55 protein-coding genes, 1 tRNA gene and 2 pseudogenes (2 of these 58 cut by a window edge) are annotated in these 56834 nt (G+C 53.0%); 41 read left to right on the forward strand and 17 right to left on the reverse strand.

All coding sequences use genetic code 11. From position 1 onward, the window contains the following. The 4 genes in view from ACFO5Q_RS02410 to ACFO5Q_RS02425 are tightly spaced (at most 4 nt apart) and all read left to right on the forward strand, a layout consistent with a single transcriptional unit that may run on beyond the window. On the forward strand, nt 1-370 hold the 3' portion of the coding sequence (locus ACFO5Q_RS02410; protein WP_068148303.1) for a Tim44/TimA family putative adaptor protein. It extends 296 nt beyond the left edge of the window; 370 of the gene's 666 nt are visible here — the last part of the coding sequence; its start codon lies beyond the left edge, outside the window; the stop codon is at nt 368-370. 3 nt (nt 371-373) lie between these two features. After that, entirely contained in the window at nt 374-1576 is a 1203-nt protein-coding gene (mltA, locus tag ACFO5Q_RS02415) for a murein transglycosylase A (RefSeq protein ID WP_068148307.1), read from the forward strand. Nucleotides 1577-1580: 4 nt separating this feature from the next. Then, on the forward strand, nt 1581-2174 hold the full coding sequence (locus ACFO5Q_RS02420; RefSeq protein ID WP_068148310.1) for a Smr/MutS family protein: 594 nt from the start codon (nt 1581-1583) through the stop codon (nt 2172-2174). Then, complete coding sequence (locus ACFO5Q_RS02425) at nt 2171-2536, forward strand: helix-turn-helix domain-containing protein (protein ID WP_068148313.1); 366 nt, start codon at nt 2171-2173, stop codon at nt 2534-2536. The genes ACFO5Q_RS02420 and ACFO5Q_RS02425 overlap by 4 nt, the downstream gene beginning before the upstream one ends. Before the next feature lie 200 nt (nt 2537-2736). Here ACFO5Q_RS02425 and ACFO5Q_RS02430 read toward each other — a convergent pair whose 3' ends face one another. From ACFO5Q_RS02430 to ACFO5Q_RS02440, 3 genes are all read right to left on the reverse strand, one after another. Then, nucleotides 2737-3126, reverse strand: coding sequence for a hypothetical protein (locus ACFO5Q_RS02430; protein WP_068148316.1), 390 nt, complete (start codon nt 3124-3126; stop codon nt 2737-2739). Nucleotides 3127-3185: 59 nt separating this feature from the next. Continuing rightward, nucleotides 3186-3536 (reverse strand): hypothetical protein, encoded by a 351-nt coding sequence (locus ACFO5Q_RS02435; RefSeq protein ID WP_068148319.1) that lies wholly within the window; start codon nt 3534-3536, stop codon nt 3186-3188. Nucleotides 3537-3609: 73 nt separating this feature from the next. Then, nucleotides 3610-3960, reverse strand: coding sequence for a hypothetical protein (locus ACFO5Q_RS02440; RefSeq protein WP_068148321.1), 351 nt, complete (start codon nt 3958-3960; stop codon nt 3610-3612). Between the two features lie 158 nt (nt 3961-4118). Between ACFO5Q_RS02440 and ACFO5Q_RS02445 the strand changes: the two genes are divergently transcribed. The 4 genes from ACFO5Q_RS02445 to ACFO5Q_RS02460 all read left to right on the forward strand — a co-directional run bounded on the left by ACFO5Q_RS02445 (nt 4119) and on the right by ACFO5Q_RS02460 (nt 5971). Beyond that, nucleotides 4119-4331, forward strand: coding sequence for a hypothetical protein (locus tag ACFO5Q_RS02445; protein ID WP_068148324.1), 213 nt, complete (start codon nt 4119-4121; stop codon nt 4329-4331). Between the two features lie 65 nt (nt 4332-4396). Then, on the forward strand, nt 4397-4897 hold the full coding sequence (locus ACFO5Q_RS02450) for a hypothetical protein (protein WP_068148329.1): 501 nt from the start codon (nt 4397-4399) through the stop codon (nt 4895-4897). Between the two features lie 385 nt (nt 4898-5282). After that, entirely contained in the window at nt 5283-5612 is a 330-nt protein-coding gene (locus tag ACFO5Q_RS02455; RefSeq protein ID WP_068148332.1) for a VOC family protein, read from the forward strand. After that, nucleotides 5612-5971, forward strand: coding sequence for a hypothetical protein (locus ACFO5Q_RS02460; RefSeq protein ID WP_068148334.1), 360 nt, complete (start codon nt 5612-5614; stop codon nt 5969-5971). The genes ACFO5Q_RS02455 and ACFO5Q_RS02460 overlap by 1 nt, the downstream gene beginning before the upstream one ends. On the opposite strand, the gene ACFO5Q_RS02465 is transcribed toward ACFO5Q_RS02460, so the two are convergent. Next, entirely contained in the window at nt 5968-7071 is a 1104-nt protein-coding gene (locus ACFO5Q_RS02465; RefSeq protein WP_068148338.1) for a M23 family metallopeptidase, read from the reverse strand. The two genes, ACFO5Q_RS02460 and ACFO5Q_RS02465, sit on opposite strands and share 4 nt — an antisense overlap. Before the next feature lie 136 nt (nt 7072-7207). Here ACFO5Q_RS02465 and ACFO5Q_RS02470 point away from each other — a divergent pair, with 136 nt between their 5' ends. Then, nucleotides 7208-7969 carry a sulfite exporter TauE/SafE family protein gene (locus tag ACFO5Q_RS02470; protein ID WP_068148341.1) on the forward strand — a complete coding sequence of 254 codons (762 nt, stop codon included), beginning with the start codon at nt 7208-7210 and terminating at the stop codon, nt 7967-7969. A gap of 145 nt (nt 7970-8114) precedes the next feature. On the opposite strand, the gene ACFO5Q_RS02475 is transcribed toward ACFO5Q_RS02470, so the two are convergent. Next, nucleotides 8115-8351 (reverse strand): helix-turn-helix domain-containing protein, encoded by a 237-nt coding sequence (locus tag ACFO5Q_RS02475; RefSeq protein WP_068148346.1) that lies wholly within the window; start codon nt 8349-8351, stop codon nt 8115-8117. A 107-nt stretch (nt 8352-8458) separates the two neighbouring features. On the opposite strand from ACFO5Q_RS02475, the gene ACFO5Q_RS02480 reads away from it, so the two are divergent. From ACFO5Q_RS02480 to ACFO5Q_RS02495, 4 genes and pseudogenes are all read left to right on the forward strand, one after another. Then, the gene (locus ACFO5Q_RS02480) at nt 8459-9511 is read left to right on the forward strand and encodes a hypothetical protein (RefSeq protein WP_068148348.1); all 1053 of its coding nucleotides are present in this window, start codon (nt 8459-8461) and stop codon (nt 9509-9511) included. A gap of 427 nt (nt 9512-9938) precedes the next feature. Then, entirely contained in the window at nt 9939-11288 is a 1350-nt protein-coding gene (locus ACFO5Q_RS02485; protein WP_068148353.1) for an AAA family ATPase, read from the forward strand. Nucleotides 11289-11678: 390 nt separating this feature from the next. Then, nucleotides 11679-11960 carry a helix-turn-helix transcriptional regulator gene (locus ACFO5Q_RS02490; RefSeq protein WP_068148356.1) on the forward strand — a complete coding sequence of 94 codons (282 nt, stop codon included), beginning with the start codon at nt 11679-11681 and terminating at the stop codon, nt 11958-11960. Next, nucleotides 11947-13092: pseudogene (locus ACFO5Q_RS02495) on the forward strand (type II toxin-antitoxin system HipA family toxin). The gene ACFO5Q_RS02490 and the pseudogene ACFO5Q_RS02495 overlap by 14 nt, the downstream one beginning before the upstream one ends. A 189-nt stretch (nt 13093-13281) precedes the next feature. Here the strand turns inward: ACFO5Q_RS02495 and ACFO5Q_RS02500 are convergent. The 6 genes from ACFO5Q_RS02500 to hisB all read right to left on the reverse strand — a co-directional run bounded on the left by ACFO5Q_RS02500 (nt 13282) and on the right by hisB (nt 18370). Further along, nucleotides 13282-14688: a site-specific integrase gene (locus tag ACFO5Q_RS02500; RefSeq protein ID WP_068148359.1), complete on the reverse strand. Its 1407-nt coding sequence runs from the start codon at nt 14686-14688 to the stop codon at nt 13282-13284. A gap of 591 nt (nt 14689-15279) precedes the next feature. Further along, on the reverse strand, nt 15280-15606 hold the full coding sequence (locus tag ACFO5Q_RS02505; protein ID WP_068148362.1) for a phosphoribosyl-ATP diphosphatase: 327 nt from the start codon (nt 15604-15606) through the stop codon (nt 15280-15282). Further along, nucleotides 15603-16370, reverse strand: coding sequence for an imidazole glycerol phosphate synthase subunit HisF (gene hisF, locus ACFO5Q_RS02510; RefSeq protein ID WP_068148365.1), 768 nt, complete (start codon nt 16368-16370; stop codon nt 15603-15605). Before hisF ends, ACFO5Q_RS02505 begins: the two co-directional genes overlap by 4 nt. Beyond that, nucleotides 16370-17095: a 1-(5-phosphoribosyl)-5-[(5-phosphoribosylamino)methylideneamino]imidazole-4-carboxamide isomerase gene (gene hisA / locus ACFO5Q_RS02515; RefSeq protein ID WP_068148631.1), complete on the reverse strand. Its 726-nt coding sequence runs from the start codon at nt 17093-17095 to the stop codon at nt 16370-16372. Before hisA ends, hisF begins: the two co-directional genes overlap by 1 nt. Beyond that, entirely contained in the window at nt 17095-17751 is a 657-nt protein-coding gene (gene hisH / locus ACFO5Q_RS02520; protein WP_068148368.1) for an imidazole glycerol phosphate synthase subunit HisH, read from the reverse strand. Before hisH (ACFO5Q_RS02520) ends, hisA begins: the two co-directional genes overlap by 1 nt. A gap of 19 nt (nt 17752-17770) precedes the next feature. Beyond that, nucleotides 17771-18370 carry an imidazoleglycerol-phosphate dehydratase HisB gene (gene hisB / locus ACFO5Q_RS02525; protein ID WP_068148371.1) on the reverse strand — a complete coding sequence of 200 codons (600 nt, stop codon included), beginning with the start codon at nt 18368-18370 and terminating at the stop codon, nt 17771-17773. A gap of 238 nt (nt 18371-18608) precedes the next feature. Between hisB and hslV the strand changes: the two genes are divergently transcribed. The 6 genes from hslV to ACFO5Q_RS02555 all read left to right on the forward strand — a co-directional run bounded on the left by hslV (nt 18609) and on the right by ACFO5Q_RS02555 (nt 24744). After that, nucleotides 18609-19187, forward strand: a complete 579-nt coding sequence (gene hslV, locus ACFO5Q_RS02530; RefSeq protein WP_068148634.1) for an ATP-dependent protease subunit HslV — start codon at nt 18609-18611, stop codon at nt 19185-19187. 15 nt (nt 19188-19202) lie between these two features. Next, entirely contained in the window at nt 19203-20513 is a 1311-nt protein-coding gene (gene hslU, locus ACFO5Q_RS02535) for an ATP-dependent protease ATPase subunit HslU (RefSeq protein ID WP_068148373.1), read from the forward strand. Between the two features lie 125 nt (nt 20514-20638). Next, nucleotides 20639-21010 (forward strand): histidine triad nucleotide-binding protein, encoded by a 372-nt coding sequence (locus ACFO5Q_RS02540; RefSeq protein WP_068148376.1) that lies wholly within the window; start codon nt 20639-20641, stop codon nt 21008-21010. 3 nt (nt 21011-21013) lie between these two features. Then, on the forward strand, nt 21014-22501 hold the full coding sequence (locus ACFO5Q_RS02545; RefSeq protein WP_068148378.1) for an acyl-CoA synthetase: 1488 nt from the start codon (nt 21014-21016) through the stop codon (nt 22499-22501). 85 nt (nt 22502-22586) lie between these two features. Next, nucleotides 22587-23981, forward strand: a complete 1395-nt coding sequence (locus ACFO5Q_RS02550) for an NfeD family protein (RefSeq protein WP_068148379.1) — start codon at nt 22587-22589, stop codon at nt 23979-23981. Further along, nucleotides 23974-24744 (forward strand): slipin family protein, encoded by a 771-nt coding sequence (locus ACFO5Q_RS02555; RefSeq protein ID WP_068148381.1) that lies wholly within the window; start codon nt 23974-23976, stop codon nt 24742-24744. The genes ACFO5Q_RS02550 and ACFO5Q_RS02555 overlap by 8 nt, the downstream gene beginning before the upstream one ends. An 18-nt stretch (nt 24745-24762) precedes the next feature. Here ACFO5Q_RS02555 and ACFO5Q_RS02560 read toward each other — a convergent pair whose 3' ends face one another. The 4 genes from ACFO5Q_RS02560 to ACFO5Q_RS02575 form a co-directional block, all read right to left on the reverse strand. Further along, nucleotides 24763-24954, reverse strand: a complete 192-nt coding sequence (locus ACFO5Q_RS02560; protein ID WP_068148383.1) for a Trm112 family protein — start codon at nt 24952-24954, stop codon at nt 24763-24765. Between the two features lie 20 nt (nt 24955-24974). Then, nucleotides 24975-25649: an LON peptidase substrate-binding domain-containing protein gene (locus ACFO5Q_RS02565; RefSeq protein ID WP_068148385.1), complete on the reverse strand. Its 675-nt coding sequence runs from the start codon at nt 25647-25649 to the stop codon at nt 24975-24977. A gap of 9 nt (nt 25650-25658) precedes the next feature. Then, a complete protein-coding gene (locus tag ACFO5Q_RS02570) occupies nt 25659-26597 on the reverse strand; it encodes a tetratricopeptide repeat protein (RefSeq protein WP_082719914.1) in 939 nt (312 codons plus the stop codon). 100 nt (nt 26598-26697) lie between these two features. Continuing rightward, nucleotides 26698-27258, reverse strand: a complete 561-nt coding sequence (locus ACFO5Q_RS02575) for a prolyl-tRNA synthetase associated domain-containing protein (RefSeq protein ID WP_068148387.1) — start codon at nt 27256-27258, stop codon at nt 26698-26700. Between the two features lie 195 nt (nt 27259-27453). On the opposite strand from ACFO5Q_RS02575, the gene ACFO5Q_RS02580 reads away from it, so the two are divergent. The 22 genes and pseudogenes from ACFO5Q_RS02580 to ACFO5Q_RS02685 all read left to right on the forward strand — a co-directional run bounded on the left by ACFO5Q_RS02580 (nt 27454) and on the right by ACFO5Q_RS02685 (nt 54042). Beyond that, nucleotides 27454-27528: transfer RNA gene (locus ACFO5Q_RS02580), tRNA-Gly, on the forward strand. A 102-nt stretch (nt 27529-27630) separates the two neighbouring features. Beyond that, complete coding sequence (locus ACFO5Q_RS02585) at nt 27631-27921, forward strand: DUF2188 domain-containing protein (RefSeq protein ID WP_068148390.1); 291 nt, start codon at nt 27631-27633, stop codon at nt 27919-27921. A gap of 375 nt (nt 27922-28296) precedes the next feature. Beyond that, entirely contained in the window at nt 28297-29325 is a 1029-nt protein-coding gene (locus ACFO5Q_RS02590; protein WP_068148392.1) for a glycosyltransferase family 4 protein, read from the forward strand. 946 nt (nt 29326-30271) lie between these two features. Beyond that, complete coding sequence (locus ACFO5Q_RS02595; RefSeq protein WP_068148395.1) at nt 30272-30631, forward strand: MarR family EPS-associated transcriptional regulator; 360 nt, start codon at nt 30272-30274, stop codon at nt 30629-30631. A 134-nt stretch (nt 30632-30765) separates the two neighbouring features. Continuing rightward, on the forward strand, nt 30766-31905 hold the full coding sequence (wecB, locus tag ACFO5Q_RS02600) for a non-hydrolyzing UDP-N-acetylglucosamine 2-epimerase (protein WP_068148398.1): 1140 nt from the start codon (nt 30766-30768) through the stop codon (nt 31903-31905). Continuing rightward, nucleotides 31905-33179, forward strand: a complete 1275-nt coding sequence (wecC, locus tag ACFO5Q_RS02605; RefSeq protein ID WP_068148401.1) for a UDP-N-acetyl-D-mannosamine dehydrogenase — start codon at nt 31905-31907, stop codon at nt 33177-33179. Before wecB ends, wecC begins: the two co-directional genes overlap by 1 nt. 17 nt (nt 33180-33196) lie before the next feature. Next, complete coding sequence (locus ACFO5Q_RS02610) at nt 33197-34510, forward strand: nucleotide sugar dehydrogenase (RefSeq protein ID WP_068148404.1); 1314 nt, start codon at nt 33197-33199, stop codon at nt 34508-34510. 104 nt (nt 34511-34614) lie between these two features. Further along, nucleotides 34615-36318: a carbamoyltransferase C-terminal domain-containing protein gene (locus ACFO5Q_RS02615; protein WP_068148409.1), complete on the forward strand. Its 1704-nt coding sequence runs from the start codon at nt 34615-34617 to the stop codon at nt 36316-36318. 432 nt (nt 36319-36750) lie between these two features. Next, nucleotides 36751-38067, forward strand: coding sequence for a hypothetical protein (locus tag ACFO5Q_RS02620; RefSeq protein WP_197421104.1), 1317 nt, complete (start codon nt 36751-36753; stop codon nt 38065-38067). Further along, a complete protein-coding gene (locus ACFO5Q_RS02625) occupies nt 38060-39322 on the forward strand; it encodes an oligosaccharide flippase family protein (RefSeq protein WP_068148413.1) in 1263 nt (420 codons plus the stop codon). The genes ACFO5Q_RS02620 and ACFO5Q_RS02625 overlap by 8 nt, the downstream gene beginning before the upstream one ends. A 59-nt stretch (nt 39323-39381) precedes the next feature. Beyond that, nucleotides 39382-40035, forward strand: coding sequence for a CatB-related O-acetyltransferase (locus ACFO5Q_RS02630; protein ID WP_082719915.1), 654 nt, complete (start codon nt 39382-39384; stop codon nt 40033-40035). After that, on the forward strand, nt 40020-41174 hold the full coding sequence (locus ACFO5Q_RS02635) for a glycosyltransferase family 4 protein (protein ID WP_156431971.1): 1155 nt from the start codon (nt 40020-40022) through the stop codon (nt 41172-41174). Before ACFO5Q_RS02630 ends, ACFO5Q_RS02635 begins: the two co-directional genes overlap by 16 nt. Nucleotides 41175-41207: 33 nt before the next feature. After that, nucleotides 41208-42353 carry an N-acetyl sugar amidotransferase gene (locus ACFO5Q_RS02640; RefSeq protein WP_269448978.1) on the forward strand — a complete coding sequence of 382 codons (1146 nt, stop codon included), beginning with the start codon at nt 41208-41210 and terminating at the stop codon, nt 42351-42353. Continuing rightward, on the forward strand, nt 42353-42976 hold the full coding sequence (gene hisH / locus ACFO5Q_RS02645) for an imidazole glycerol phosphate synthase subunit HisH (RefSeq protein ID WP_068148424.1): 624 nt from the start codon (nt 42353-42355) through the stop codon (nt 42974-42976). The genes ACFO5Q_RS02640 and hisH (ACFO5Q_RS02645) overlap by 1 nt, the downstream gene beginning before the upstream one ends. Then, on the forward strand, nt 42976-43719 hold the full coding sequence (locus ACFO5Q_RS02650; RefSeq protein ID WP_068148642.1) for an AglZ/HisF2 family acetamidino modification protein: 744 nt from the start codon (nt 42976-42978) through the stop codon (nt 43717-43719). Before hisH (ACFO5Q_RS02645) ends, ACFO5Q_RS02650 begins: the two co-directional genes overlap by 1 nt. Before the next feature lie 239 nt (nt 43720-43958). Next, a complete protein-coding gene (locus tag ACFO5Q_RS02655; RefSeq protein WP_068148427.1) occupies nt 43959-46088 on the forward strand; it encodes a bi-domain-containing oxidoreductase in 2130 nt (709 codons plus the stop codon). Nucleotides 46089-46090: 2 nt separating this feature from the next. Beyond that, nucleotides 46091-46798 carry a class I SAM-dependent methyltransferase gene (locus ACFO5Q_RS02660; protein ID WP_197421108.1) on the forward strand — a complete coding sequence of 236 codons (708 nt, stop codon included), beginning with the start codon at nt 46091-46093 and terminating at the stop codon, nt 46796-46798. A gap of 173 nt (nt 46799-46971) precedes the next feature. Continuing rightward, a complete protein-coding gene (locus ACFO5Q_RS02665; protein ID WP_197421109.1) occupies nt 46972-48447 on the forward strand; it encodes a heparinase II/III family protein in 1476 nt (491 codons plus the stop codon). Then, entirely contained in the window at nt 48447-49673 is a 1227-nt protein-coding gene (locus tag ACFO5Q_RS02670; RefSeq protein ID WP_068148430.1) for a glycosyltransferase family 4 protein, read from the forward strand. Before ACFO5Q_RS02665 ends, ACFO5Q_RS02670 begins: the two co-directional genes overlap by 1 nt. Nucleotides 49674-50648: 975 nt before the next feature. Continuing rightward, nucleotides 50649-51191 (forward strand): transcription termination/antitermination protein NusG, encoded by a 543-nt coding sequence (gene nusG, locus ACFO5Q_RS02675; RefSeq protein ID WP_197421111.1) that lies wholly within the window; start codon nt 50649-50651, stop codon nt 51189-51191. A 411-nt stretch (nt 51192-51602) separates the two neighbouring features. Then, nucleotides 51603-52736, forward strand: coding sequence for an O-antigen ligase family protein (locus ACFO5Q_RS02680; RefSeq protein WP_197421113.1), 1134 nt, complete (start codon nt 51603-51605; stop codon nt 52734-52736). A gap of 169 nt (nt 52737-52905) precedes the next feature. Beyond that, a pseudogene (locus ACFO5Q_RS02685) lies at nt 52906-54042 on the forward strand (IS3 family transposase). A gap of 360 nt (nt 54043-54402) precedes the next feature. Here ACFO5Q_RS02685 and ACFO5Q_RS02690 read toward each other — a convergent pair. Both ACFO5Q_RS02690 and ACFO5Q_RS02695 read right to left on the reverse strand, forming a co-directional pair. Then, nucleotides 54403-55077, reverse strand: a complete 675-nt coding sequence (locus tag ACFO5Q_RS02690) for a tetratricopeptide repeat protein (RefSeq protein WP_068148438.1) — start codon at nt 55075-55077, stop codon at nt 54403-54405. An 18-nt stretch (nt 55078-55095) separates the two neighbouring features. Next, on the reverse strand, nt 55096-56834 hold the 3' portion of the coding sequence (locus ACFO5Q_RS02695) for an AMP-dependent synthetase/ligase (protein ID WP_068148442.1). It continues 64 nt past the right edge of the window; 1739 of the gene's 1803 nt are visible here — the last part of the coding sequence; the start codon falls outside the window, past its right edge — the gene reads right to left on this strand; the stop codon is at nt 55096-55098.

Below are 56834 nucleotides of genomic sequence, written 5' to 3' on the forward strand. Positions count from 1 at the left end.
GGCCTATGAAATGATCTTGGAGGCCTTCTGGAAAGGCGACAAGGAGACGCTCAGGGAGTTTCTTGACGATTCCGTTTACGAGCAGTTCGCTGGCGCCGTTGACAAGCGCGAGGCAGACGGCCTGGTGGTTCATAACAAGATCCTTGATGTGACCGAGATGGATATCATCGGCGCGCAGCTGATTGACCGCACAGCGGAACTGACGGTCCATTTCCGCGCCGAGCTGATCGCTGTCACCAAAGACAAAGACGGCAATGTGGTTGAAGGCAATGTATCCGACGCTGTTGAGGTGAACGACAAATGGACCTTCGCGCGCGATACCAAGTCGCGTACGCCGATGTGGACCCTCGTGGCAACGCGGGCGGGCTAAGCCGTGGGCCGCGCGCTCAGCTATACAGTCGGGCTTTTGCTCCTGATCGCGCTGCCGCTTGCGGCAGCGTTTTTCCTTCTCTCCCATAAACCGAAGGGCCTTTTGTTCAGGCCAGTGCCATTTTCTGAACTGCCAGGCTGGGTTGCTGACGACCTCTCGCGTACGCTGCCGGCGCTATACAAAAGCTGTGACCGTATTCTTGGCTTTCCGGAAAACCGCCGCATTCCCGGTGCCCGCATTGGTGGCCACGCCCGCGACTGGGAGGCCGCGTGCCAGGATGTGTTGCTGGCAACCGATGATGCGTCGCTTAGGCATGTGCTTGAGGCGCATTTCCAGCCGCTTGAGGTGTCTGTGGGTGGCAACCCGGTTGGAGTATTCACCGGATATTATGAAACGCTGCTGCACGGAAGCGAGGTCAAGACCGCGCGCTATAGCGTGCCGCTTCACACCCGCCCGCCAGAGCTCGTGAGCGTTGACCTGGGCACCTTCCGTGCTGATCTGAAGGGGCGCCGCATTGCGGGCGAGGTGAAGGGCAACAAGCTTGTGCCTTATGCCGACCGGGCGGCGATTGCTGATGGCGCGCTTGATGGCCGCGACCTTGAACTTCTGTGGGTCGATGACCCGGTAGATGCCTTCTTCCTGCATATCCAGGGCTCTGGCCGGGTGCAGATGCCGGACGGCAGTTTACGCATGATCGGATACGCCGACCAGAACGGGCATCCTTACTATGCCATCGGTCGGACACTGATCGAAGACGGCGAAGTGGCGCGTGAAAATATGTCCATGCAGGCGATCCGCGCCTGGCTGGCGGACAACCCGGACCGCATGGACGCCCTGATGAACAAGAATGCCTCATATATTTTCTTCCGCGACTTGGGTGAAAGTGATGGGCCTTTCGGGTCTGCCGGTGTGCCGCTGACGGCGCGGCGCTCGCTGGCTGTTGACCGGCGGCACCTGCCGCTTCATGCGCCTGTTTGGCTTTCCACATCGCACCCCAACCCCCGCGGGCCTATGGCAGAGCCTGTTGCTTTCAATCATCTGATGGTGGCCCAGGATACGGGCGGCGCCATCAATGGCGAAATCCGGGGGGACGTTTTCTGGGGCTTTGGCGAAGAGGCCGAGCTGATCGCAGGGCCAATGAACAATGCGGGCCGCTATTGGCTGTTGCTGCCGAAGGCGCTCGCGGATCAGGCTGTCGGGGAATGATGCCGTGGCCAAAAAACCAAAGCTGAGCGAGCGAGACGAGGCCATCTGGCAGAAGGTGGCGGAAAGCGTGACGCCTCTGGGCGATCGGCCCGATGCCCCTCCCATTCCTCCGCGGCGCATGGTGCGCGACCTTCGGGAAGGCCAAGGCCTGCCAAGCGAGTGGCATTCCCGCCCCAGCCCCACACCCGACGCCCGGATTGATAGGAAGACGCGCCGGCAAATCACCACAGGGCGGCAGGAGGTGGACCGCTCGATCGACCTGCACGGCATGACACAGGAACAGGCCTTTCGGGTGCTGAAGTCCACCGTTGAAGGCGCGGTCAGGCGCGGTGACAAGACGCTTCTGGTGGTCACTGGCAAGGGCGGCAAGCGCTTTTCCCAGCTGGACGCAACACCCGCGGCTTATAGGACCCGCGATGAGTTCGAACAGTTTGGCGGTGTGCTTCGGCGCATGGTGCCCCTGTGGCTTAATGGGCCTGAACTGAAGCCCTTCATCCAGTCCTACGGCCCGGCGGCACAGGAGCATGGCGGCGAAGGAGCCATGTATGTGATCCTGAGGCGCCGCTTGCCAGGCAGCCGAAAGGGAGGGGTATCATGACCCCTTTTGGCGAACGCCTGCGCGAGCTTCGGAAGAGACAAGGCATCAACCAGGCCGAACTGGCGGCGGCGCTTGATGTCTCGCCTGCCTATCTGTCGGCGCTTGAGCACGGCAAGCGTGGTGCCCCCAGCTGGGCCTTCATCCAGAAGGTGATCCAGTATTTCGGCCTGATCTGGGATGAGGCAGAGCAGTTGCAGGAGCTGGCGCAGCTGTCGAAACCCAAGGTCACCATTGATACGGCAGGCATGGATGAACGCGCGACGCTTGCGGCCAACCTGCTCGCACGCCGCATCGGCCGCCTTAATGACCGCGAGCTTGACCAGTTGCTGGCTTTCCTGAGCGATCAGCCCAGGGGCGGTTAGTTAGACTCATATTTCGCAATGGATCTTTTGGCACCATATAGCCAGCGAGGTGATCGGGCTCAAATTCAGTTCTGGTGACGCTTGGCTGTTCGCGTTCATTGTAATTCGGGTTATCAAGAGTTTGGAATCCAATGGAGAAGCGCTTTATTCTAATGTACCAGTTCGACAAGTGCTTTCTACGATAAAGGCTAAAAGAAAACCTAGCGACTTTTAGTCGTGCATTCTGACGATAATTTCTCCAGTACGTTCGAGATATTCACGATATCCGGGTGGCTTTCCTTCAGGCCCATGGACATCAGCATGTCTTTCTTCTGGGTCAGGTCCGCGATGCGTGTGGTGCATTCGTCCGGCTCCTCTTTCACCTCAACAACCTGCGGTTTCTGCAGGTCATGCAGAATGATATTCACCTGATTGAGGCGGGTCTGCATCTCGCTTGTCATCAGGCGCAGGCGGCGAACCTCTTCCTTCAGCACAACAACCTGATCTTCCAGAAGCTGGATGCGGGCCCTGTCTGCTTCATCGGTGGCGGCCAGGGCCGGCTGGGTTAAGAAAACAGCGCCGAGCGAAAGCGCAAAAACAAAACGCAACATGAACTATTCCTTCGGTCAGGACCCCTTGGGCGGGACCATATCAACATGGGCCAATTGGCTCAAGCTTCACATTTTCCGCTTAGGGAAGTTTGCTGCTGTCTGGTTTCAATAAGCTGGTTCATCAGCTGGACATAAAGCCGGTTTGGCTTTTCCGAAATCACAGTGCCACTGGCGTCCTTTTCCTGGACCATGGCTGGGATGTTCCTGATTTGCGCTTCAAGTGCCGCATAGGTTTCTCTTAGTACTGCGAGCTGTGCAATGCATCCCGACGGGCTCATCGCAGCATGCTTTTCCGGGCTTGTTCGACTTTGGCTTGATGTCGCCAGATGGTTGGAGAGCTGCACATAGGCCAGTACCGCAAGCGAAAGCGTGATAACCCCCAGGCAGGCTTTTGAAAATGTGTCGGTCATAATGTCCCCTATCCCTTGATAGGAGGCAGATTATAGCGGCGTGCTGCGGCTGGCAATGATTGATTGTGTATTATCAACCCAAAAGGGCGCTTGTGCAGGCGCGTTCGCGGGCCTGCATACCTTCTTCAAGAACCCGCTTTTCAAACCGCATCAATGTATGGGTTCGGTTCAGAAGCGTGATGCTTTCACCATCTGAAAGCTCATAGGTTACCTGTGCTGGGCTGCGCTGAAGGCGTTTGTCAATAAAGGCGATGGCCTGCCTGTAGGCTTTCATGGTGCTGATGCAGCGGGACGCCACGCCGATCATGGACTGGGTCTGTCCGTCACTTGCTTGCGTGGAAGCGGCTGCAGGCAAGGGCGCAGCAACTGCGATTGCCACCAATGTTACGTAACAAAGAGATAACCAGCGGGCTTTCCCGGTCATTGGCATTCTCCTGAGTTCAGACCAACAACTATAGCACAAAAATCGCTTCCCGGCGGAGCACTTTTGCTTGGCCTCGGCCGCGCCAATGGCACAGGTCCGGGCGAAGCATTCACCCAGTATCCCAGAAAACCTTTAACAACTTGAAAAGGAGAGCGTGCATGGCCGCGCAAACGGACCTGCCGTTCGACCAGTTCCGCCTGGTTCACAGGCAGGGGGCGGGCGGCGTCCTTCAAAGCCACATCCATGTGTCGCACCGGCGGCTGGGTGGTAACCGCGGCTTGGTGGAAACCCTGTTCCGGGACGCGGAGGGTGTACGTGCCGTGCCGGGCATTGTGGGCGCGGGTGCAACCACGCTGGCGGCCGCTGAATAAGGCGGAGTGGCGCTTCTGCAATCTTTGGTATAATTTACACCCTCATGCACCAAGGGAGAGCAGCCATGGCAGACCCAGAAACCAACGCAGATGATTTCCTGAAGGACGTGATTGAGCCAGTCCTGAAGGACATGGCGATGGACGGTGCGGCTGCGGAAAAGCTTCTGATGATGACGGCGTGCCACGAAAGCATGGGCTTTCGCTACCGGGTGCAGCAGGGCGGCCCGGCGCTTTCCTACTTCCAGGTTGAGCCCAATACGCTGAACGACCTGTATGAAAACTATCTGGCTTTTCGGCCCGACATGCAGGCGCTGGTGGATGCGTATCTGCCAGAGGAGCTGGACCGGCTGGAAGCGCTGGAGACAGACGACAAATATGCCTGCGCCGTGGCGCGGATGATTTATTGGCGGGTGCCGGAAGCCCTGCCGCATGTGACAGACGACGAAGGCCTGGCGGCCTACGCCAAGAAATACTGGAACACCGAACAGGGCGCGGCGACAGCGCAGAAATATCTGGACGACTATCGCCGCTATGGCCCGAACCCGGAGCCGGTTGGTTGGGCCTAAGGAAATATATCAGCGCTTCTGCTGACAGCCTGCGACTTGAACTTTCATCTTCTCGTTGGCCGGCAGAGGTCTGTTTTACCGTTTTCAAGGACATTTGAGGTATGTCGGATCCACTGATCAGAAGGGTTGGTTCTGGATCATATCACGATGATCAGGCGGGTGCGTGTCTGCTAGGCAGATATACCGCTTACACATATACATACGCCCGATATCGCATGATAAATCACTGCAGCTCAGGAGGACCTACGCCGCGCGTGAGATCAAGTATTTAGATACCAGCAATAAATATGGATTTTCTCATTTTTGGATGGCCATAACAGGCGCCAATTTCATATGGAACTAACCGCCATGCATATGGGGGGCCATGAAAGGTGGAGGGGACGACATGGATCTGGGACTTTGCTCAACAAGCCTTGCGGTCAAGGACCTGAAGGCATCGCGTGCCTTTTATGAAGCCCTTGGCTTTGTGGTCGAATGCGGCGCGGAAGAGGACAAGTGGCTGTTCATGGCAAATGGCAATAGCCGTATTGGCCTGTTTGAGGGCATGTTCGATACCAATATCCTGACCTTCAACCCGGCTGACGCGCGAGCCGTACAGGCGACGCTTCAGGCGGCAGGTATCGCGCTTGATATGGAGGCAAAGGAAGGCGAAGGGCCCTGCACCCTAATGCTCACAGACCCGGACGGCAACAAGATCATGCTGGACCAGCTCTGATGCCGCGTAAGGTTGAGTATGGCCTGGGCGCAGTGCTTATGCTGGTGCTTCTTGGCATCGCCATTTTAGGCCCGAAAGGGTTTTTCCCGGATGCCTATGGCGCCCGTGGTTGCCTGCTTGGCGTGTTCCTGATGATGCACTGGCGGCGTAGTCACTTTGGTGTACTCCTGACAAAGCAGGTTCTGCTATCCGGACTGGCCGGCGCGTTTATTGGGAGTGTCGTGGGCCGTTTTCTAATGCCGACGCCCCCCGGCTGGTCTTTTGAGACGGCTATGGTCATGCCGTCCGCCCTGTTTCATGCAGCGCTTATGGTGGCCAGTTTCCATTACCTTACGCTTGGGCGTGGGCGCATGCCTTAGGGAGTGACCTCGATTTCGATCATCTGGTCATAGTCATCCCAAGGGCCGTGATCCACATGGATGCTGCCCTTCCAGATGCCGGGCTTGAACCCGCCTTCGGGTTTCTCGAGCCCCATGAAACCTACATAGGCTTGGTGGCTCTTTTCCATGTTGATTTTATTGTCCAGCACGACTTTACCGTCCGGATCTGTGATGGTGAAATGCCAGATATCGCTGCGTTGGGGGTGGAAGCCGCGCCCAACCAGTAGCATGGCTTCGCTATCCGACGGTATGGTCTTGGGGCCTGGCTGCCACATGTTTTCGAGATCCCTGGGTTCAGTGCTGAATTGAGCAGGCAGCGGCACGAACGACTGGTACGGCACTTTGTCGGCCCAAAGGCTTTGCCCGTCGGCCTCGCAGCTGGTTTCAAACTTGCCGCCGTCGAATGGGTCTACCAGGCTGCCGCTAAGGCGCGTCGTGAAATGCAGGTGCGGGTATTCGGTCAGGCCGGACATACCGACCTGGCCAAGCACATCACCAGCAGCTACTGTGTCGCCGGGCGTTACGCGCAGGCTGCCCTGCTTCATATGGCAATATTGGGTCTGCCAGCCCTGACCGTGGTCGATCACGATACCGTTGCCGCATTCCTGGCCTTTGGTGTCGTCTGTTCCTGCCTTGCGAACAGAGGCATCCTCAACACCATCCCTTAGGCGAAGGATGGTTCCCGGCGCTGCTGCGAGAACGGAGACGCCCGCTTTCATGCGCGCCAGGTCGCTGATGGCAATATCCGTACCTTTGTGGCCGTTCTGGGTGCTGGAGCCGCAAGTGTGATCCGCTGCCACGTCGCCAGCCTCTCGGTCCACATAGCGGGCAATCCAACAATCTTTCCCAAGTTTGCATGCCATCGGGAATGAAAGAGAAAAGCCGCTTTCGGCGTCCTTCATAGCCTGTGCTTCCGAAAGCGTCTGGCTTTCTTTCTGGTTTCCGGTCTGTGCTTTACCGTCTTCAACGGGCACGATCAGCGTTTCTTCGCGCGTCACTTTCTTGAACACCAGCGTGGCGATGATCAGGGCGAAAATGACAGCGGCGACCAGGCCCGGTTTGTTATACAAATCCCGCATGATGCGCGACGCTCCTTCAGCAGCAATTGAGTTCGGCCATACAAAACATCACTGCGACTGCAATCACAAGGGGAAATCCTGTCCGAACTTTCATTTTCGCTTTCCGAGCGCTCTTTTATTCGGCAGAGTGCGCGCCATGACGATCATGCCAGACACCCTCAGTTTTCTAGACGCTGCGCTCCTTGTGGGCGTGAGCTTCTTTACCTCCTTCCTGTCGGCCTCGATGGGCATTGGCGGCGGTGTAGCGCTTCTGGCGGTGATGGCGCAGGTGATGCCGGCGCTTGCCATCGTGCCTGTGCACGGCGTGGTTCAGCTTGGCTCAAACGCAGGGCGCGCCTATTTGATGCGCGAGGCTATCGTCTGGCGGATTGTGCTGTATTTCCTGATGGGCAGTCTGATTGGGGGTCTTATCGGCGGTCAGATTGTTGTGGCCCTGCCCGCAGCAACGCTTCAGCTGGTGCTCGGGCTTTTCGTTCTCTATTCCTTGTGGGGGCCGATGCCCAAGCCGTCCGCCGACCATAAAAGTATGGCTTTTGTCGGATCTAGCGGCGCGCTTTCAACGCTTTTGACCATGTTTGTTGGGGCTACCGGGCCGTTTGTGGCGGTGGTGGTGAAGATGTTTTCGCTGTCGCGTCTGGCCCATGTAGGTACTTTTTCCGCCTGTATGGTGGGCCAGCATACGGTCAAGATCGTGGTGTTTGGTGTGCTTGGCTTTGCCTTTGGCGCCTATCTGCCGCTGATGGTTGCCATGGTGGCAACCGGCTTTCTGGGCACCTGGGTGGGGCGTCATTTTTTGGTGAAATCAACGGATGAGCGCTTTGGCCGTTGGCTCAATATTATCCTGACGCTTCTGGCGGCCCGCCTTTTGTGGCAGGGCGCTCAGGGCTTCTTTGCCTAATCTTCCGGGTTAGTCTTTTCAGCAAGGTTGCTAAGCCCTTGCGCGTGCAGTTCGGGCTCATTTTGTTAAGTATTATTTTTCGGCCCTTGATGAAGCCACAAATTGGAGAGTCGAAGCTGTGTAAGAAGCTAGCGGATATCCCGTTTTAGCTTTTTTCAAAGATACGCATGGCGTCTTGTGTGCCGATTCCAATCGCCTCCGCAAGGCATATGAACTCAACCACATCGATGCGCCGTTCACCACTCTCGATCTTGCTGATCATCTGCTGATGAACCCCGAGTTTTTCTGCCAGATCACTTTGCAGCAAGCCGTGCTTGATGCGCTCTTCCTTCAGGTAATCTCGTAGCTTCTTATACCTCGGGTCGTTCTTGTCTGCGATCATTGTTGGGGTCCAATTGGTTGGTGACCCTCAAGCTGCTATACCCTAAAACCTTGTACCCCAAATTCATGTACCCTATATTAGGGTTTTAATTCATTGGGGAGAATTCCATGAAATTCCATCTACTACTTGTATTCGGGCTTTCGCTAATGCTGACAGCCTGCGGTTCTGATACACCGACCGTCAGTGACGGTGCAGACTTTGAAACCAGCCTTGCAGCCGTTGTGGCTTCAGAGCTGGATGGCAAGAGACTACCCATTGCCCTGAAGGTAATTGAGCGCCGGGCTGGCACTGATGCGATTGCAGCGTCCGATAACGTCATTGACGCTTTTGATGCCGCTTTGTTTCCTGCAGGGAACGAACGACTGGACGGGTATGCCAAGCAAGTGTTGGGCCCGGACTATATGCTTGAGCTTCACGAGTACAGGCTCCAACAACAGATGCGGGGAAATTTTCTATCCAAGGGGGAAGAGCTTAATTACAGGACAGAACGCCGCAAGAGATACGAAGAGGCGAAGAAGCGCGCTCTTTATGCGGACACGCTTTACAGGAAGTGGCTGAGTGGACTGACGGCAGAAGATATCTTGCCTCTTGGTGCCAGGATGCTTCGAGAGGAGCACGTAGCGGAGCTGGCAGCCTTTGATGAGCGGGTTCAGAAGCTCGACGGTAAGATCAAAGCCCTAAAAGACGAGGCCAAATCCAGCGAGGATTTTCTCAAACAGATTGAGGTTGGCTTCCCTCCAGAGGGTGTCAGCCGCCGCAATGACCCTGTTCCGGTGCGAGTTGTCAATCGCTCCCAGAAGAACCTGGCGACTATTACGCTGCAGGTGATTGCTGTGGGCGCCAATACCAGGACGCCAATGCAGCAACTGCATACCTATCGCATTGATGTGCCGGCTGGTGCCATGAAAGTCTTCCGGACCCATGACTTCATGAAGTGGGCTTTGGATATTCAGGCAGCGGGGAACCTGCCTGGTGCGCCGTTTGACAGCTATGACTTGGCGATTGTTGCGGCGACAACGGATCAAGGTGAAGTGTTTAACATTGATGTGGAGCCAGGCCTTGAGAAGTTGGACTTTGAAATGAGAACCCTTGTTGAGGACAGGCATGCGCTTATGGAGAAGCATCGTCAGGAGCTTGCGAGGCTAGAGGTGGCGTCTTAGCTTCGTAAGGGACATGTATTGAGTTTGTACCCCATTTGTTCTCGATAATGCTTGCAATAAACCCCGAAATAGGGTATGGTGTAACTCCTACATTGGGAAACACACAAGGGAGTTACACCCATGCTCTATAGACCCAAAAGGGGCCAGAAGGGATTGCTGATGGCCCGCCAGCTTAAGAAGCTATCGGTTAAGGCTGGTCTTCACCGCAGCAATCGTGTCCGGCCTGAGGCCTCAAGCCTCCAAATGGCTCGGTCTGTTATTACCTGGCTGATTTCTGGCTCCACCTTTCTCTTTTCCACTTTCCAACCAACTGACCTGAGCTTCTAGGAAACCTCGATGACCTTGTCCTTTGCACATTCGAGCCAGCGAATAGGCATAGCTGCTTTCTCAGCTTCACCACTGACGATCAGCTTCAAGGGCATTTTCCATGGCATACGTACTGGACTGGCGGGTTCTAGAACCTGCGGATTATATCGAATCCAAAGATAAGATCATTCAGCATCTCACTACTGCTTCACAGCATTCTTCCAAGATCAAGCTCACTACCGACAGCAGCTTCTCCGACATTGAGCAGGAGGCGCGGCGTCTTGCGCTCACAGGCCAAATCGACGAGCGGGACGATGATTTCATCCTGATGATGATGCTTGCGGCCGCGGGTGGTGTTGAGGCTGTCGCATACTTTCCGATCCAGGTGCTTGATGAACTTCGTGGGAAATCCTTTTGGCCCGAAAGCTGCGACATCGAGGATTTGATGGGCAGCTGGGACTGTCACTTACGTGGCCGGGCTATGGGAAGCTCTTGTGATCAGGCGCGGCAGCAAAAAACGCTGGGCTCGGGCAATGAAGCAGCACCATTGACAGAGTTGGAGAATGGCGCACCTATCTCTGCCTCGTCAGTTAGCGGCATGGCTCAAATTCTGGTAACACAAGCCAGCGACGTTAAGGTAAAGTTGTCACCAACCTATCAGGCGCTGAAGCACCCGCTTCCATTCGGTGGCGCAAAAAGGCCTTTGGACGTCGGGGAACAATTGCTGGCGGAATTTCCTCAAATGGCTGGCCAGCTTCAACATTTGATTTCTAGCCTGGGTTTGATGGCTGTTTCAGGACAGTCATGCCTGACAATGGATCCAATTCTGGTGACAGGTCGCGCGGGAGTGGGCAAGACATATTTTGCAAAAAGGCTGGCGACGCTTTTGCAGTTGCCGCTCCACCTGCATTCCGTTGGAGGCAATTCAGACAATAGAAGTTTAAAAGGAACCTCAATGGGTTGGTCGACAGCTGAGCCGTGTCTGCCGGTGCGTGTTATTGCACAACAGAAGTGTCCGAACCCTGTCATCATTATCGATGAAGTAGAGAAAGCTAGTCGCGGCAGCATGAATGGGGACGTTCAGGATACCCTTCTTGGGTTTCTGGATACAGAAACCTCCAGAGCCTACTTCGATGAGGCGTTGGGATGTACGGTCAACTTGTCATTTGTGAACTGGATTTTGACATCTAACTCTTCTGATAAGCTGACGCCTCAACTTCGGTCCCGTTGTCAGATCTTAAATTGGCTACCGCCAGGGCCGGAACATGTTGAGAATCTTGTATGGGCTCTTCAGCGAACAATTGCAGCAGACGCAGGTCTACCTTTGGCTCTTATTGAGCAGTTTCCGGCGGATACGCTTTCCATGCTGAGGGTGTTTTATAAGAAAAGCAGCAATATCAGGAGCTTGAGGCATGTGGTAGGAAAGTTGACGCTGAGGGATCTAACTCGTCCGGGGCGGCAGCTGCATTGATTAAGTCTGGGTTGGGGGGTGGCTAAGGTGCGGGGAGCACGAATTCGTAGAATCGGCGCCCGCACTTAGCCTGTACCATTAAGTTGGAATCAAACCCTCTTGGCTTAGCCGGAGGTCTGTTAGGTGCGAAGCATAAGTGTGGATTGGTTCCTTGGATCCAGTGAGGTAAATGAAATTGCTCATTTTTTGAGCTTCTATATGGAATAGCTGGGGCATGTTACGCTTACAAGGAGTAAAGCCGGATGTAAGTACGGCATTTTCAAAGATGGCTTATAAATTGAACATAAAGCTGTTTTATGGTTACTTTATTGACCATATCAGCAAGATTAACAAGAGGTGTGTGAGTGGCGAAGGTTAGCAAGCGGCCCTATAGTAGGTCTGCAAAGGTTAGTGCTGCAAGCGATTAAAGCTGCGCGGCTCAAGCTGAAGATGCCAGCACAGGAATTGGCCGAAAGGCTGGGAGTTGCCAGGGGTACACTGCGCAACATTGAAAATGGGCTGCTCAATGTTGAAATAGTGCATTATCTCGAAGCTGCGGCCCTATTGGGCTTGAATATTTTTTTTCCAACCGGAAAATCTTCTGAAGATTTGCATGGGGACCTAGAAGAAATTCTTGAATTACTCCCGGAGCGCGCACGTAGGCAGAAGATAAAGATCGATGACAATTTCTGATACCTATGAAAAGGCATATGTCTGGATCTGGCTGGACGGAGCCTCTGAGCCTGTCGTTGCAGGGCAAGTTACCCGTGCGGGACGTCAATTGGTCTTCACATATGGTCGTTCCTACCTATCCAACCCTGACGCAATCTCAATTTATGAACCAGAGTTGCCTTTAAAACAGGGTGCAAGGTACCCACAGCCGGGCCTCGAGGTGGCAAATTGTCTCAGGGACGCTGCCCCTGATGCTTGGGGGCGTAGAATTATCATAAACCAGCGCACGGGACTGACGGGTCGCGAGGTTGATACGGGACTATAATTAGATCAGGTGCTAAATCATGGCACTTCCATAGGTGGCGCTCGCCCAAAAGCGTTGATCACTGATGGAACCAAGAAATATGTGGCAAAATTCTCTTCGAGTAATGATCTCTATAGTGTTGTAGGTGCAGAGTTTGTTGCCATGCGCCTGGCGGAACTCGTAGGCATTTCTGTGGCGCCTGTCCAATTGATCGAAGCCGCAGGCCGGCAGGTACTTCTTGTCGAGCGTTTTGATCGTATCGCCCAAAGTGGAGGCTGGACCCGTAAGGGAATGGTGTCAGGCCTCACGATTTTGGGCCTGTCAGAACTGAATGCGAGGTACGCTTCATATGAGGACCTTGCCACAGAGGTTCGGTGGAATTTCACCGCCAGCACAGCAACGTTGGCGGAATTGTTTAAACGACTAGTGTTCAATATCCTAGTTGGAAACACGGATGATCATGCTCGAAATCATGCGGCTTTCTGGGATGGCCAGCGGCTAAGTCTCACTCCTGCATATGATATTTGTCCTCAGGCAAGGACAGGCCGTGAGGCAACACAGGCTATGTTGATACGAGGTAGCGACCGTTCCAGCAGGATTTCCAGTTGTCTTCAAGCCGCCCACCAGTTTCTTTTATCAGAAGAACAAGCGATAAGTATCATCGAGAGCCTTCTGGATGTAATTGGTGAGCACTTCATTGCTGTGGCTGCTGAGGCATGCGTTTCGCCGAAGGACAGAGCAATCTTAGCTGGAAACCAGTTCCTAAATCCTTTATCGACAGAGTGTTTGACTGGTGATGCGGGAAGGCTAAGGCTGAGAGCTGAAGAGGTTAGGCGGGAGATAATGTAGAGGTTGTTGCCCGGCCCCAACCATAGTTTCGGGAAGGGCATTGCTTCGGTATTTGGGTCGGTGGCGCTTTAAGCCTTATCTTTGGTTGCTCCTCCAGAATCCGTAAGGGTTTCTGGAGGAGATATAGGACCAGAGTCCATTCTTTTTGCCGATTTTCTTGGAAGCGGTGTGGGTGCATTTCCGCTCAAGTTACTTCGACATCGAGTTGGAAGCGCATGTGGTACACTCAGAAGTCGGGCTGTCGGCAGATTGACTGCATTGGTTGTTTGCTCCTAACTCCATAGCCCTCAGATGGCAGTTAGTGATGCGAACTTGTGCAATATTCGACTGATCCGGCAAGGGGACATTTGTGCCATCTGCTGTAGGTCCAAAGCTCCCTCCTTTCATTGCCTGGTTTGTGTGTGCATAATGGCAGCCTGCAGTATTGTCGTTGCTGTGGCCCATTAGTGCTCCGAGTGCGTCTCTCCCATCAAGGCCCCAATAGCGTTTCATATTAGCGGCAAACTGATGGCGCGCTGTGTAGAGGGTGATGCGTCTCTTTTTTGCTTTCGGAGACATTTTTTGATGAGCCTGTCGGAAGGCACGCCGAATTCGCTCCATGAAGACGACGAACGTAGTGTCCTCCAGCTCCATCCTGATAACATCGATGGTGGCTCTAATCAGTTGGTATGCCGCGTCGTCAAAATTGAGCAGGTGCAGATAGCGATACTCTCCGCATGCTCTGCCGTTACTATATTTCGCATTCTTCACAATGAGAACACGAGGCTCGTCTTCATCGAGACATGCGGATTGCCATTCGATGGGCCGAAGGCCCAGGAAAATAGTCGATTTGAAAATCATAGCGGCTGTGAGACCGTCACTCCCCAAGGACATCAGCGTGTCTTCAAATAGTGGATATGTTTTTTCTGGCACAGATTTGCGCCTTATGTAGGTTTGCTTTTGGTGTTTTTTGGGGAGTTTTCCAGCGTTGACGCTATTGAGCATGTTGTGAAGATCATAGATCTCCTCGCATGCCCTATCGCATACCATCAACATCTCAAGGAAGAAATTTATAGCTGCCCGAGTCCAGCGAAACGTCGCACGGGTTTGATCGGTCCTCGTGATAACCTGATTTATAAAATCTCTCAGGTTGCTTTTTCTTGCACCCTTTACGACACAGCGGATATATCGCCAGATTGTCTCATTGCTGCACTGTGTAATCTGCACATCCGCGCCTCTCGCACGGGCCCATGCCAAGTTCTCGAAGTTGGCTACCGCCTCCTCGATTTCTTCTTCAGTGGCTCCTTCTCGAACAACTGTGTACGGAAAATGCCCCAACTGGAACCCAGCTTCGCGGACGATGTCGTCAAATTCCGCCTTAAATGGTGAATAGTAGCGAACATAGTTTTGAACTTGGATGTAGGAGGTTCTAAGTGCATTGAGGTCGGCTTTGAGGGTGCTTTCCAAGCCCATCAGCTTCGCCAAATTTTCTTGGGCGGCAGGGCATTTAAATATCTCTATCTGGTTCATGCATATAGTTTGCGCATGACGATTTTTCTTGAGTTGATCTTTAGTAGTTTCAAAACGCTCGGCGATTCGTTGGGTGACGGTTAGCATGTTTCTGACTCCTTGGTCTGTTGGACTGTTGAGCTTCGTGCTCGCTAACGCCAATTCTAGCTTCTGGAAATGTAAGAACCGGTTGGAAAGTGATAGAATCAGCCCTTGGTTAGTCGGACTGGATAAAAAATCCCGCTATCTTATTGATTGTATTAATAAATTTTTTTGAAAAAAATGCGTGTCAAGGTCTCGCGACCAGTTAGTTCGTTATGAAATTGAAAAGTGGCAAATTGAGAACGCATTTGATGACGCGTAAAATGAAGCCTCGCAGCAGCTCCAGCGAGTGTGTTCCGACGCTTGGCTTTCATTGAAAGGCTGGAATGTTCCCTGGCGGCCTAAAAGCCCAAACCCCACCTTGAGAATATTGTCCGCTAAGAGGCACCGGCGATCCGCTATTGATCGTTGCCAACAGGTAATCCGTTCGTAATTTTCCGAAGGCTTGTCAGAGTTGCTGGCAACCGCCTAAAGGCCACTGCCATAGAGGTTGTCTCTTGGAGGGAGCGAACACCAGCTACTTTGGAGCACGTTTTATATAACGTTAGCGCTTCTGGCTGACTGATGTCTTTGGCATGGGCCAGAGGGCTACCTAGTTCAACCTTCCCGGCTTGCTTTTTCCTCAAGCCCCGACAGGCCTTCGCGGCGCGCGAGTTCAAGCGCCACATCCTGAAGTTTGTAGCCGCGGGATTTCAAGAGCACCATCAGGTGGAACATCAGGTCGGCGCTTTCGTTGATGATGCCGATATCATCGTCCATCGCCACAGCCATAGCGGTCTCAACCGCTTCTTCGCCCACCTTCTGTGCGATCTTGCAGGGGCCTTTTTTATAGAGCTTGGCCACATAGCTTGTATCCGGGTCAGCCGATTTGCGCTCTTCAAGCGTTTCTTCAAGCCGAAGCAGCATATCAAGTGCACTGGTCATAAGACTGTCTCCCTTACCGGAATGCCTGCCGCCGCCATATGGGCCTTGGCCTCGGCAATCGTATAGTGGCCAAAGTGGAAAATCGAGGCCGCAAGCACGGCAGAGGCGTGCCCGTCGCGGATGCCTTCCACCATATGATCGAGGTTCCCGACGCCGCCCGAGGCGATCACCGGAATATTCACGGCGTCAGAGATCGCGCGCGTCAGCTCGATGTTGAAGCCCTCGCGCGTGCCGTCCCGGTCCATGCTGGTTAAGAGGATCTCACCCGCCCCGAGCGATGCCACCTGTTTGGCATATTCAACCGCGTCAATGCCGGTTGGCGTGCGGCCGCCGTGGGTGAACACTTCCCAGTTGCCGGGTGCGACTTCCTTGGCGTCCACGGCCACGACAATGCACTGGGAACCGAATTTTTCGGCGAGTTCCTTGACGATCCCGGGGTTGTTCACCGCGGCCGTCATCAGCGACACCTTGTCCGCACCTGCGAGCAACAGTTGCCGGACATCGTCTTCCGTGCGCACGCCGCCGCCGACTGTCAGCGGCATGAAGCAGGCTTCCGCCGTGCGCTTTACGACATCCAGCAGGATGCCGCGGTCCTCGTGGCTGGCGGTGATATCGAGGAACGTGAGCTCGTCGGCGCCCGCGGCGTCATAGACCCGCGCCTGCTCCACCGGGTCGCCGGCGTCAACAAGATCGACGAAATTGACACCCTTGACCACGCGCCCGTCTTTCACGTCCAGGCAGGGAATGATCCGTGCTTTCAGCATCAAGCACCGCCTTTCGCGACTTTGAGCGCTTCCTTAAGGTCCAGTCGGCCGTCATAAATGGCACGGCCGGTCACAACCCCTTCAAGATTGCCCACCTCTGCCACGCGGTGGATGTCGTCAATGTCCTTGACGCCGCCTGAGGCGATCACCGGGATCGAAACGGCCTTCGCGAGGTCTGATGACGCTTCGGCGTTTACGCCGGTCAGCGTGCCGTCGCGGTCGATATCGGTGTGGATGATGGCGGCCACGCCCGCGTCCTCGAACTTAAGCGCGAGTTCCGTGACTTCAAGTTCCGATGCTTCGGCCCAGCCTTCAACGGCAACCATGCCGCCCTTGGCGTCGATGCCCACGGCGATCTTGCTGGGGAACAGCTTGCAAGCTTCCTTGACGAGCGAGGGGTTCTTGACCGCAAGCGTCCCCAGGATCAGGCGCGAGATACCGGCTTCCAGCCAGCGCTCCATGGTTGCGATATCGCGAATGCCGCCGCCCAGTTGCACGGGCACGTCAACAGCCGCCAGAATGGCGTCTACGGCAGCGGCATTCACGGGCTCTCCCGCAAAAGCGCCATTGAGATCCACCAGATGCAGCCAGGGACAGCCCGTGTCTACAAATTCGCGCGCTTGCGCCGCCGGATTGTCTGAAAAGACAGTCGCGGCCTCCATGTCGCCCTTATAAAGGCGCACGCAGTTGCCGTCCTTAAGGTCAATCGCTGGATAAACGGTAATCATGGTCGCCACTCCAAAAAGCTGCTGATCAGTTTCAGCCCCACACGCTGGCTTTTTTCAGGGTGAAACTGGGTGCCGATGATATTGTCGTGCCCCACTATGGCGGTCACGCGGCCACCATGACGCGTGAACCCGAGGAGCGAGTCGTCGCTCTCGAGCACCATATGATAGCTGTGGACGAAATAGGCGTGGTCGCCCGCCTCCAGCGCACCCGCTACCGGGTGCTTTAGGCCAGCGTCTGTCAGTTCCACCACATTCCAGCCCATGTGCGGGATCTTGAGGCTTGGGTCATCCGGCGTCATTTTCTCGACATTGCCGTCGATCCATCCCATGCCCTTGTGGGTGCCGTGCTCGTGGCCTTCTTTCGCAAGCAGGTGCATGCCCACGCAGATACCCATGAAGGGGCGACCCTCATGGTGAACGCGGGTGTTGATTGCCTCGCGCATGCCGTCTATGGCCAGCAGTCCCTTGCGGCAATCGCCGAATGCGCCCACGCCGGGCAGGACGATGTGGTCGGCTTTTGCCACCACATCCGGGTCGCTGGTGACGGTGATGGTGCGCTCAAGGCCGCTATCCTTGGCTGCGCGCGCAAAGGCTTTCTCCGCGGAACGGAGATTGCCCGAGCCATAATCGATGATGGCAACGGTGTCTGGCATCAGATCTGCTCCGGCTGGTTTAAAGGCTGCCGCCCAGCGTACCTTTGGTGGAAGGCACAGCGTCGGCTTTGCGCGGGTCGGTCTCTGTCGCGGCCCTGAGGGCACGGGCAACGGCTTTGAAACAGCTCTCAATAATATGGTGGCTGTTGGTGCCGTAGAGATTTTCCACATGCAGCGTCATGCCTGCCGCGAACGCAAAAGCGCGGAAGAATTCCTCAAAGAGTTCCGTGTCCATCTCGCCGATCTTGTGGCGGGGAAAATCCACCTTCCACACCAGGAACGGGCGGCCGGAAATATCGATCGCGGCGCGCGACAGCGTCTCATCCATTGGGATATAGGCGTTGGCGTAACGGGTGATGCCGGTCATATCGCCAAGCGCCCGCTTGATCGCGGTGCCGATGACGATGCCGCAGTCTTCCGTGGTGTGGTGACCGTCGATATGCAGGTCGCCCTTGGCCCTGAGCGTCAGGTCCATCAGGGAATGTCGGCTCAGCTGCTCCAGCATATGATCGAGGAAACCAATGCCGGTATGGACGTCGTACACACCTGTGCCGTCCAAGTTCAGCTCGACGGAGATTTCCGTCTCTTTGGTTTTCCGTTCATATGTTGCGGTGCGCATGCGTCACTCCTGATTAAGCGCTGTAGGGCGTCAAAAAAGACCCCAAAATCATTGATAGCCCTGCTATTAAGCATATTCTGGCATTATGACGAACAATTTCTTTTGAAACAAAAGACAATATTCCGTCACCTTTAACTATAGCGCGATTGTTTGTGATTTCCCTTACGGGGCTTGAGGCGTGCTGGATTGCTTCCTATATGAGGCTGAACCACAAAAAGAAAAAAGGACACTGTCCCATATGACACAGTTCAATAGTGAACTCCCCACATGGCATGCCACGACCATCTGCTCAGTCCGCAAGGACGGCAAGGTGGTAATCGCGGGCGACGGCCAGGTATCGGTTGGCGACACGGTGATGAAAGCCAATGCGCGCAAGGTGCGGCATCTGGCGGGCGGCAAGGTGATTGCCGGGTTCGCGGGCGCGACCGCAGACGCCTTCACCCTTTTTGAGCGCTTAGAGGCCAAGCTTGAGCGCCACCCCGGTCAACTGGCCCGCGCGTGCGTCGAGCTCGCCAAGGACTGGCGTACGGATAAATACCTCAGGCAGCTGCAGGCCATGATGATTGTGGTGGATGAGGCAACATCGCTGGTAGTGACAGGTAACGGTGACGTACTTGAACCCGAGCACGGCGTGGTCGCCATTGGCTCAGGCGGCAACTATGCTTTAGCTGCTGCCCGCGCGCTTTATGACCAGCCGCTTTCGGCCGAAGAGGTTGCGCGCAAGGCTATGAAGATCGCCGCCGATATCTGCGTCTACACCAACGAAAATGTCGTGGTCGAGACGATGGACGCCGCGCCAAGTGCCGATAAAGAATAGTCAGGAGTACCCCTTATGACCAGTTTTTCCCCGCGCGAGATCGTGTCCGAGCTCGACCGCTTCATCATCGGCCAGAAGGACGCGAAGCGCGCTGTTGCTGTGGCGCTTCGGAACCGCTGGCGCCGCCAGCAGCTTGAAGGCCAGATGCGTGACGAGGTTCTGCCCAAGAACATCCTGATGGTTGGTCCAACCGGTGTAGGCAAGACCGAAATCTCCCGCCGTCTGGCAAAGCTTGCGGAAGCGCCTTTCATCAAGGTCGAGGCCACCAAGTTTACCGAAGTTGGCTATGTGGGCCGCGACGTAGAGCAGATCATCCGCGACCTGATCGAGAATGCGATCCTGATGATGCGCGAGAAAAAGCGCAAGGAAGTGACTGCCAAGGCTGAAGTGCAGGCGGAAGAGCGCGTGCTGGACGGCCTTGTGGGCCCAGGCGCGTCAGAGGCCACGCGTCAGAAGTTCAGGAAGATGCTGCGCGAGGGTGAGCTGGCGGACAAGGAAGTCGAGCTTGAGGTTGAGGACACCTCGAACCCCTTCCCGCAGATGGATATTCCCGGCATGCCCGGCGCTAGCGTTGGCATGCTGAACCTTGGCGACATGTTTGGCAAGGCCATGGGTGGCCGCAAGGTGAAGAAGCGCCTAAAGGTTTCTGAAGCTTATGAAGTGCTGATGACCGAAGAGGCCGACAAGCTGGTGGACGACGAAAGCATCACCCGCGAGGCGATCCATTTGGTGGAGAACCACGGCATTGTCTTCCTGGATGAGGTGGACAAGATCTGTGCCCGCCAGGATGCGCGCGGCGGCGATGTCAGCCGCGAAGGCGTGCAGCGGGACCTGCTGCCGCTGATTGAAGGCACGACTGTGTCCACCAAACATGGCGCGATCAAGACGGATCATATCCTCTTTATCGCATCTGGCGCCTTCCATCTGGCAAAGCCAAGTGACCTGCTGCCTGAGCTGCAGGGCCGCCTGCCGATCAGGGTGGAGCTGAGCGCTCTCACGGAAGAGGACTTCAAACGCATTCTCACCGAGCCTGACTATAGCCTGATCCGCCAATATACCGCGCTGATGGGCACCGAGGAGGTGACGCTGACCTTCATGGAAGACGGCATCAACGAGATCGCGCGTATCTCCGCGCACTTTAACGAGACGGTTGAAAACATTGGCGCCCGCCGCCTGCATACCGTGCTTGAAAAAGTGCTGGAGGAGATCAGCTTCGATGCATCGGACAAGTCCGGCACCAGTATTACGGTGGATGCAGCCTTTGTGCGCGAGCATATGGGCGAACTGCTTGAGACAGACAACGACCTGTCGAAATTCATCCTGTAGCGCTTGCTGGAACAAAGAATGTCAGACCCGGTCGCAGGCAACTGTTGGCCGGGTTTTTCTTTGGCCTTGAAGGGCCTGACGGGCGGGCTATAGTGACGGCGAAGACATGATCGAAGGAGCGTCCCATGGCCTATGACACCAATAATATCTTCGCGAAAATCCTGCGCGGCGAAATCCCCTGCAACAAGGTCTATGAAGACGAATTCGCCCTGGCGTTCCATGACATCAACCCGCAGGCGCCCATCCACGTGCTGGTGATCCCGAAGGGCGAGTATGTCTCCATGGCGGACTTCTCGGCCTCGGCCCCCGCTGATCTGATGGTCGGCTTTTTCCGCGCGGTTGGCAAAGTGGCCGACGAGCTTGGCCTTGTTGAGCCCGGCTACCGTATGCTGGCGAACGCCGGTACCAATGCGCACCAGGAGGTGCCACACCTGCATATCCATCTGTTTGGCGGCAAGTCGCTTGGCCCGATGCTGGACACCAGCTTCGGCGTCTGAGAGATGACAGACCTGCCAATCATCCAACGCGCGAAGGGGTTTGCTGATCGCACCGCCTTTTTCGGGCGTGGTGGCGAAGTGACCTATCAGAACCTTTTGCACCGGTCCGCTGCTGTGGCTTCAGGCCTTCTTGCGGAAAAAGCTGATCTTGAGGAAGAGCGGATCGCCTTCCTGCTGCCCACGGGGGCTGATTATGCCGCCACACAGTGGGGCATCTGGCGCGCGGGCGGCATTGCTGTGCCGATCAACGGCGGCGCCACGGTGCCGGAGATTGAGCACGCTTTGACCTGCGCGGGTGTCCGCCGTGTGGTGGTGGCGGCCAACAGGCTTTCGGTGCTGGGCGACCTGCCAAAGCGCCTGGGGCTTGAGGTTTTGGATTTCGCCGGCCTTGAGGGCAACAGTCCCCTACCCCAAATCGCACCCACACGCCGGGCGATGATCCTGTTCACCAGCGGCACAACCAACAAGCCCAAGGGCGTAGTGTCCACCCACGCGTCGATTGAGGCGCAGGTGACAGCGCTTGTGGAAGCCTGGGCATGGCAGGCGAACGACCGCATTCCGCTCTTTTTGCCCATGCACCATCTGCACGGCATATTGAATATCCTGTGCTGCGGCCTGTGGTCCGGCGCCGCGATCGAGCCGTTCGACAAGTTCGACGCTGATGCCATCTGCGCGCGGGTGGCGGAAGGCGCCTATACGCTCTTCATGGCGGTGCCGACCATCTATGTGAAGCTCCTCAAGTGGCTCGATGCACCAGAAAATGCAGGCAAACGCGACTGTGTCATCAAGGGCTTCGGCGCCATGCGGTTGATGGTGTCCGGCTCCGCTGCGCTGCCGGCTTCGATCCACAAAGAATGGTCCGATCTGACGGGCCAGGTACTGCTGGAGCGCTACGGCATGACCGAAATCGGCATGGCGCTTTCAAACCCGTACGCAGGTGAGCGGCGCGCCGGGATGGTGGGCCTGCCGATGCCGCGCACCGATATCCAGCTGGTGGATGATGCGGGCAAGGTGGTCAGCGGCGAAGGCGCGGTGGGTGAGATCTGGGTCAAGGGCCCTGCCGTGTTCCGCGAATATTGGGACAATCCGAAAGCGACCGCGGAAAGTTTTGCGGGTGACTGGTTCAAGACCGGCGACATCGCGACGCTTGAGGGCGGCTACTACCGCATCATGGGGCGGTCGTCCGTGGATATCATCAAGTCCGGGGGCTATAAGCTTTCCGCACTTGAAATCGAAGCCGCGCTTCTGGAGCACCCCAATATCACCGAATGCGCTGTGGTCGGCCTTGCTGATGACGAATGGGGCGAGATTGTCGCCGCAGCGATCGGCCTCAGGGAAGGCGCGACCCTTACGCTTGAAGAGCTGCAGGCCTGGGCTTCGGCTCGGCTATCGGCCTACAAGCTGCCGCGCGCGCTTTTGCTGGTGGATGCCTTGCCGCGGAACGCCATGGGCAAGGTAACAAAGCCTGCCGTGAAGGCGCTGTTCACCTAGGGGCGACATCAGGCCACACCATCTTGCCGATACCTGCTCTGGGCAAAACCCCGGGAATGTGTTTTACTCGGGATAGAGGTATCCCATGCATGCTGTTGGTCACATGTGTACCAGCGTATTCCTGAAGCTGGCGCTTTGGCGCCGGGCAGTCATCCTTTTTGTCAGTCTACTGATTTTTGCCCTTCCCGCCCGCGCGGACGGGGCGCTTGTCATTGATATTGATGGCCCAATCGGCCCGGCGATGGCGGATCATGTCACGCGCGGCTTCGAGGAAGCGGCCAAACGCAATGCTGACTTGATCATCATCCGGATCGACACGCCCGGCGGGCTTGTGTCCTCAACCCGCGATATCATTAAAACCATCCTGGCGGCCGACAGGCCGGTGGTGGGTTATGTGGCGCCGTCCGGCGCGCGGGCCGCCAGCGCCGGTGCCTATATCCTGCTGGCTTGCCATGTGGCGGTGATGGCGCCGGGCACCAATGTGGGGTCCGCCACGCCGGTGATGATGGGCGGCATGCCCGGCAGCCCGGCACCGGGCGAGGGTGCTGAGAAACAAGCCGACCATCCGGACATGATGGACAAGGTGCTTAACGACGCGCGAGCCTATATGCGCTCGCTCGCGGAAATGCGTGGCCGTCCAGCCGGGCCCGCCGAAAGGTTCGTCAGTGAAGCTGATAATCTGACCGCCAGCGAAGCATTTGAGAGCGGCGTGATCGACCTTGTGGCGCGCGACATGCGCGACATGATGAAAAAGCTGGAAGGCCGGGAGGTGACAGTCGACCAAAGCCCCCAACTACTGGCGACCGACCGCCTGACGGTTGAGACGCTGGACCGCAGTTGGCGCGAAGACTTCTTGGCCTTCATCACCAACCCGAATATCGCTTATCTGCTTTTGATGGTCGGGGTGTATGGCCTGATCATCGAATTCTCCAATCCAGGCCTGGGGGCACCGGGTATTGTGGGCGGTGTGTGCCTGATTATCGGCCTCTATGCCCTGCAGATGCTGCCGGTAAACTATGCTGGGCTTGCACTGATGGCCCTTGGCCTTGGGCTCATGATCGCCGAGGCGTTTGTTCCCGCCTTCGGGGCGCTGGGGATTGGCGGGGTTGCAAGCTTCGTGATCGGCTCAATCATGCTGATCGACAGTGATATCCCCGAATTCAGCCTGTCGCCGCTGCTGATCGGCACTGTGTCGGTTTTGACGGCGGGGCTGTTCCTGTTTGTGCTGACCTTTGCCGTCAGGGCATGGAGGCGACCGGCCGTGAGCGGCAATGACGCGCTTGTGGGAGATTTGGCCGAGGTGCTTTCCTGGACGGACGGCGCCGGCACGGTCCGCGCACACGGCGAGGTCTGGAGCGCCCGCGGTCCAGAGGGCGCAAAGCCCGGCGACCATTTGACCGTTCACGCAATAGACGGACTGACCCTTGATCTGGGCAGCCCTAAGGAATCCAACGCCAAGGAGGCATCCGCCGATGACTGACATACTTTATTCCAGCTATATCGTGGCTATCTTCGGCCTGTTTATTCTTTTGTCTGCCTTTCGCATTTTGCGGGAGTATGAGCGCGGCGTGGTCTTCCTTCTGGGGCGTTTTTGGAAGGTCAAGGGTCCGGGGCTTATCATCATCATTCCTGTGATCCAGAAAATGGTCCGGGTGGACCTGCGCACCATGGTGATGGACGTGCCGGAACAGGATGTGATCTCGAAGGACAATGTCTCCGTGCGGGTGAATGCGGTGGTTTATTACCGCGTTGTCGATGCGAGGCGCGCCATCATCGAGGTCGAGGATTTCGAATTTGCCACCAGCCAGCTGGCGCAGACCACGCTTCGCTCAGTGCTGGGGCAGCACCAGCTTGATGAGATGCTGGCGGAACGCGAACGCCTGAATGATGATATCCGCACGATACTCGACCAACAGACAGACGCCTGGGGCATCAAGGTCGCCAATGTGGAACTGAAGCATGTGGACCTGGACCCATCCATGATCCGCGCGATCGCCAAGGAGGCGGAAGCAGAACGGATCAGGCGGGCCAAGGTGATTTCAGCCCAGGGCGAGGCCCAGGCCGCCGGCAAGATTCTGGAGGCCGCCAAGGTGCTGCATGAAACGCCGGAAGCGATGCAGATTAGGTATCTTTCTGCCCTTCATGACATTTCGTCTGACAAGACCTCCACGATCATCTTCCCCATGCCGATCGACTTGATGAAATCGATCGGGGAAAGCATGAAGGGCAAGAAGGACGGCTGAGGGTAAATCCTTGAGAGCCTAGTCCTCGAGCGGGCGGGCCTCGTCAGACAGGAGGATCGGAATACCGTCGCGGATCGGGAATGCAAGGCCGGCTTTGCGGCTGATCAGTTCCTGCGCCGACTGGTCATACTCCAGCGTTGTGTGGGTCACGGGGCACACAAGAAGTTCCAGAAGTTTCGGGTCAGCAGTGCTGCGGGACGGGTTGCTCATGGCTTGGCCTCAAAACGCGGTTAGTGGGACCGGTGGTCAGGAGAGTGATGGTCTGTGCCACCATGGCTGTCCGCAGACGCCATTTCAAGCAGGTTCTGCAGCAGCAGCGACCTTTCGGGCACCGTGGCGGATTCGAGCAGCGCCTGCTTTTCCTGTACCGCAAGCGGTACGATCATCGACAGGGTGTTTACCAATATATCATCGGGTGCTGAGGCAATGGCGTCAAAATCGGCGTCGAGCCCCTTGGTGTCCAGATAGCCCTTGAGGGCGCTGAGTAACAGGTCCCGGTCCACGCCTTTGCTGCCGGTACCGCCCCATGGGTCGGCCTTATAGGGCTCCCAGTTGGTGCGCACCTGCCTGTAAGGTGTGGTCACGCCCAATTCTTCCGTCACATCAAAGCGGGACAGGCCCTTGAGGCGTATCAGGATGCGTCCGTCATCGGTTTCCTGAACGTCCGAAATGCTGCCCACGCAGCCCGTGCCGTATAGGTCAGGGACAGTCTCATGGCCGTTGCCCTTGGGCTGGATCATGCCGATCAGGTTGTGGCCTTCAATGGCGTCGCGCACCATGCGCAGATAACGGGGCTCGAAAATATTCAGCGGCAGGCTGGTACCTGGCAGCAGGATCGCTCCAGCCAGCGGAAAGACCGGGATCACGGACGGCAAGGCTTCGAATGTTTTGCTCTCAACCGTCACAACAAACCCCTAGCTGAAAAGAACCGACGACAACCGTCTACGGTATTTGAGAGTGAATGGATCGGTTGGGCCCGCAGCGTCAAACAGCTTCAGGAGCTGCAGCCTGGCAGCGTCCTCGTTCCATTCCCGGTCACGCATGATAATGCCTAGAAGCGCATCCGCTGCCGCATCCATTTCGCCGCGTGCCTGGTGTGCCAGCGCCAGATCATAGCGGGCCTGGTAGTCCTGTGGGTTGGCTTCCACCTTGGCTTCTAGCTCAACTACATCGCCGGCGCCTTCCGCCTGGGCCGCAAGCTCAAGCGCGGTTTTCAGGCGGCCAGCGCGTTCGGCCACTTTGGTGTCCTTCATGGCTTCTTCGTCCAGCGCGTCCAGAAGTGCCTGGGCCTGCTCCGTCTGGCCCAACCGGTGCGAGGCATCGGCCATGCCCACAAGCGCACGGGCATTGCCTTCGTCGTGCTGCAGCACCTGTTGATATATTTGTCCGGCCTGCATGGCTTCGCCCGCGTCGAGGGCAGCATCGGCATGATCCAGCGCTTCCGCAAGCGGATCGCCGCCTTGGCCGCTGCCGCCTGCCATATCAACCAGCCGGTCGATAAAGGCCTTCAGCTGCGAAGGCGGCACAGCACCCTGGAAACCGTCCACTGGCTGGCCCTGCCAGAATGCAATCACCGTTGGCAGGCTCTGGACCTGAAGCTGGGCACACAGGGTCTGGTTCTGGTCAGCGTTGACCTTGACCAGCGCCACAGCGCCGCCCGCAGCCTTCACGGCGCTTTCAAGGGCCGGCATCAGCTGTTTGCAGGGCTCGCACCAGTCGGCCCAGAAATCCACAATGACAGGCACCTCGCGGGACGCCATCATCACATCATCGCGAAAGGTCTCGATTGTCGCGTCCTTGATGGACGCCTGTGCGCCTGCCTGTGCAGCGTCGCCTGCCATAAACTGATCCATAATCAACACTCTTGGATTTGCTGTGGTACTTTTTGGTTCCGTCCCGACCATAAGCGCTTCCCTGCGCGTTTGCCAGAGTGGAAATCGGGAATTTCTAAGATCAAGGCTTGGCGTCGGACGCGGGCTTGGATACGGGTTCTGGTGCGTCAAGGTCAACAGTCACGGGTTCATAGCCGCAGGCGCGGATGAAACGCACCAGGTCGTCCGGACTGATTGCCGTGGTGGCGGCATTGTGTAGCGGGTGATAGTAAAGCGGCGACTTTGCCATCATCGCGGCGTCGAGCGCGACCAGCATAGGGGGCTCCTGGCCATCCTCTACCCGCGCGTTGATGAGCGCAAAAGGCGTAACCGAGCCTGGGATCACGCCAAGCATATCCATGAGGCTGTCGGCGCTGCCGAACGACAGCCGCCCCATGGAAAGCGCGCCCGAGAGCGCCTTGAGGTCGACCCGCCTGTTCTCGTCCACCATCACCAGTGCGCGGCGCTTTTTCTTGTCGCGGACAAACAGGCTTTTGCAGTGGCCGCCGCCTGCAGGCATGTGCGCGCGCTCTGCCTGTGCTTCCTCAACAGTGAAGACGGGAGCGTGCCTGTATGTTTCGGTTTCAATGCCGAGCCCGGCCAAAAAGGCGAAAAGATCATCTTCCGATAGGGGCGATTCCATGATTTTTCCCAAATAATGCGGCGAATTCAGCTTGATATATCGCACAAATATCCATGAAAATCATGGGGTTAATGCAATTTTTCAAAAAAATAAAAAAAGGTGTTGCAAAGGGTGCGCTCATAGCTATTATCCCGCCACGCAGACGGCAGCGCCGCCTGTTACCCCGCCGGCCTTCCGGGCCGGATACGCGATTGAGCGGGCGTAGCTCAGGGGTAGAGCACAACCTTGCCAAGGTTGGGGTCGTGAGTTCGAATCTCATCGCCCGCTCCATCTTCTCCCAGCATTATCAACAGCTTAGCAGCTTTCATATGCTGTGGAGTCGAGTCTGTTTTCCGTGTTGTCGCACTCACGTCACAACTGCGGAGACATTTGATGGCAAATATCCGTAAGCGGGGGTCCAAGTGGCAGGTGCAAGTTCGCCGTGCTGGCCAACTGCGTATCACTAAGACATTCAACAAAAAATCCGATGCGCATGTATGGGCGCGCGACATGGACGCCAAAGGCGACCGTGGCGAGATTGGCCGCATTGGCGACAATGACCTTACTTTTGGCTGTCTATTGAAAAAATACAGGGCTGAGGTCGTCGCTAACAAATTGGCTGTTAATCACCGTACGATGGTTGATCAAGCGCTAGCATGCCCTGTGAAGCGCTTGAATATCTAGCGGAATTAAATTTTCCAGAAGAATGGTTTCACCTGCCTCCGTTTCTCCGATGACATAATATATCGGATAGGCGGTCTATCTGCTTGACCCCAAAGAGTTTCCATTGGTTGCGAAAATTGGTGCGGCCTATATATGAGTCCTCGGGGTTTTTTGGGGAAACCTATCCCCGTTATTAACGCGGCAACGGCTAAAGTTCAGAACCATGCAAGCAGATATCTGTGTCAAGCCGTAGGTCCAGTTTATTCATTCTAAGATATAGGGATGGAGCGGCAGAGATTGCCATTAAAGGGTTGGCTCGCTATTATCGAGTTCATAGGGACGGTGGTGATTTTCGCCAGATAAAAACAATCCAAAACTATGTGGGGGTTCAGGAATTTGTACGAAATTACGTTAGGTCTAGGGCTTGTGGCCGCTTTCTTCGCTGGCAAGAAAGCCCTCTTTGTGGGTCTCTCTCTGGGGTTGCTGGATGACCCAAAGGTTGAAGCTCATAAGAAACATCATGGTATGGTACCACAGGTAGGCTCGGTGCTCCTCTTATGTGGCCTCGTTGCTCTGGCTATAGGGGCTGCCCTCTGGGGTAAGGCAACCGTGTTTCTCCCTATTATCATATGCGCTTTTCTGATCGGGGTTTTAGGTATCGTCGATGATCGCCTCAAGCTTTCCTGGCGGACCCGTTTTGTATTTCTTTGGTCAATCGTTGGCCTCCTGCTTTTCTTGTTGCCCGACCTTCTAATTGACAAGCTTGTCTGGTCTTGGGGTCAAACTTCTGACTTGGGCTTCATAGGAGGCATCGGATTCACAGCCCTTTGCCTTGTTGGCTTGGTGATCGCCCTCAACATGATGGACGGCTTCAACGGAGGGATACTCTCGCAAGGCATTGTCTGGCTACTGATGTTTGCCAACCTTGCGTCTGGCGACCTGGCGACGGTTTTTTTGTATCTAGCAATGACTCTGTTGGTAATCCTTGCCTTCAATATGCCGAGCAAACTTTTTATGGGTGATGGTGGCGCTTATGCCCTTGGTCTCGTTCTTGGGGCCTCGGCGATCATGATGTATGGCGCGGAACCTGAAACCCCGGTCTATGCAGACACAATTGTTGTGTGGCTTGCTTTGCCGACATTCGACTGCCTTCGGGTCATCTTTATGCGTGTACTTAAAGGCTTGAGCCCGTTTCATCCTCGACGGGACCATCTGCATCACCTACTGATGAAAACAGTTCACCGGCATGCAGGATTGGCGTTCAGCTTTCTTTATACAGCAACAGCGGTATTGGCCGCCTTGTGGAGACCCGAATACAGCTGGTTGATTGTCTTGGCGCAGTTGTTGGTATTAGGTTTGACGGTTTCTATGACATCTAGAATGGCGAAATTAGGAACGGAAGCCAGTGTAGTAGAAGCGGAATAGCCACGGGAATTAATTCAGATTTATTTTCTTACGACCTAAAACTATTTGCGGGAGGTGTTGGTGGTTTAACCAAGCTGAGTGTTGACATGCTGACAGTTTATATGAGCTTGTCCCCATTTTGGGGCCTCTGAAACAAGAAAATTCAGATTTTATGCCTATGGGTTGGCGTGGCAACCCATAGGCACGAACCAGTTTTATTAGAGTTTTATTGCCGATCGAACTTTGTGGCCTAACTTCGTTATAATCCGAGTGCCGGACTTCACATTTTGACTGTACCTCTTTTAGGTATAAAAATCATAATATATTCAAGCATCCTTACCAAACCCTGCCAATGAATGACATTGTCTGTCGGTTTTCTTGCTCTACTGAAGCAAAGTGTTACATCATTCATATAGGCCCACAGACCTAAGATCTTTGCTAATAAATTCCGGACTGTAGAAAACCCGAAAGGTCTTTGGCTGGCCGTAGGTGTGTTTGACCCTTTTAAGGACCCCAACTACATTGGCTATCCTGATAACGCATGCGTAGGTCAATCGCAGGGCCCTCTTTGCCCAACCTTCAATCGTCCCGGTGTATTGCTTAAGAGTTGCACGCCGCGCCCATCTCTGGGTGCTGCGGCCAGTGGCGGTCATAATCCACCCTTATTCTGACCAGGTAGTTCTGTTATGAGTTCGTAACAAATCGAGGCTATGTGTCATTGCTGACATCGTCGACTGCTGAGTAAGTGAGTCTCCGCAGAGTCTAGAATGCTTCAGTGTAGCCATGCTTCTACGCGTGTCGGTACGAGGTTTCGCAATAAACATCAAATTTCCCGCTTGTTTGCGCGCATGCCATATGATACCGCTCAAAATTGAACGATGAGGAAATTACTCTCGATATCATTTTTGCTCAAAACAAGGCGCCGGTCGCAGGCTGTCCTTGTGCGGTAGCCTGAGAAAATCCCAAAATGACCAGTAAGCGCACCAAGCTTCAAGAAGATACGCATTTTCGCGTCCTTCGGCTCCTTCAGGAAAACCCGGAAATGTCGCAGCGAGAGCTAGCTGAGGTGGTTGGGGTCAGCGTGGGGGGGATGCATTACGTGTTGAATGCCCTGATCGAAAAAGGGCTCGTGAAGTTGGGGAATTTTACAGCTGCAGAAGACAAGCGTAGATATGCCTATGTCTTGACGCCAAAGGGTATTGCAAGGAAGGCAGCGTTAACCCGCGCGTTCCTAGCGCGAAAAATGGAAGAGTATGAAGCGCTTAAAGAAGAGATTGATGCGCTTCAATCTGATTTGGAAGATTCACCGGCTCAGACGTCTTTGTGAGCCATTCGCGGGCCGCATTGAAGCGCTAAGATTATTTCAGGAATACCCAAACAAGTGACGTTCAACAAAGGCAGCATAAAGGTCAAGCATATGATTTGGCTTCTCAGAGCCCATCGTGTTCCAAGGGTAATTCTATGAAAAAGATCTTAATGGTATTTGGCACCAGGCCCGAGGCCATTAAAATGGCACCGGTTTATGAGGAGCTCAAGGGAACGTCTGGCCTTGATGTGCGTATCGCGGTAACAGCACAACACCGGGAGATGCTTGACCAGGTATTGCGGCTGTTTAATATCAAACCAGATTATGACCTTAATGTCATGAGGCCAGGTCAAGGCCTAACGGAAATTACGGTTGCAGTTCTGAAGGGGCTAAAGCTGATTTTTGAAGATTTTGTACCGGACCTGCTGCTCGTCCATGGCGATACGACGACGACTTTGTCAGCGTCGCTAGCAGCCTATTATCAGCAAATTCCTGTTGGGCATGTCGAAGCGGGGTTACGTACAGGAAATATTTATTCTCCTTGGCCTGAAGAGATTAATCGTAAGGTCGCTGGTACGATTGCACAACTGCATTTCGCGCCAACAAAAAAAGCCGCGGCGAACCTGAAAAATGAATCTATATTACCTGCATCGATTTCTGTCACCGGCAATACGGTCATTGATGCTTTGCTTGACGTGGTGGCCAAGCTTGAAATCGATCCAGAGCAAAGAGCTATCTTTGACACGGAATTCGGTATTGATCCCTCAAAGCGTGTGATTTTAGTAACCGGGCATCGACGTGAAAGTTTCGGTGAAGGGTTTCAAAGAATTTGCGATGCTCTAGCAAAGCTAGCTAAGCGCGACGATGTTCAGATTATCTACCCAGTTCATCTGAACCCAAATGTTAAAGGCCCTGTTGAAGGTAGCTTGGCTAAATGTGAGCGCGTTCAACTTATATCGCCTCAGGATTACCTACCTTTTGTCCACCTAATGAGCCGTGCAGATATTATTCTCACCGATTCTGGGGGGGTGCAGGAAGAGGCGCCTTCGTTAGGGAAGCCGGTCTTGGTGATGCGAGAAACTACGGAACGGCCTGAGGCCGTCGATGCCGGAACGGTCAAACTGGTTGGCACGGATGCCGATTTGATTGTGCGTGAAGTAAGTAGACTGTTGGATGATGACAACGCGTTTGAGGCGATGGCTCGTGCACACAACCCATATGGCGATGGGCATGCGTCGGTGCGCATTCGTGATGCCATTCTGGCATTCTTTGACATGGAAAAGGTCGCAAGCTGATGCTCAAAAAGCCCTTCAAACGTATTTCTGTTATTGGGCTAGGTTATATAGGCCTACCGACCGCAGCGATGTTCGCCTCTCGAAAAATAGAGGTTGTCGGGGTCGATGTAAATCAGCAAACGGTTGACACTATTAATCGCGGCGAAGTCCATATTGTCGAACCTGATCTTGATATGGTCGTGCGGGCTGTTGTGAAAGAAGGTTATCTGCGAGCCAGCACAAAACCCGAAGAGGCTGAGGCTTTTCTTATCGCTGTGCCGACCCCGTTTAAGGGGCAAAATCATGAACCTGATCTATCCTATATCAAGGCTGCGTCACGGGCAATCGCGCCCGTTCTGCAATTAGGTAATTTGGTAATTCTTGAGAGTACTTCGCCTGTGGGGGCAACAGAGGCGATGGCAGATTGGCTGGCCGAAGCACGGCCAGACTTAAGCTTTCCTCAGCATGCTGGAGAGGCTTCCGACATCCGCATCGCGCATTGCCCGGAGCGGGTTTTACCAGGCAAAGTAATGCAGGAATTGATCTCCAATGACCGGGTCGTTGGCGGTATCACGCCAGTGTGTTCGAAATGTGCGGTGGAGCTTTATAAAACCTTTGTAACTGGGGACTGCGTGATTGCTTCCGGCCCAAGGGTTGCTGAGATGGCGAAGTTGACCGAGAATGCTTTTCGGGATGTGAACATTGCTTTTGCAAATGAGCTCTCTTTGATCTGCGATGAACTCAACATGGATGTATGGGAATTGATCCGGCTTGCCAACCGGCACCCTCGCGTGAATATCCTGCAGCCAGGCCCGGGAGTGGGTGGACATTGCATTGCAGTCGATCCGTGGTTTATCGTTTCCTCGGCCCCTGAACAGGCGCGTTTGATACGTACAGCGCGGGAAGTTAACGATAGCAAGCCTAATTGGGTGTTAAACAAGATCCGAGCTGCGATTGGTGCTCATTTAATGGAGAACCCGAGCAAGACTGCGGCTGATGTAACGGTGGCGATCTATGGCCTGGCCTTCAAGCCAGATATTGACGACCTCCGTGAAAGTCCCGCGTTGACAATTGCTAAAGAGCTGGCGGCCAAACACAATGGTCCAATTTTTGTCGTGGAACCAAACATCACAGCGTTGCCGGAAATGCTTTGTGCGGAAAACATCCAACTGTGTGATCTTTCCATAGAAGCAACTATTCACCTTCTGCTGGTTGATCACGAAAGCTTTCGTGGTATGGATATTCCGCAAGGTATTATCATTGATACCCGTGGTATATGGACACGCGTTTCCTGAATTAAAGGATTATAAGAGTGCACTTTTCGTGTTCGGAACTTATTGAGAAACTAACTAATCGCGATGCCACGATTGGCATCATTGGCTTGGGTTATGTCGGGCAGCCATTGGCACTACGTTTTTCAGCGCTTGGATATAAAGTGCTAGGTTTTGATATTGATCAGATCAAGGTCAAAGAGTTGAATAGCGGATACTCCAATATTGAGCATATCCATAGTGCAGAGGTTAAAGCTGCAGTGGCTTCAGGTATGGAATGTACCATAGACTTTAGTCGTGCTGTCGAAGCAGATGCCCTTATTCTCTGCGTACCAACACCTCTGAACAAGTATCGCGAACCTGATTTGAGTTTTGTGATCAACACCACTAACTCAATTGTGCCGCACCTACGAAAGGGGCAGGTTGTTTCTCTGGAAAGCACTACCTACCCGGGAACGACGGAGGAAGAGTTGTTACCAAAGGTAACCTCGAGCGGCCTATGTGTAGGCGAAGATATATTTTTAGTCTATTCCCCAGAGCGAGAAGACCCTGGCAATGTAAATTTCACAACAAACTCCATTCCAAAAGTGGTTGGTGGGCACACGCCTAACTGCCTTGAGGTTGGCAAAGCGCTTTATGGTCAAGCTATTGACCATGTTGTTCCTGTTACATCGACCAAGGTGGCAGAGATGACCAAACTGCTGGAAAACATTCACCGGGCAGTCAACATCGGGTTAGTTAACGAGATGAAGGTTGTAGCTGACCGTATGGGCATAGATATATTTGAGGTAATAGACGCCGCTGCCACTAAACCTTTCGGTTTTACCCCTTATTATCCTGGCCCAGGTCTGGGCGGGCACTGTATTCCGGTCGACCCATTTTACCTGACCTGGAAAGCGCGCGAATATGGTCTGCATACGCGCTTCATCGAATTGTCAGGCGAAGTCAACCGTGCGATGCCTGAATATGTAGTTGGCAAACTTGTTAAGGCACTGAACGAACGTCGAAAGTCGCTGATGGGTAGCAAAGTTCTCGTGCTTGGTATCGCCTACAAGAAGAATGTTGACGACATGCGCGAAAGCCCCTCGGTTGAGGTGATGGAGTTGTTGCGCGAAGGGGGGTGTGATGTCTCCTACTCTGATCCGCATGTGCCCGTGTTCCCGAAAATGCGGGAACACAAATTCAATCTGAGTTCAGTTGAGTTGTCATCGGAAGTTATTGCCAACTATGACGCAGTTGTATTGACAACAGACCATGCGCAATTTGACTACGACTTGATAGCTGAGAATGCGCAAGTCATTGTTGACAGCCGAGGAGTCTACCGAACACCAATGGAAAATGTCGTTAAGGCTTAACAAAAATAGTGAACGATTGGCGGCAATCGGATGCAGGCTCATGTCTTGTTTGCCTTGTTGGGGCCCGAACTAGCTAAAATTCGATAGGGAAAGGAAATAAGAGTATGGTTATTTTGGGTATTCATGATGGGCACAACTGCGGGGCAACATTGCTGAAGGATGGGCAAATTGAAGCTTCTGTCTGTGAGGAACGTCTGACTCGTGTCAAAAATGAAGTGGGTTATCCTGAGCTTTCAGTTCGAGAGGTGCTAAGCCTGTCGGGCGTTCAAGAGTCGGAAGTTGAGGACGTCGTTTTTGCGAGCCAATACATGCATACTGCAGACCACCTCTCTGATGTATCTAAATGGTACAAAGTTGGAAAAAAGGAGCAGGCTAATGATGAGAAGCTTACACAAGAGGAGCTTCTGAAGAATGAGCAGCGGCGCAAAGCCGAGAGAATGCAGAAGGTTATAGACCAACTGGGTGTCAAACCTGAGCAAATTTCATTCGTTGACCATCATTTGGCACATGCGGCTGCGGCCTATTTCGGTTCTGGCTTTGATTTTGATAAAGAGACCTTGGTGTTAACCTGTGATGGAGCGGGTGATAACCTTTCAGCTACTGTCTCCATTGGTGTTGGCGACAAGATGACCAGGATCAGTGCGACTGGTCGAAATGATTCCCTAGGCAAAATATATTCTCGAATAACATTCTACTTGGGCCTTAAGCCATGGGAGCATGAGTACAAAGTTATGGGGTTGGCACCGTATGCTGATGCGAAGTATGCCCTTGAAGTCAAAGAGATCCTCGACGGCTATCTGAAAGTGAGTGAGGACGGTCTTGGTTTCGAGGCGGTCGGCGACCTCAAAATGAACTATATTTATGAGCGTTTGCGCAAGGATTTGGAGCTCAAACGTTTTGATGCCATTTCCGGTGGCGTACAAATGTTCACCGAGGAACTTTTGACCACTTGGATTAAGAATGCTGTCAAGCATACAGGGATCAGCCGTGTGGTTTGTGGCGGTGGCGTTTTTATGAACGTTAAGGCAAACAAGCTTGCAAGCGAAATTGATGGAATTGAAGAGATATTCGTTTTTCCGAGTTGTGGGGATGAATCTTTGTCTTTTGGAGCTGTGTGGTTAAAGAGCATCGAGAAGGGTTCATCTGCAGAAAAGCTTACGAAGCTCCATGATATTTACTTGGGTAGATCCTATACAAATGACGAAATTGAATCTGTTTTAAAAACAGAAAGCTCCGAAAACTTTGAATACGAATTTATTGAAGATATTGACAAGAAAGTCGCTACATTAATTGCGGAAAACAATGTTGTTGCAAGATTTGCTGGTCGTATGGAATGGGGTGCCCGTGCTCTTGGAAATCGATCAATCTTGACTAATCCAAAGGAGTGGCCAAATGTCGAGCGTATTAATTCTATGATAAAAATGCGGGATTTCTGGATGCCCTTTGCTCCGTCGATGATAGCTGAATACTCTGATGATTATATCGTGAACCCCAAAGGCATTCATTCACCCTACATGATGTTTGCGTTTGATACCTATCCTGAAAAAAGTAGGGAAATATTGGCTGCGGTCCATCCACGCGACAAGACTGCGCGTGCACAAATGGTGACGCGTGAGGCTAACCCACGGTACTGGAGCGTCATAAAGCACTTTTATGATTTGACAGGCACTTCTGTAGTGTTGAATACGTCGTTCAATCTTCATGGCTATCCGTTAGTTATGTCACCCAAGGACGCGTTGAGCGTATTCCATAATAGTGGCCTAAAGTATCTTGCATTGGAGAACTACCTAATCTCTAAACGGGCGTGACGGAAGTCTGATTTTGTGAAGTAATAGCGGGCCCTGTTGTGCAAATCGAATTTGGAATTCATCTTGTAAATCCCGCGGGACAGTTGATGGGGATTGGCAGACAACTCCGACCTATAAAACCAAGAACTGAGGGGGCTTTTAAAGAAGCGCTGAAGCGCCTTGGTCCGCTGACGATTTGAGATGATATTGTGAGGTTAAGCTGACCAGCGAGCACGGCCGATAGCGGGCATGTAGTGCAGGTCTGTTTACAGAATTTCAGGTTTGTTCGCCGTTCTGAATAGCCTAGCCGCACTCGGCATATCCGTCACCTAAATCGTTGGAAAAAGTCTGTCGGTGGGAACGAGAAACTTGTCCCTTTGGTGATTTGTGCAACAGGGTCATGATAAATTTTGGATAGATTTAGTGGTTATATTCTCAGCAAATAAGATTTCAATGTCGGATCGTTGGCGATACATTGCAGCGGGTGTATTTTTCAAGATTGCTTTGGATATATCTTATGCAACCTATTTGACCGATGCTTTCGCAAATCACTTCTTGACCCCGTTTGTGATCAATTTTTCAATTTTCCAATATCTTGAGTCCTTTATCTGGTTGGCGTTGGTTCTGCTTTTTGTTCCTTTCTCCTCGAGGTCGGCTGGTGGGCTCGCATTCTTTAGCGGAATAGTTTTCCTCTACGCGCCCGTAGCTTCAATTTATGGCATGGACGATGACAGGTCTCGATACACCTTGTTTCTTTCCGCGCTCGCAATCGGCTCAGCCTATTTGGTAAGTGCTACGAGTTCCATGAGAAAAGTCAAAATAGCCTTGCCGAATAATGGCCGCAAATATCTACTTACGCTTAGCATCTTTTTCGCCGTCCTGTTCTTGTTGAATGCAGCGATTTCGGGAGCGTTGTTCGGAATGAACTTCGATATTGGCAGGGTTTATGAATTTCGGAGTGATCTGACGGACACCGTAGACATCGGGTTATTTGCTTACACCAATCTTTGGGCGCAAAAAGTATTTACACCCCTGATTCTTGCGATAGGACTGCAACGGAAGTCAGCTTGGATGATTGGTCTTGCACTTGCCTTGCATGTGATCTATTTCGGTGTTTCACAACAGAGATCTCATCTGTTCACACCCAGCTTGGTCTTGATAGCTTACCTGCTTTATAGAAAAGAATTTTCATATAAAGACGGTTTCGTATTGCTTGGGATTATTTTGCTTGTCTTAAACCTAGTTGTCTTGGCTTTGAATCTCGAAGTTTTCGGTGCACTGGCTATTCGTCGCTCTCTCTTTGTGGGTGCGTCTGCGACATATTCATGGGTTAATTACTTTGCTGAGAACCCAAAAGTATTTTTCGCGGACAATCTCTTGTCGCCAGTTGTGAGCAATGAATACACACGGGTATTCCTGCCTCGCCTTGTGGGTGATTTTTTGCGATCAGACATGGACATAAACTTTAACTCAGGCCTTGTAGGTGCTGGATTTGCCCAACTTGGTGTTGTTGGTGTTGTTGTTTATGGAAGTATTATTGGTGCCTTTATTCGTATCAACCGGCGGCTAATAGAAGCCGGAGTGCATCCCTATATTCCAGCGGCAATCTTGTTTTTGCCCTATCGTGTTGCTTGGGCCGATGCAGATCTTCTTACCGCACTATTATCACACGGAATTATTGTTGGCACCTTTGCGGTTTGGTTGTTCGGTTCCTCAAGGAATTTGGCATCAATGGGAAGCAGCACCATCAAGCAGCCAGCGCGTGTTTGAGTTCACTCCGGTGATCGCTGTGCTGCAAAATCCTATGTTCAAACGGTTTATGGCCCTCGCTAGTGGTAGCGCCGCTGGGCAGGCGATAATGTTTTTCGCATTGCCGGTTGCCACGCAATTGTATGTCCCTGCGGATTTTGGTGTACTTGCGTCTTTTTCTTCTTTGGTTCTCCTACTTTTGCCAGCGGCTTGTTTTCGGTTCGACCTAGCGATCCCGATCCCGCAAGACGATGGAGAAGCTTTGGGTTTAGTTACGCTTGCCTTTGTCAGCGCAACGCTTATCTCCGTTTTTTATGCCGTAGCGCTTTTAGCAACCGTCGAGTTGTGGGAAGATACTATACAAGACGTAATCATATCCTATTGGTGGTTGTTGGTTCTGGCACTCTGGTCGGCTGCGATATTCTCGCTCATCCAATACTGGGCGATTCGCATGAAAAAATTTAGGAGTTTAGCCATTTCTCATGTTGTGCGTGGGTTGATCGGCGCGAGCTCGCAAATCGGCATGGGCTTCCTTAGCATTGGCGCATTCGGACTTCTGGTCGGTCAGTCGATCTATATGGGGATGGGCGCACTGTTTCTGGCCTGGAGCCTTGTGTGGATCAATCTCGATGCTTTAAAAAAAATGACGCGTTTTGATATTTTCGCCGCGCTTCGAAAAAATTGGCGATTTCCCATTTATTCTACGCCCGAAGCACTCTTTAATTCTGCTAGTGCAAACTTGCCGATGATCCTTATTGTCGCGTTGGTAGGATACGAGGCTGGAGGATTGCTTTATGTAGCACAAAGACTGACGAGCATCCCTGTCGGATTAATTGGCGGGAACTTGTCACGTGTGTTTTTGAGCGAGGCACCAGAACTTGACCGTAAAAAAAGACTATTTTTCTTCACCCTCAGGCTATGGTTAACGTTGTTTATGTCGGCTTTTCCATTGGCAATTTTCCTATCTTTGCTGGCTGAGCCACTGACTGTAAGATTGTTCGGCGATGACTGGATAGGTGCTGCACAGTACCTTTCGTGGTTAATTCCCGCTGCATTGTTGCAGTTCTCTGTTGTACCAGTCGCAACTGTACTGCATGTTAAATCGAAACAGCTAGTTGCACTTCTAGTTCAGGTCTCTGGATTTGTCCTTCAGGTCGGCTCAATCTGGCTTTGCTATGCGATGGGTGGTGTTGACCCGGTGCTAGGCTTTGCCATCGGTTCGGCTTTTCATTATGGAATCTATTCCATCGTGATTTTGGTCTCCGCCAGAGACTGAAGATAGAAATAAATTTTTAGCTCACAAAGCGAATTACCACAACGTGAATGATGGATAAGATGCCAAAAGAAAACCGCTTCAATCGAAAGCTGAATCTGTTGAGAGACTTGCGGTACATTCTTTCTAGAATATTAAAACGCTTGCGTCCTGCCGCGGTTAGAAATTCATTTATCCATCGTACGTCGAAAATCGAACCCGGAAGCCAAGTCGTAAGTAGTGAATTCGGGCGGCATTCCTACTGCGGGTATGATTGTATTTTTCTAAACGTGTCCGTTGGTTCTTTTTGTTCCATTTCGGATAATGTTGTTGTGGGTGGTTCAAATCATCCGATGCACTTTGTTTCAACCAGTCCAGTCTTTCTGTCTCACCGAGATAGTGTAAAAGAAAAGTTCTCGAGGTTTGAATATCTTGATCTGCCAAGGACTTGGATCGGCAACGATGTCTGGTTGGGCTATGGTTGCCGTGTACGAGCAGGTGTCAAGATTGGTCATGGTGCTGTCGTAGCGATGGGCAGCGTTGTTACTAAAGATGTTCCTCCGTATTCCGTTGTGGGAGGCAACCCAGCACAAGTGCTCCGAACACGCTTTTCTGAAGAAGTCATTGAAAAGCTTTTGTCGACGGAATGGTGGCACCTTTCAGATGAAGAACTCGGCCGTTGGGCAATTTGGTTTGATGATCCGCAAGAGTTCTTGAATGAATGGGCAAAAAAATGAAGATCCTGCACCTGTGTTTGTCCTGCTTCTACATTGATGATGCAGGATACCAAGAGAACCATTTGGTTCGTCAACACGTTGACGGAGGTCACGATGTTTTGGTCATCGCTTCGACAGAGACCTTCGACGGAAAAGGCGGCTTGCGTTACACTGAACCGAGAACCTACATCGGATCAGATGGTGCAAAGATTATTCGTGTCCCATATGTTAGTTGGTTACCGCAGAAAATAGCGCGAAAGCTTCGAATTCACCCAGGAATTTATAAGTTGATCCAAGATTTTAGACCGGAAGCAATGATGTTCCATGGATGTGCCGGAAACGAGATTGTTACCGTAGCTCGATATGCCGCTAGCCACCCCAATGTTCTGCTGTATGCAGACAGTCATGAGGACTTCAATAACAGCGCGCGTAATTTTGTATCAAAGAACATCTTACACCGATTGTTTTACAGAAATCGAATGCAAACCGCGTTGCCACACATCCGAAAGGTTCTGTGCATCAATTTAGAATCTATGGAATTCATGTCGGAACTTTACGGTGTTTCGCGTGACAGACTTGAATTTTTTCCACTTGGCGGTAACGTTTTAGCACCGTCTGAGATTTCCGATCGCAGGTTGAAAACGCGTGCTCAATACGGTCTTTCGGACGATGCATTTGTTTTCCTTCAGTCCGGAAAAATGAGTAAAAGAAAGAAACTGGCCGACAGTCTTGAAGCATTTGCCCAAATGGAAGGGTCACACCTGAGGTTCTGGATCACTGGCCTTTTGGTCGACGAGATCAAGGAGGACTTGTTGTCAAAGATCGAGACAGACCCAAGGATTAATTTTCTTGGCTGGAAAAGCTCCGAGCAACTCAACGATCTTCTTTGCGCTGCTGACGTTTATCTTCAACCCGGCACGCAATCGGTTACCATGCAAAACGCTTTGTGTTGTGGGTGTCCTGTAATAATAGCTGACGTACCTGGACACCAACCCTACGTTAAAGCTGGCGCAACCCTAGTGAACGACCGAAAAACCCTGCTGAACGCAATGCGCGATGCTTTGACTTGGGACAGCATTGACAAACGCTCGATAGCCTTGCGCTTTGCTAGAAAGACATTGGACTACAAAAATCTGGCAATGCGTCTCCTCAAAGCTTGAGTGTAATATCTTTAACCTTGGAGGTTATCAAAGTTGAAACCCTCGACCCGAACCTATCAGATCTGCACCAACTGCGTTATGGACACGACCGACTCTGCGATTACTTTCGACGAGTACGGAGTGTGCGACCATTGCCGTGATTTCGAAAAAAACGTGAAACCGAACTGGCACCCTGATGAGCAGGGCCGGGCCGCGCTTTCCGCTATAATTAGCGAAGTGCGCAAAGTCGGAAAAGGCCATGATTTCGACTGCATTCTCGGCCTTAGCGGTGGACTTGACAGTTCATATATGTTGCATCTTCTAGTCAAAGAGTTCGATCTGCGCCCTCTCGTGTTCCACGTAGATGGCGGCTGGAACAGTGATCTTGCCGTCAACAACATTCAGATGCTAGTCGACAAACTGGGACTGGACCTGTTCACTGAGGTCATCGATTGGGAGGACATGCGTGATTTCCAGTTGGCATTCTTCAAGTCGGGGATATCGCAAATTGACATCCCGCAGGATCATGCTTTTTTTGCTACTCTATACAAGTTTGCCAACAAATATAACGTAAAGCACATTATGAATGGTGGCAACATTTCGACCGAATGCATCCGCAACCCCCTAGAGTGGTTATACTATGGAACGGATATGTGGTTGATCAATGATATCCGTAAACGGTTCTGCACGCGTCCGCTTAAAAATTATCCATTCAGTTCAATCTTGTCCCACAAGCTCTATTTACGTTATTTACGCCAAGTCAAAGTGGTCCGGCCACTAAACTACATGCCTTACACGAAGGAGGTGGCGATGAAGACGCTGCGCGATGAGTATGGCTGGCGCGCATATCCTCAGAAGCATTTTGAAAGTCGTTTTACCAAATTCTTTGAAGGCTATTGGATGCCGACCCGATTTGGCTTCGACACGCGCAAAGTGCAGTATTCTTCATTGGTTGTGACGCACCAAATGACCCGCGAAGAGGCTTTGGAAAAACTGAAAGTGCCAGCGTATGACCCTGACACCATCGAGGACGAGTTCGCCTATATTGCAAAAAAGTTGGGTATCACCATTGATGAGTTGCGCCATTACCATACGATGCCCTTGAAAAGTTACAAAGATTACAGCAACCAAGAATCTTTTTTCAACCTCGGGGCAAAGGTTCTGCGTGCTGTTGGCGTCGAGCGGTCTATAAAGCGGTGATGGCTAAACTGTGTATCATTGACTACGGTTCCGGTAATATTCGGGCGATCGCCAATATCTGCGAGCGCGAAAGGATTCCCTTTGTCATTTCCGCTGAGCCTGAGGCGTTCAAAACCGCCACCCATTTCCTATTGCCGGGTGTCGGTGCTTTTGATCCAACAATTGCAACGCTGCAGGTTTCAGGGATACTCTCGGCGCTCGAAGTTGAAGTTCTGGTTAAACGCAAGCCGATTATGGGGATTTGCGTCGGAATGCACTTGCTAGCGAATGGAAGCGATGAAGGGGCCCGTAGGGGGTTGGGTTGGATTCCTGGTCATGTGACCCAAATCGAAACAAGCACTCTTGGCCCTTCCCCACACTTGCCGCATATGGGATGGAATAGTATCGCGACTGAGGAATTTGACCCGCTGCTGAGGGGCGTCGATCTGCGGCGCGGCTTTTATTTCCTGCATTCATTTTTTTTCGATGCGCAAAATCCAGAGGATATAGTTGCTACGGTATCCTACGGAAGCGCTCTGCCATGCATCGTACGCAAGGGCCACATCATAGGGGCACAGTTCCACCCGGAAAAAAGTCATTCGAATGGTATCCGCCTGATCAAGAACTTCGTGGAGGTCGAATGATGCTGCAGTCTCGGATCACGCCCTTCCTCTTGTTGCGCGGCAACGGGCTTGTCAAAACTCAAAAATTTGGTGACCCGAAATATGTTGGTGACCCGATCAATGCGGTGAAAATTTTCAACGAGAAGGAAGTCGATGAACTGACTTTGCTTGACATTGACGCAACCACATCGGGCAAGGGGCCTGATCTCGGGCTCCTTAGGGACATCGCTACCGAAAGCAGAATGCCGCTGTGTTACGGAGGCGGTGTTCAGGACGCGGGAACCGCAGCTCAAATCATCGCGCTTGGGTACGAAAAAGTCTCGGTTAGCCATGCGGCGCTGGAGCGCCCCGAGTTGGTGCGCGAGATGGCTGAACGTGTCGGGCGGCAAAGCGTGGTGGTGACTATTGACGTCAAGAAAGAGGGGTTGTTCGGCGCAAGCTACCGGGTCTATTCGCAAAACGCCAAGCAAAAACACAATATCGATCCAGTCACTTTCGCTGTTCAATGCACCGAACTTGGCGCAGGCGAAATCGTGCTGAACTCGATTGACCGAGACGGAATTATGCAGGGCTATGACCTTGATCTGGCCAGAAAGGTCCGTGCGGCTATCACGACACCGATGACTGTCGTCGGCGGCGCCGGATCTGTCGATGACCTACGCGCTTTGACCTCCGAACTGGGCCCGATCGGTGCCGGTGCCGGTAGTCTCTTTGTCTTCAAGGGAAAGTATCGCGCCGTACTGATAAGTTATGCTCGACCATGATAGGTGTATCATCAAGAACAGCTACGTGTTGTCTGATCAATACCAACGACGAGTGTTATGTATGCTTTGAATTTGCCCCGTACGTACGATAAACTTTTGGTTTCGAACAAATTATCGATCATGCTGTGCAATGAAAAAGATTTCGTAAAATTAGCTACCGGTGCCGCAGTACCAAAAATGGGTATTTTCCAACCCTAAATATGCGCGTACAAAATCGTAGGCTATCAAAGGTTGATCAAATGAAACAAGTTCTTCAATCCCTTAAGGACGGCACCACCACACTTGAGAACGTTCCAGTGCCGCGCGCTGGTGCTGGCAGTGTGCTAATTCGCACCGATATTTCTCTCGTTTCCGCCGGCACCGAGCGCATGCTGGTGAAATTCGGCAAATCTGGATGGATATCAAAGGTCCGCCAGCAGCCCGACAAGGTGAGGATGGTGCTGGAAAAGGCCCGCACGGACGGCATCGCCGCCACCTATGACGCAGTAAAGAGCAAGTTCGACCAGCCACTGGCGCTCGGATATTGTAATGTCGGCCAAGTGGTCGACGCTGGAAATGGTGTCGATGGTTTCAAGCCGGGCGACCGCGTGGTCTCGAATGGGAAGCACGCCGAATACGTCACCGTGCCGAAAAACCTCTGTGCGCGTATCCCGAAAAACGTTTCCCTCGAGGAGGCCAGCTTCACTGTGGTCGGCGCCATTGCTTTGCAGGGCATCCGCCTCGCCAACCCGACGCTGGGTGAATGCGTGGTGGTTACTGGCCTTGGCGTGATCGGCTTGATGGCAGTGCAGCTGCTGTGCGCCCACGGGTGTCGCGTACTTGGGATCGATTTTGACGATAGTCGCCTGGCGCTGGCACGGCAGTTCGGCGCGGAGACGGTGAACCCAGGAAAGGGTGAGGATGTGCTCGATGCCGCCGCCGCATTCTCGCGGGGGCAGGGCATCGACGCGGTAATTATCACCGCAGCAACTGACAGTAACGAGCCGGTGCGCCAGGCTGCGCAAATGTGCCGCCAGCGCGGCCGCATTGTGCTGGTGGGCGTGGTCGGTCTGAATCTGTCGCGCGACGATTTTTATGAAAAAGAACTGACCTTTCAGGTCAGCTGCTCGTATGGACCGGGGCGCTATGATTCCAACTACGAGGAAGGCGGGCAGGATTATCCCATTGGTTTCGTGCGCTGGACCGAGCAGCGCAACTTCGAAGCGGTGCTAGATCTCATGGCATCTGGTTCGCTCGATGTAAAGCCCTTGATCACCCACCGTTTCGAAGTGGCACAGGCGGCAGAGGCAATGGATCTGTTGACCTCGAGCGAGCCATCCATGGGTATTCTCATCAACTATCCGGGCGGTATCGATGGCGAAGCGCAGATTCTCGAACGCGTCGTCACACTAGATGACGTGCAGCCGAAGGCTGGTAAAGGTAGAGTCGCCTTCCTTGGCTCGGGAAACTACGCAAGCCGGGTTCTCATCCCGTCCTTCAAGACGGCAGGCGCCGATCTCGGTACAGTGGTCAGTTCTGGTGGGATCAGCGCGGTGCGTTTCGGTAAGAAGTTCGGCTTCCGAGAAGCGGCCACTGATGCCTCGAGGGTGCTGGCTAATCGCGAGATCGACACCATAGTGGTCGCTACCCGTCATGACGCTCACGCGACACAGGTGTTAGACGCACTGCGAGCGGGTAAGCATGTCTTCTGTGAGAAGCCTTTGTGTTTGACGCTGGCCGAACTGGCCGAGATCAAGGCTGAGGCTAACCGACGACCGGAGCAGCAACTTGTGGTTGGCTTTAATCGCAGATTCGCGCCACAGGTAGTGAAAATGAAGACGCTTCTCGCTCCGATTAAAGCGCCAAAAAACCTCATTATCACTGTTAATGCGGGTGAAATCCCACCAGATCATTGGACACAGGATCCTGTCGTGGGCGGCGGGCGCATCATTGGCGAAGCCTGCCATTTCATCGATCTTGCTCGCCATTTGATTGGGCATCCAGTCACGGCACATCATGGGGTGGCGTTGGGGCGGCATCCCTCGACGCCCGTCAATGACGACAAAGTCAGCCTGACGCTTCAATTCGCAGACGGGTCGGTAGCAACGATCCTGTATTTGGCTAATGGCCACAAAGGCTTCCCTAAGGAACGGGTCGAGATCTTTGCTGCGGGTAGGGTTCTTCAACTGGACAACTTCATAAGGCTACGTGGCTGGGGTTGGTCAGGGTTCTCGAAGATGAATCTTTGGAGGCAAAACAAGGGGGTGGACGCCTTGGTCGCGGCGTTCATGGCTTCAGTCAAATGCAGGGCCGTGGCGCCTGTGCCACTTGCGGAAGTATTTGAAACCACTGAGATCACTATCAAACTAGCGGAGGCTGTGCGGCAATGAGCATGATCCAGATCATCGATCGCAGATTCTATCCCGATTATCACAAAAACTGGGATGACCAAATGTTCCGCGAACGGATTCTGCGGGTCATTGATTCTGACACCCGTATTCTGGACCTTGGCGCTGGCGCCGGAATTGTGCAGGAGATGAATTTCCGTGGACTTGCTCAGCAAGTCTGCGGTGTCGACCTTGACCCGAGGGTCTCAGAAAATGGATTTCTGGATGAGGGGCGGGTCTCGGACGCGGGCGAAATCCCATATCCCGATGCCAGTTTCGATATAGTGATTGCCGACAATGTTATGGAGCATCTGGACTTCCCCGAACAGGTAGTCCGCGAGATTGCCCGCGTTCTGCGTCCCGGCGGGAAGCTATTATTCAAGACACCGAACCGCAACCACTACATGCCACTCATTGCCCGCCTGACCTCGCATCGTTTTCACCAATGGATCAACCGCTTGCGGGGGCGGCACGAGACCGACACCTTCCCCACGCACTACCTATGCAATTCACCTACACAGGTTCGCAAGATAGCCGCGGACTCCGGCCTTCAAATCGACAGTTTGGAACTGATTGAAGGGCGTCCAGAATACCTGCGGATCACCACACTCACCTATCTGATGGGGCTGGCCTATGAAAGGCTTGTAAATGCTGTACCTTATTTGGCGCGGTTTCGCATCCTTCTGGTCGCGACGCTGTCTAAACCTACATGACCGTGATGCGCTACGCCTTTCGGTTCTGGCGCACGATCCGGCACCTTCGGCCCGTGCAGCTTTATGGACGGCTATGGTATCTGTTGGCCCGTCCCCGCCCAGATCTGGCATCGGCACCATGCATCTGGTCTGGGTCCGCAATTTGGCAGCCGCCTGCCTACCGTGCGCCCAGCATGACCGGACCAAGGGTGTTTCGGTTTCTCAATGAAAAAGGGTCGCTGGACGCGCATGGCTGGGACAATCCCGCTAAAGCCAAGCTTTGGCGCTACAACCAGCATTACTTCGATGACCTGAACGCCGAAGGAGCGGACTCGCGCGGAGCGTGGCATCAGGCGCTGATAACCGACTGGATTGCAGCCAACCCGCCAGGCCAAGGTTCGGGCTGGGAGCCTTATCCTACTTCGCTGCGCATTGTGAACTGGATCAAATGGGCGCTGGCTGGCAACACCCTAAATGAGGCCGCACAGCACAGTCTTGCTGTCCAAACTCGCTGGTTGATGCGTCGGCTGGAATGGCACCTGCTCGGCAACCATCTTTTTTCCAATGCGAAAGCGCTTATTTTCGCCGGCTTTTACTTCGATGGACCGGAGGCCGCTAATTGGCGCAAGCAGGCTATGGCGATCTTGTTTCGTGAGCTGCCTGAACAGATACTTCCCGATGGCGGCCATTTCGAGCTGTCGCCGATGTACCATGCCCTCGCTGTGGAGGACTTGGCGGATATAGTGAACTTGATGACGGCCTATGGTTCCAGACTTTCTGCCGCCGAACAGGCCTTGGCGCGTGGCTGCGCTGCGCGGTTGCCGGGAATGCTTCGTTGGCTCAACATTATGTCGCACCCGGACGGCAAGATCTCTTTTTTCAACGATGCAGCCTTTGGCGTCGCACCGGAGAATGACTGTCTTCATGCCTATGCCGCGCGGTTGGGAATTTCTGTCGCTCCGTTGGCGCCAGGACTTACGTATCTAGTTGACAGTGGTTTTGCTCGCATGGCGCGGGGATCAATCGTGGTCCTCTGTGATGTAGGCCGTATAGGACCGGATTATCTGCCCGGTCATGCCCATGCCGATACACTGTCCTTCGAGCTTTCGCTCGGCACAGAGCGCGTGATTGTTAATTCCGGCACCTCCGAATATGGTACGTCTGCTGAACGCCTGCGCCAGCGCGGAACATCTGCGCATTCGACTGTCCAAGTCGGCAATGAGGATTCTTCGGAGGTTTGGAGTGGATTTCGCGTGGCGCAGCGCGCTAGAGTCTATGCAGTAGAGGCCAATGAAACCCGCGAGGCGCTAATTCTCGCGGCCCGACATGATGGTTACACCCGCCTGCCCAGAGGCCCGCACCACAGCCGTTCATGGCAGCTCACTGATACAACGCTGCGTGTCGTTGACCGGCTGGAGCCAGCCGCAAAGGGTGTAGCACGGTACTACCTACCGAATGGCGTCATCGCAGAGGCTACGTCTTCAGATGCTGGTACGCTGCGCCTGGCTTCGGGCCGAGTGCTGCGTTGGTACGCCGCCGGCGCTACTGCCAATGTTGAGGATAGCACCTGGCATCCTCGCTTCGGACTAAGTTTGCCTAGCCAATGCTTGTCCCTCGCTTTCACCGGGGACTTGACCTTCGATCTCACCTTTGACCCTGACTTTGCCTGATGCATATTCTATTTCTGACCGATAATTTTCCACCAGAAACCAACGCTCCGGCTAGCCGCACCTTTGAGCATGCATGCGAATGGGTGAAGGTCGGGCACCGAGTCACGGTAATTACCTGCGCTCCGAACTTTCCGAAAGGCCAGATTTTTGACGGTTATCGTAACCGTTTCTGGCAACAGGAAGAAATGGCAGGCATCCGCGTTATTCGCGTCTGGAGCTACGTGACAGGCAACGAGGGCTTCGTCCTGCGCACGCTTGATTTTATAAGCTTCATGCTTTCCGGGTTTCTCGCCGCGCTTTTTGTCAGAAAGCCGGACGTGATCATAGGCACCTCTCCTCAATTTTTCACGGCAGTAGCAGCTTGGGCGGCTTCTGCCGTGAAGCGCAAACCATTTGTTTTTGAGCTGCGTGACATCTGGCCGGAATCGATCCGAGCCGTAGGCGCAATGAAAAACAGGCGTATACTGGGCTTGCTTGAAAAGCTGGAGGTCTTCCTATATAGCCGCGCTTCAGCGGTGATTTCGGTTACCCACTCATTCAAGAGAAATCTGATGGCGCGTGGTATCGACGGCGATAAGATTTTTGTAGTAACCAACGGTGTCGACAGCCGCCGTTTCCATCCACTGTCCAAGGACCCCACTTTAAGCCAGAAACTTGGTATCGAGAACTGTTTTGTCGCCGGCTATATTGGAACGCATGGAATGGCGCATGCGCTAGACACGCTACTTGATGCGGCCGCAATCCTTATGAACGACCCAGCATCGGCAAATATCCGTCTCCTATTGCTAGGGGATGGCGCTGAACGCGAAAGATTGAAGGCACGAGCGAAACAGCTGGGTCTAAGAAATGTTATTTTCTGCGCTTCAGTGACAAAGGAAGAAGTGGTTCGCTATTGGTCAGTGCTAGATCTCGCAATTATTCATTTACGCCGATCAGATCTCTTTACTACAGTGATTCCTTCTAAGTTGTTCGAGTGCATGGGCATGGGCATTCCGATCATTTTGGGAGTTGAAGGCGAGTCTGCTGAAATCGTCCGTCAGGCCGGGGCTGGAATAACCATCGAACCAGAGAATGCCAAGCAGCTTGCAGACCAAATTAGAATCTTGGACAAAGAACCTTGCTCACTTCAGCAAATGTCTTCGGCGGGGGTTGCTTCGGCAAAGGGTTTTGATCGAGTGGCACTAGCTCAATCAATGCTGAACTTCATTCACAAAGTCGTTAAATGATTAGATCTCACTTTTATAAAATTTCTGGTAGTTAGAATCCGCAAGTAACACTGCTTTTTCCCTTCCTGCCCAATAGATCACATGGAGTTCCGCTTTCCTAGCCTTGTTGGGCAACCCTTGTGTACCCGCCCATAAATTAGAGTCACCAGCGACTTTTACTTCACCAATCGTTTTCAGCTGGCCACCTGCATCAAATCGATCAATCAGGAGGCGCTGCTAGCAACTGGGATCTCGTCGATACCGCGCCCATTCCTCAAGCTTACCCGCCGCTAGATGGCTGAACCTAGGGGTCACCGTATTCATGCGGTATCCGTCGACATAGAGAACGAACGCGGCCGTCAACCAACTTGATCAAGGCATGCTGACTACCTAGGTCACTGTGATTGTTAAAGCCACCTCCATATGCAGACCAGTTCCACCCTATACCCAGTGCGAACCAATAAAGCTGATCAGCATCTCAGTGGGCGCTCGAGCTCCATCTCGGCAAAATAGCAGGACCTTTTGGCTTGTCTCAGTTCTATGTTCTTGCTTTCAAGCACCTTCAGTCTGTCGGCAACCTTGGTCGGGAGACCAGATCTTTGGCGGCTATCAACCTCAGCCTACGTTATCTAACCATTCAAGGTTTGGGATACACGGCCAATCTTGCTGGAAATGAATACAATTGCTGCCAATAGGAACGAATTCTCGCCTTATGGCAAAAATACCATGAGGACCTGTATGATCACGGACTTTTGGTGCCTGCAAATCTAGCGGAGTGAGACAGAGACAAAATTTGTTTGGGTTTTGCCCATAATGGTCCTTCTTATTCAGAAGTTGGAGCTTCTAGCAATCCCAGGGCGGTTAAATTGATAGAGAGTGGGAGGAGACGCCGTTACTTAAAAAGGTATGAATAAGGGGAAGTACCGCTGATTTTCGTCGAAATGTGAAATGATTTTGCAGATAATTCGGTTGCATCTATTAGGAGACAAGCGATAGATGGATCGGATAAATGTAGTAGAGGTTCAAATGGTGCTTGGTAGTGGTGACACAAGTTGGTTTCTAGCACAGCTGAAACCAAACAGCTCCAAAATAGCCGAAAGGAATCTTAACCAACAAGGGTTTAAGACTTTCTTGCCAATGGAAGAACAAACACGGCAGTGCAATGGCAAGTTTGTCACCACTTTACGGCCTTTGTTCCCTGGTTATATCTTTGTGGCTTTTGATTTAACTCAGGGCCTTTGGCAGGCCGTTAATTCGACTTCAGGTATCACGAAACTAGTAAGGTTTGGAGAAAAACCAGCTGCAGTACCGCTAGATTTGGTCTCACAGCTCCTGCTTCGGTGTGACGACCAGGGAAAATTGCTACCTTTACAATCACTAACGCCAGGTGACCAAGTGACCCTTACTAAGGGGCCATTTGCTAACTTCCTTGCAGAGGTTGAAAAAATCTCCCCTAACCAGCGAGCTTGGGTTCTATTGGATGTTATGGGTAGCCACACCAAAGTTTCTGTAAGGTTGGATCATTTACGTTCAGCATGAGGGAGCAACAAAGCTGCTCCATGCACACAATTGGCAATCCATGCGCGTTCGAAGCTAGCGGACCGAAATCCGTTGGAGGGGGTGCCAAATAAATTCTTCTCTTGACTACAAAGGTTCAGTGGCAGTTAACTTGGGCTCGTTATGCGGGCAGCCTGCTATCATATATTTCAGAAAACAGACTGTTAGAATTTAGAATGAACCCTACGGCAGGTTAATAGGCCTGAATGCAAAAACATCAACAACTAGCTGACCTGAATAGTTCTTGTGATGCAATTTCTTTGTCTATTGTTAATACTTAGTCCCTTGCCCTTCGCAAGTGCCCGGCCAATTTGGCAATTGAGCTTTGTTTTACTCATGGGAATCACTTGTGTAATCTATTGCCTCTTCTTTAAGTCAACTGATGATCGCAAGTTGGCAAAGATATTCTACTTGCCAGTTGCTGCACTTCTTTGCGTGAGCTTCTGGGGTTGCGTGCAGGTCTTGTTTGGATGGTCCATTGCGCCCGAAAGTACGATCCGAACTACTATCTATTTGCTTAGTTATGTAGCTTTTTTCTTACTGGTTTTCTTAAAAATAAAAGGTACTTCTGCCGTGCCTATATTCTTCCGCTTTATAGGGCTGATCGTAACCGTTTACTGTCTTTATGGGCTAATTTTATATTTCACAGGCAATGAGAAAATATTATGGTATGATAGGTGGGCATTTAGTCAAGCGCTCTCGTCTACTTTTGTCAACAGAAACAGCTTTGCAGCGTACGCAGGCCTAGGACTGAATTGCTTAATAGCCTATTCTTTCTGGTTATTTAATGTGTCTACTCCCAAATTGTTTGGATTAAAGTCTAAACTCCTTGGCTTTTTCGCTCGACACCCGCATCAAGTTGTAATTCTCAGTCTAAGCTTGATAATTGTGTTTACTGCACTTCTGTTGACAGGATCCCGCGCGGGTATAATCAGTGTAGCTATAGCAATTATTTATCTTACGTTGAATCTGTCTTTTCGAGATATAGGCAAACGAGAACACATCGGTAACGTAAAATCCGTTAGCTGGGCTTTGCCGATTTTTTTTATAAGCTTCCTTGCTATTTTTGCGTTCAGCGGAGATATGTTCAAATACCGGATGAATGCAGGATTAGAAAATGACTATCGCTTCAAAATCTATCCTTTTCTGATGGAACTCACTCAAGAGGGCCCTCTCGTTGGGACCGGGCTTGGAACTTTTCCTGAAGTGTTTTCCGAGCACAGGAAGCCGGACCTTCATCGACATGTCGTAAGAGCTCATAATGACTATTTGGAAATTCTGTTAACCGCAGGCCCACTAGTTGGAGGACTGTTCATCATGCTTTTTTCTTTTTTTATTGTGAAACTAGCCTTCAATAGAAATATGTCTTTTACAATGGAGGTTTTCTCTGTTTGTTTTGTCAGTATAATGCTGCAAATAGCGCTCCATTCCAGTGTGGATTTTCCTCTGCAAATCCCGGCAATTGCTATAACCTTGTGCGGAGTTATGGGTGCGACAGCAGTGTTATGGTGCGAGCATCGACGTTAGAAGTACCCTAAAATAATTCTAGGCCCACTCTCTGGCCTAACTTGAGTTTTTTTAAAAGTGGCGGGAGCATTTGCGTACGGTTCAAAATATGCCACTGACCTCCTCCCCATAAATAGGGCCGTTTCTAAAGTTAGGATTTTCTGTAAAAAGATGATCAGGAGATCCCTTTATGAAGCGCAAAAGATTTAGCGAAGAACAGATCATTACGATCCTGCAGGAGCATGCTGCGGGGATGAAGGTTAAGGACCTCGTCCGCAAGCATGGCATCGCCGAGCAGACCTTTTACCGTTGGAAGTCAAAGTATGGCGGCATGGATGTGTCTGATGCTAGGCAGCTCAAGTCGCTGGAGGCGGAGAACGCTCGACTGAAGAAGTTTCTAGCCGATCAGATGCTCGACAACGCTGCCTTGAAGGAATTGCTTTCAAAGGAGTGGTAAAGCCCGCAGTCAGGCGCAAGCAGGTTCAGCATCTTGTCTCAGGCAAGATGCTGTCTGAGCGCCTTGCCTCTGGGCTTGTCGGCATATCAAGGTCGGCGGTTCAGTATAACAGCCGTCGTCGCTGTGATGCGTCCCTACGTCTGCGCCTCAAGGAACTGGCGGAACGTTACCCTCGCTATGGCTATCTGATGCTGCATGCTTTCCTCAAACAGGAAGGTCTGGTGCAGAATGTCAAACGGACCTACCGCCTCTATACGGAAGAAGGACTTCAGGTGCGGACGAAGAGGCGTCACAAGTTGCCGAACGTGCCACGCCAGCCGATGGCCCTACCATCACGGCAGTCTGAACGCTGGTCTTTGGGTTTTGTGTCAGATCAATTGGCGACAGGCTGGCGCTTCCGCACCCTCAATATTGTGGATGATTACACCCGCGAATGTGTCGGGCAACTGGTTGACACCTCCATCTCAGGCCAGCGTCTGGCGGGCATTCCTGGATGTCCTTGGCAATCAACATGGATTGCCACGGGAGATTGTTCTCGACAACGGCCCTGAGCTTACCAGCAAAGCCATGTTCCTATGGTCGCAGAGGACAGGCGTGAAGCTCAACTTCATCCAGCCAGGCAAACCTGTGCAGAACGCATTCTGCGAGAGCTTCAATGGTACCTTCAGAGACAACTGCCTCAACCAGCACTGGTTCATGAGCCTCAAGGAGGCCAGATCAGTCATCAATGAATGGAGAAGACACTACAATGAAGAACGGCCCCACAGCTCGCTCGGATACCAGCCGCCAGCGACCTTTGCAAAGCTACAGGCAAGGCGCTTCCAGTCGCCCCAAGAAGAGTCGCGGCTCCTTCCGCTAACTTGCCTGTAGCTGAGAAGGCTGTGGCATGATAGCCATCAAGTTCCTAACCTAGGAAATGGCCTCAATCCGGGGGAAAGGTCATGGTATGCTAGGGCATAAATATAGGTGCTGGATCGACTATAGGGATGGGGGCGATGGTGATCCGCCCAGATACCACCGTTATCTGAAATCCGGCCAAAGAATTGATTAAAAAGAAATAAAGTACATATTTCTTTGGGCCTTTACATCTACATCAAGGCGGTGTCCAATGATTGGACGGGCTGCAGAAGGCCAACGCCAATCAAAAACACAAAAAAGGTTCCACAGATAATCAGTTGAACCTAGGGCTCAGGTCATGCTGGAAGTGGCGTAGATTGATCGAAAAATGTTCTAACCAACTAGGTATTCCTTCATCTCGCTGTCTGGTTCCGACAGTATGGCCATCCATAAAATAAGGTCGTTGTCGCGAACATACTGGCGTAGCTTCTGCCTGTCCCACCTGTAAGCCATTCCGAGTTGGTCTTTAAGCAGGTCAACGTCTTCATCGGTCATATCCTGATAAAGGATGACACCCAAGTGGACACGCTGAATTAGAATGAAGGGTTCAAACCGCGCTGTGGCGATAGATGTTCGCCATGTATTTAGGCCTTCTGGGAAATTTCCGAGCATCACATTTGCCGTTGCAACACGAAACCAGGCGAATGTGTTAAGGGGTGCCATTTTGAGGCCTTTTTCCGAAACCTCTATCGTCAGGGCGGCATATTTTTGAGCTTCTTCAGGGTCAGCTGCTGAGCGTGCTCGGTAAAGGTATGAAGATCCCAAGTCCAGATAAGCATCAGGTAGTTCAATAATGCCAAGAGCATCGAGCCTGGAGTTTTCGAGAACCTCTAGGTCTTGCTCAGAGACAGTTTCGCCTGCATTCACCCGGTGCAAGATAGGCGTGCCGGGCACGAGCATCAATTCATGCAGAAAACGGGGTACGCCAATCACAATGAGTGTAATGCTAGACACCAGCATAAACCCAGGAATGAACCAGCGATTAAATTTATCTTTGATTGAGGTCATTGCATTTGAACCGGTATCTTAATGATACATCCCCTCAAGCGTGTCCCTGTATATTTCGCTCACTACATGACGCCTCAGCTTTAGGGTTGGTGTCATCTGTTCATTCTCGATGGTGAAGGCCTCGCCGGCAATCGCAAACTTGCGCACTTTCTCCAGGTTCGATAGGCGCTTGTTCACGCGCGCGACCGCTGCGTCCATCGCTTTCTTCAGGTCCTTGTCGTGCCGCAGCACATCAAGGCCGCCTTCCTTGCCATTTTCCTTCGCCCAGTCCCTGAGCCATTCCGCGTCTGGCACAATCAGGCCCACCAGGTGTGGTTTGCGGTCGCCGTAAACCATCGCCTGCGCGATCTCATCCTCAAGGGCCAGCATGCCTTCAATGCGCTGCGGCGAGACATTGTCGCCGCCGGCGTTGACGATAATGTCCTTCTTGCGGTCGGTGATCTCCAGGTGGCCGTCCTCGTCGAACCGGCCCACATCGCCGGTATGCAGCCAGCCATCAACAATGGTTTTGGCCGTGGCTTTCTCGTCGTGCCAATAGCCCTTCATTACCAGCTCACCGCGTACCAGGATCTCGCCGTCCTCGGCAATCTTGACTTCAGTGTTGCTAAGCAACGTGCCCACGGTGTGAATTTTTGGCGCGGCCGGTGGATTCACGGAAATGATCGGGCCGGATTCCGTCTGGCCGTAGCCCTGCAGGAGCGGCAGCCCCAGGCTCATGAAAAAGGCGCCCACGTCTGGCGCGAGCGGTGCACCGCCCGAGACGAGCGCTTTCAGGCGCCCACCAAACTGTTTCTTCACTTTGCGCCGCACCGTCAGGTCGAGGAACTTGTTTTCAAGCGTTTCCTTGAGCGTCAGGGGCTCTTCGCCTTTGAAGGCCTTGGTGCCAAGCTCAATCGCCCGGTTGAAAAGCGCTGCTTTCCGGCCGCCGCCCTTCAGGATGCCGCGGCTGATACGCGTGCGCAGCATCTCGAAAAGGCGCGGCACCACCACCATGACCGTTGGGCTGGCTTCCGCCATATTGGCCGCCAGCTTATCAAGGTTTTCGGCGTACCAGATTTCTGCACCGATCGTGAGCGGCCAGCACTGGCCAGCTGTGTGTTCATAGGCGTGGCTGAGCGGCAGGAATGACAGGAACGCGTTGTTCTTGAGCCCAAGCTCATCGAAGACGATCGCAGCGGCCTCGCTATTGTGCAGGATGGCGCCGTGGTGGATCATCACCCCCTTGGGCGCCCCGCCGGTGCCGCTTGTGTAAATGAGGCAGGCGATATCATGGCGCGACACGCTTTGCGCCAGGCTGCGGTATTTGGCGATATCCGGCGTTTGGGTGTCTACCACCTGGGCCCAGTGATGCACATTCACATTCACTGCCTGCTCAAGCTTCACCTCGTCGATGGTGATGCAGTGCTCAAGCTCGTCCGACTGGTGGGCGGCCTTGAGGAAGGTCCGCGCGAGCGCTTTTGTGGACACAATCGCCGCCTTGGCTCCTGAGTTTTCGAGAATGTGCAGATAGTCTCGCGCCGTATAGGTGGTGTAGGCCGGCACACTGACAGCGCCAAGCGCCATCACGGCAAAGTCAGCCATCAGCCATTCGGGCCGGTTTTCTGAAACAATCACCACCCGGTCGCCCGCACGTACGCCGAGCTCTTCAAGGGCGCTGGCCAGCTGACAGACTTTCTGGGCCACTTCGCCCCAGGTCTGGGTTTGCCACTTGCCGTCTTTCTTGGCGTGTAGAAGTGGCTTTTTTTCAAGCACACTGG

This window comes from Kordiimonas lipolytica, from assembly GCF_042651265.1.
Taxonomy (GTDB): domain Bacteria; phylum Pseudomonadota; class Alphaproteobacteria; order Sphingomonadales; family Kordiimonadaceae; genus Kordiimonas; species Kordiimonas lipolytica.

Excerpts from the sequence above, each read along its gene's own strand:
- ACFO5Q_RS02425 (WP_068148313.1), top strand. The coding sequence starts at position 2,171 with ATGACCCCTTTTGGCGAACGCCTGCGCGAGCTTCGGAAGAGACAAGGC.
- ACFO5Q_RS02430 (WP_068148316.1), bottom strand. The coding sequence starts at position 3,126 with ATGTTGCGTTTTGTTTTTGCGCTTTCGCTCGGCGCTGTTTTCTTAACC.
- ACFO5Q_RS02435 (WP_068148319.1), bottom strand. The coding sequence starts at position 3,536 with ATGACCGACACATTTTCAAAAGCCTGCCTGGGGGTTATCACGCTTTCG.
- ACFO5Q_RS02440 (WP_068148321.1), bottom strand. The coding sequence starts at position 3,960 with ATGACCGGGAAAGCCCGCTGGTTATCTCTTTGTTACGTAACATTGGTG.
- ACFO5Q_RS02445 (WP_068148324.1), top strand. The coding sequence starts at position 4,119 with ATGGCCGCGCAAACGGACCTGCCGTTCGACCAGTTCCGCCTGGTTCAC.
- ACFO5Q_RS02450 (WP_068148329.1), top strand. The coding sequence starts at position 4,397 with ATGGCAGACCCAGAAACCAACGCAGATGATTTCCTGAAGGACGTGATT.
- ACFO5Q_RS02455 (WP_068148332.1), top strand. The coding sequence starts at position 5,283 with ATGGATCTGGGACTTTGCTCAACAAGCCTTGCGGTCAAGGACCTGAAG.
- ACFO5Q_RS02460 (WP_068148334.1), top strand. The coding sequence starts at position 5,612 with ATGCCGCGTAAGGTTGAGTATGGCCTGGGCGCAGTGCTTATGCTGGTG.
- ACFO5Q_RS02465 (WP_068148338.1), bottom strand. The coding sequence starts at position 7,071 with ATGCGGGATTTGTATAACAAACCGGGCCTGGTCGCCGCTGTCATTTTC.
- ACFO5Q_RS02470 (WP_068148341.1), top strand. The coding sequence starts at position 7,208 with ATGACGATCATGCCAGACACCCTCAGTTTTCTAGACGCTGCGCTCCTT.
- ACFO5Q_RS02475 (WP_068148346.1), bottom strand. The coding sequence starts at position 8,351 with ATGATCGCAGACAAGAACGACCCGAGGTATAAGAAGCTACGAGATTAC.
- ACFO5Q_RS02480 (WP_068148348.1), top strand. The coding sequence starts at position 8,459 with ATGAAATTCCATCTACTACTTGTATTCGGGCTTTCGCTAATGCTGACA.
- ACFO5Q_RS02485 (WP_068148353.1), top strand. The coding sequence starts at position 9,939 with ATGGCATACGTACTGGACTGGCGGGTTCTAGAACCTGCGGATTATATC.
- ACFO5Q_RS02500 (WP_068148359.1), bottom strand. The coding sequence starts at position 14,688 with ATGCTAACCGTCACCCAACGAATCGCCGAGCGTTTTGAAACTACTAAA.
- ACFO5Q_RS02505 (WP_068148362.1), bottom strand. The coding sequence starts at position 15,606 with ATGACCAGTGCACTTGATATGCTGCTTCGGCTTGAAGAAACGCTTGAA.
- hisF (WP_068148365.1), bottom strand. The coding sequence starts at position 16,370 with ATGCTGAAAGCACGGATCATTCCCTGCCTGGACGTGAAAGACGGGCGC.
- hisH (WP_068148368.1), bottom strand. The coding sequence starts at position 17,751 with ATGCCAGACACCGTTGCCATCATCGATTATGGCTCGGGCAATCTCCGT.
- hisB (WP_068148371.1), bottom strand. The coding sequence starts at position 18,370 with ATGCGCACCGCAACATATGAACGGAAAACCAAAGAGACGGAAATCTCC.
- hslV (WP_068148634.1), top strand. The coding sequence starts at position 18,609 with ATGACACAGTTCAATAGTGAACTCCCCACATGGCATGCCACGACCATC.
- hslU (WP_068148373.1), top strand. The coding sequence starts at position 19,203 with ATGACCAGTTTTTCCCCGCGCGAGATCGTGTCCGAGCTCGACCGCTTC.
- ACFO5Q_RS02540 (WP_068148376.1), top strand. The coding sequence starts at position 20,639 with ATGGCCTATGACACCAATAATATCTTCGCGAAAATCCTGCGCGGCGAA.
- ACFO5Q_RS02545 (WP_068148378.1), top strand. The coding sequence starts at position 21,014 with ATGACAGACCTGCCAATCATCCAACGCGCGAAGGGGTTTGCTGATCGC.
- ACFO5Q_RS02550 (WP_068148379.1), top strand. The coding sequence starts at position 22,587 with ATGCATGCTGTTGGTCACATGTGTACCAGCGTATTCCTGAAGCTGGCG.
- ACFO5Q_RS02555 (WP_068148381.1), top strand. The coding sequence starts at position 23,974 with ATGACTGACATACTTTATTCCAGCTATATCGTGGCTATCTTCGGCCTG.
- ACFO5Q_RS02560 (WP_068148383.1), bottom strand. The coding sequence starts at position 24,954 with ATGAGCAACCCGTCCCGCAGCACTGCTGACCCGAAACTTCTGGAACTT.
- ACFO5Q_RS02570 (WP_082719914.1), bottom strand. The coding sequence starts at position 26,597 with ATGGATCAGTTTATGGCAGGCGACGCTGCACAGGCAGGCGCACAGGCG.
- ACFO5Q_RS02575 (WP_068148387.1), bottom strand. The coding sequence starts at position 27,258 with ATGGAATCGCCCCTATCGGAAGATGATCTTTTCGCCTTTTTGGCCGGG.
- ACFO5Q_RS02585 (WP_068148390.1), top strand. The coding sequence starts at position 27,631 with ATGGCAAATATCCGTAAGCGGGGGTCCAAGTGGCAGGTGCAAGTTCGC.
- ACFO5Q_RS02595 (WP_068148395.1), top strand. The coding sequence starts at position 30,272 with ATGACCAGTAAGCGCACCAAGCTTCAAGAAGATACGCATTTTCGCGTC.
- wecB (WP_068148398.1), top strand. The coding sequence starts at position 30,766 with ATGAAAAAGATCTTAATGGTATTTGGCACCAGGCCCGAGGCCATTAAA.
- wecC (WP_068148401.1), top strand. The coding sequence starts at position 31,905 with ATGCTCAAAAAGCCCTTCAAACGTATTTCTGTTATTGGGCTAGGTTAT.
- ACFO5Q_RS02615 (WP_068148409.1), top strand. The coding sequence starts at position 34,615 with ATGGTTATTTTGGGTATTCATGATGGGCACAACTGCGGGGCAACATTG.
- ACFO5Q_RS02620 (WP_197421104.1), top strand. The coding sequence starts at position 36,751 with ATGTCGGATCGTTGGCGATACATTGCAGCGGGTGTATTTTTCAAGATT.
- ACFO5Q_RS02630 (WP_082719915.1), top strand. The coding sequence starts at position 39,382 with ATGCCAAAAGAAAACCGCTTCAATCGAAAGCTGAATCTGTTGAGAGAC.
- ACFO5Q_RS02635 (WP_156431971.1), top strand. The coding sequence starts at position 40,020 with ATGGGCAAAAAAATGAAGATCCTGCACCTGTGTTTGTCCTGCTTCTAC.
- hisH (WP_068148424.1), top strand. The coding sequence starts at position 42,353 with ATGGCTAAACTGTGTATCATTGACTACGGTTCCGGTAATATTCGGGCG.
- ACFO5Q_RS02650 (WP_068148642.1), top strand. The coding sequence starts at position 42,976 with ATGCTGCAGTCTCGGATCACGCCCTTCCTCTTGTTGCGCGGCAACGGG.
- ACFO5Q_RS02655 (WP_068148427.1), top strand. The coding sequence starts at position 43,959 with ATGAAACAAGTTCTTCAATCCCTTAAGGACGGCACCACCACACTTGAG.
- ACFO5Q_RS02660 (WP_197421108.1), top strand. The coding sequence starts at position 46,091 with ATGATCCAGATCATCGATCGCAGATTCTATCCCGATTATCACAAAAAC.
- ACFO5Q_RS02665 (WP_197421109.1), top strand. The coding sequence starts at position 46,972 with ATGACCGGACCAAGGGTGTTTCGGTTTCTCAATGAAAAAGGGTCGCTG.
- ACFO5Q_RS02670 (WP_068148430.1), top strand. The coding sequence starts at position 48,447 with ATGCATATTCTATTTCTGACCGATAATTTTCCACCAGAAACCAACGCT.
- nusG (WP_197421111.1), top strand. The coding sequence starts at position 50,649 with ATGGATCGGATAAATGTAGTAGAGGTTCAAATGGTGCTTGGTAGTGGT.
- ACFO5Q_RS02690 (WP_068148438.1), bottom strand. The coding sequence starts at position 55,077 with ATGACCTCAATCAAAGATAAATTTAATCGCTGGTTCATTCCTGGGTTT.